The organism is Flagellimonas pacifica (assembly GCF_900215465.1).
In the GTDB taxonomy this organism is placed as follows: domain Bacteria; phylum Bacteroidota; class Bacteroidia; order Flavobacteriales; family Flavobacteriaceae; genus Flagellimonas; species Flagellimonas pacifica.
The window spans coordinates 1268773-1324667 of sequence record NZ_OBEH01000001.1; the positions used below are offsets into that span (position 1 = coordinate 1268773).

The following is a 55895-nucleotide window of genomic DNA, read 5'->3' on the forward strand; positions in this document are numbered from 1 at the left end:
TGCTCCATTCCTCAGAAATAATATTGTTGATTTCTACATCCGTGATAGTGACAAAAGCATATCCGGCAACCAGAAGACCGGCAATGACCATAATCCCATATTGCAGCACTTCGGTGGCTACTACAGAGAACATTCCACCTTTTATGGTATAGAGTGTGGTCAGGAAAATAATGATCATAGCATAGGATTGCTCCGAGGTCAAAAGGAGCATATCTCCTATTTCCAAGGGAATATCCCAGGGTAAAATTATGGTCAGGAATTTACCGACACCTTCAAAAAAATAGGCAATAAACCCAACGGCAGATACCACTGCAAATACCGCAATAATACTATGCGATGCCCTACCAGCCCTTCCGTCTCCAAAACGAGTAAGAATCCATTCAGAACCTGTCATGATATTGGAGCGCCTGATCCATACGGCCAGGAACATCATTATAAAAATCTGATTGAATACGGGCCACAGCCACATGAACATAAAACTTTTGGCGCCATAGAGAAACAAGATGCCAACCATCCATGCGGTTCCCGATACATCGAACATGCCAGAGCCGTTACTAAGGCCCAAGTAGTACCATTTTATGTCTTTTCCGCCTAAAAAGTAAGACTCAAGTCCTTTAGAGGCCTTTTTGGAAATCCAGATTCCCACAAAAAGGGTCAGCAATACATAGATTGCTATGATTGAAATATCTATTACATCCATTTGCTCTTCTTCGCCTTAATTAAATGCCCCAGTTTTTATTCGGTTTTGGCCCCATTTCAAATTCCAATGTTCCACCATCCATTAGTTCCTTGTGTGTGATATAGGTTCTCTGAAGCGACTTTCCATTTAGTTTTACTGATTGAATGTATTTGTTGGTTGATGAGGTGTTTTCTGCCACAATAACAAAACTTTTGGTGTTAGAAATTGCTATGGTTGCTTTTTCGAAAATTGGGCTTCCCAATTCATATTGGCCTGATGCCGGGTTCATGGGATAAAAACCCATTGAGCTAAAGACATACCATGCGGACATTTGACCACAGTCTTCGTTGCCACTTAAACCATCTGGTTTTGCGCTGTATTGAGTGTCCAAAATCTCTCTGACCCATTGTTGTGTTTTCCATGGCTTGTGGGCTTTGTTGAACATATAGGCAATATGATGGCTAGGTTCGTTGCCATGGGCATATTGCCCAACCAATCCAGAAATATCTGCCGAAATGTTATCTCCTGAAATCTCCGAACTTTCGGTAAATAGTTGTTCCAATTTGTTTGTGAAAGCATCATTTCCGCCATGCAAATCAATAAAGCCAGGAACATCGTGCAATACAAACCAGCTATGCTGCCATGCATTACCTTCAGTATAATCCGTATGCAATCTATGGTTGGAAAATTTTGGATCAAAAGGTTCGTTCCAGCTTTTTCCATCAGTGGATTTTCCTCTCATGAACCCAGTTTCTGAATCAAAAAGATGTTTGAAAGCATTGGAACGATTTATAAAATATCTGTAATCTTCATCTTTGCCCAAGACTTTGGCCATTTGGGCCACACACCAATCATTATAAGCAAACTCTAGACTTATGGTAACTGACTCGTCCAGCTCATTGTACGGGATATATCCATATTCTTTGTAAGGTTTCAATCCCCTAATGTCGCCCATCATGGTATTACGGACTGCCTGGTAAGCTTTCTCAATGTCATAACTTCTAACTCCTTTTAAAAAAGCTTCAACTATGACAGATACTCCATGGTTGCCCGTCATAGTATTGGTTTCATTGGCATATAATGTCCATACAGGTAGCCTGCCTTGTTCATCATAATAGGCTAGCATGGATTGGATAATACTATTTACCTTGTCTTGCTGCAATATGTTTAGTAATGGATTTTCCGCCCTGAAAGTATCCCATAAAGAGAGTGTTGAGTATGCGCTCCAATTTTGTGCGGTTACAATACTATCATTCTGCAATCGAAATTGCCCATTGGTGTCACTAAATAGCACAGGAGCAACATGGGTATGGTATAGCGCTGTGTAAAACATCGTTTTCAAGGAATCCTGTGGCGTTTCTATCTTGATTTTAGAAAGCAGGTCTTCCCAATTTTTATCAGTATCCTTCTTTACATCTTCAAAAGATTTGGAGGAACCAAATTTGTTTAAGTTTTCTTTGGCGTTGGATATACTTACAGAGGAAACAGCTATTTTCAACTCCACAGACTCCAAATCATTATCAAAAAAGAATTGTCCCCCGGTTTTTATTCCTTTAGCTGTTTTATTATCCTCTAGAGATGTGCCTTCTGCCGTCAAAACAGAATTCATGATGGGAGCGGAAGATTCAATGGCAAAGAACACTTTTTGATTTTTTGCCCAACCAGTACTGTGCCGATACCCAACCAAAAGGGTTTCATTTTCCAATGTAAGGGAGCTTTTCATCGGTTTGTCCCAATTAACTGCATATCCCAAATCAACAATAAAAGAAGGGATTTTTATAGTTTGATAGGTGTATTTGTGATAAGCTACATATTCATTGGCAGTAAGTTCTACCTGAACATTATGGTCATCCAGAAGCACATTGTAATACCCAGGAGAAGCAACTTCGTTGGTGTGTGAGAATCGTGATGTGTAAGGCAAACTATCCTTAGAGGTTCCAAATTTGGATAGATCAACAGGGTTATTGGTTGGCATGAGTAAAATATCTGCCAAATCTCCAATTCCGGTACCACTAAGATGCAGTTGTGCAAAACCCGAAATAATTGAATCTGTAATGTGATATCCAGAACACCAATCCCACCCGGCAGTACCATTATCCGGACTGGGTTGTACCATGCCAAAAGGAGCAGTTGCTCCAGGGAAAGTGTGCCCATGACCACCAGTGCCAATGAAAGGATCTACAAATGAGGTGATGTTTTTTGGGGAGTCTTTTGTTTTTTCTTCCTTACAGGAAAAGTTTAGGATGAGAGTCAGTAAAAAGAAAGGAAAAGTTAGTTTGCTCATCAGTTCAATAGATTAATAGATGTATTTTTTATACTTTTCCTCAAAATATATTTGGTTTTCTTGTCCTTGAATAGAAAATAGGTTGGCAAGCTCAATGGTTGTGGTCGGTTGCAATTGTATACCTAAATATTTATAATTTTATTCTGTACAGGAATAATATTAGACCAACAACCAGCCATAAAAGCTAAACGGCAGAAAAACCGTACAAATGAAATGTCTTATAAATTCATGTATATAAATGACAAGCTGGATGAGCTTTTAAATGCTGAAACTATCAGGCGGTATAGTATTACCTATAAACATCATGTCGTCTTTTGGGTCATTTATTTTGCTATCAATACCCTGCGGTGGGGAAGTGTGCATGACGACTTTGCCCTATCCTTAAAAACCAACCTTATTGGTTTTCCCATTCATATTGCACTGGCTTACTTCAATATTTATTTTCTAATGCCCAAGTATGTATATACAAGAAAATATGTGCTGTATGCTTTTTTGATGGTGGCTTGTTTATTTATAATGCTTCTGGTAAAATTCAACCTTACCTATTACTTAATAGATACCAATGTCATGCCCGAAGGTCCAGGGGAAACGGATAGTATTACCTTTAACTATGCAATGACAACAATGATCGGCGAGCTATATGTGGTTGCTTTTGCCACGGCAATTAAGGTGACAGTGGACTGGTTACGGGAACATAGCAAACTCCATGAGCTTGAAAAAAGACAGCTTACTACAGAATTAAAATTCTTGAGATCACAAGTTTCTCCTCATTTTTTCTTCAATACCTTAAATAATGTTTATTCGCTTACCTTGGAAAAATCCAACAAGGCACCAGAAGTGATTTTAAAACTTTCGGAGTTGATGCGATATTTATTATATGCCACTCGTAAACGAAAACAAGATCTTAAAAGTGAAATAGATTGCATTCAAAACTATATTGATCTGGAGCGCATACGTTTTGATGATTCATTGCAAATAGATATTGGTATTTCTGGAGACATGGAAAATAAGACCATTGCCCCAATGCTTTTGGTTCCTTTAATTGAGAATTGTTTTAAGCATGGAGCCACCAAGAGCATAGGGGAAATACATATTGCTATAGATATAAATGTTACGGATGATTATATGTACTTTAATGTTTCCAATACAGTTCCCAAGAAAGAGGTTGAGGGCAAAGTGGCAACGCGTGGCGGGGGTATTGGATTATCCAATGTGAAAAAGCGTTTGGAATTAGGGTATACCCCAGAGGATTATGAACTTTCTATCTTTGAAAAAGATAATATGTTTCACGTAAACTTAAAATTGAAGGTATGACGGACTTGAGGGTAATGATTGTTGATGATGAGCCTTTGGCAATAAAGGTGCTGGAAAACTATGTTGAGCAGGTGAAGCAATTACAGTTGATTAAAACTTTTTCTAATGCTGTTGATGCTTCCGTGTTCTTGCAGGAAAATGAAATTGACATCATTTTTTTGGATATCAATATGCCCATTTTGGATGGTTTAAAATTTTTAGAAACACTCCATGTTTCCCCAATGATAGTTATTACCACGGCTCATGAAGAATATGCTTTAAAGAGTTTTGAGCTGGAGGCGATAGATTATTTAGTGAAACCAATCCCTTTTCCTCGGTTTTTGAAAGCGGTCAATAGAATAATAAGTTTAAAGCAAGGAAGCTCTTCCGGTGGTGGGCAAAATACAAATGAAAATCCAAGCATCTTTGTAAAAATTGATAAAAAGAAACTGCAAAAAATCTTTATAGATGAGATTGTAGTAGTGGAAAGCCTTAAAGATTATATAAGAATCAAGACTACTTCGGCCAAATACATTATCCATAAGACCTTGGGTAGTTTTACGGATGAGCTGCCATCAGATAAGTTTATTAGGATACACAGGTCGTACACCATTGCCATTGATAAAGTGGAAGCTATTGAAGGCAACAGTTTGGAAATAGATGGCATTAGATACACCATAGGAAGGAGCTATTTGACCGAGGCAAAAAATAGAATCTTGAACGATACCATTCAGTAACATTAAGTGTTGATTCCTTGTTTGGTGTTCTTAAAGAATTACGTTGACCTTTTCTGATTGGCTATTGGTCGAATTTTTTGATTAGATTTAGGATTATCTGGGTAGTTTAAGAGCTAACAACCTAAAAGCCATTCAAATGCCTTTCTTTTTTTTAATAAACAGTAAGATTGAGATGTGGAAAGCTGTATGCATTATTCTCTTGTTATGCTGTATTATTGGTTGTAAGAATACCAAAGGTGAGTACGCTGGCATTTCACAACAAGAATCCTTAAAACAAATGCCAGATAGCATAGATTTCTCTTTTCATATAAAACCAATTCTCTCGGATAGGTGTTTTGCTTGCCATGGTCCAGATAAAAATGCTATTGAAGGAGGACTTTCTTTGAATAAAGCAGAGGATGCCTATGCAGCAATAGGAGAGAATAAAGACCGATACGCCATTGTTCCAAGAGATTTAGAGAAAAGCGAATTGGTGAAACGGATATTTGAAGAAGACCCAAATTTAATAATGCCTCCGCCGGAATCAAACCTATCATTGTCCAATTATGAAAAGGAACTACTTAAAAAATGGGTTGCCCAAGGAGCGGTCTATAAAAAACACTGGGCATTTGTGCCACCAGAAGACCCTAGCATTCCTCAAATTGAGAATGACCAATGGAGCCAGAACGAAATTGACAAGTTTATTTTAAAGAAATTAGAAGCCCAGGGATTTTCCCCTTCCAAAAAAGCAGAAAAAGAACAACTCATGCGCCGAGTGTTTTTTAGTATTTCAGGATTGCCGCCAAGTGTGGAGCAAGTCAATGCTTTTTTAAATGATGGTAGACCAGGGGCCTATGAGAAAATTATAGATTCCTTGCTCAATACAACAGCTTATGCGGAATATATGGCTGCGGATTGGATGGATGTTGCAAGATATGCAGATACACATGGATATCAAGATGATTTTGAGCGAATCATGTGGCCTTGGAGAGATTGGGTAATCCATGCTTTTGATAAAAATATGCCCTATGATCAATTTGTGACCTATCAATTGGCCGGAGATTTGCTTCCAAATTCCACAAAAGAGTCCATTTTGGCAACAGGATTCAATAGGAATCATAAGATTACCGCGGAAGGAGGGGTTATTCCAGAAGAATATCGTATTGAGTATGTGGAAGACCGCACCGTTACCTTTGGTACTGCTTTTTTGGGAATGACCATGGAATGTGCCAGATGCCATGACCATAAATATGATCCCCTGTCCCAGAAAGACCATTTTCAGCTTTTTGGTTTCTTCAATAATATTGATGAAGACGGACTCATGCCGAGTGCGCAGATCATTCCAAAACCTTATATGACCATTTCTAAACAAGATGCGGAAGGAGTATTGAGTTTTGTAAACATGACCACTGCTTCCATGCCAAAAGTAGATGTAATGGTTATGCAGGAAATGCCCCAGCCCAGAGAAACTTTTATTCTGAACAGAGGGGTTTATGATCAACCAACTGATCAAGTTTTTCCGGAGACACCAGAAGCTATTTTACCATTTCCAAAGGAGTTTCCAAAAAATAGGCTGGGATTGTCAAAATGGTTGTTTCATAAAGATAATCCATTAACGGCGAGAGTGGCTGTAAATCGTATTTGGCAAAGAATGTTTGGCAAGGGCTTGGTGGAGAGTTCATACGATTTTGGAAATCAGGGGGCATTGCCTTCCCACCCAGAGCTGTTGGACTTTTTGGCCATTAAGTTTATGGAAGATGGTTGGGACCTTAAACAAATCATGAAATACATGGCCATGTCGGCCACATATCAGCAAAGTAGTGAGATATCCAAAGAGATGGCTGAAAAAGACCCTGAGAACACCTATTTGGCAAGGGCATCAAGATTGCGATTGAGCGCTGAGATGATTCGCGATCAAGCGTTGAAAGTCAGTGGACTTTTAAATGCCGAGGTCGGGGGCCCTAGTGTAAAACCATATCAACCCGAAGGGATTTGGGAGGAAACCACTGGAGGAGGAGGAGGAAGTACCTCTACCTATGTTCAAAGTTCTGGTAAGGATTTATATAGAAAAAGTGTTTACACTTTTTGGAAACGGACTGTTCCACCTCCAAGCATGATGACTTTTGATGCTTCTTCAAGGGACTTGTGTACTGTAAAGAGACAAGAAACCAATACGCCATTGCAGGCATTGGTGCTATTGAATGATCCACAGCTTATTGAAGCTGCACGTGCATTGGCATATAAAGCAGTTGGGGTTGTAGGTCAAGAACCTACAGATCAAATCAAGTATGTTTTTCAGAACGCTACTTCAAGAAAACCCAAGGAAGAAGAACTTCAAATTTTAAATGGCTTGTATTTGGATGCACTTCAGAGAATAGAAACCGGAGAAATCATTCCCGAAGAATACCTATCCATTGGCGAGTTTTCCGTAACAGCTAATATTCCATCAAAGCAAATAACTGCATTGGCTTTGACGGCGCATACCATACTTAACTTAGACGAAACCATTTCAAGAGGATAAAATGAGCGAAAAGAAAATAATAGCGGATAATGCGATCAACCTTAATAGAAGGGCCTTTTTAGGAAAATCTGCTCTTGGAGTTGGTGGAATGGCTCTTGGTTCTTTGTTGGGGTGTAATTTCTACAAGAAGGAAGGAAGCCTCATCACTAAAGCCGATAACCCAATGGGAATAAAGGGAATTTTGAATTCCCCTCACCATCCTGCAAAAATAAAACGGGTAATCTACCTATTTCAAAGTGGAGGACCATCCCAATTGGAGCTTTTTGACTACAAACCCTTACTTAATGAACGAAGAGGGGAAGATTTGCCAGAATCTATTCGTAATGGGCAGCGTTTAACGGGAATGACCTCTGGTCAGGATCGTTTTCCATTAGTAGGTTCCAATTTTGGGTTTCAACAATATGGTAAAAACGGAACATGGATTAGTGATTTGTTGCCCTACACGGCGAAAATGGTTGATGAATTGTGCATCATCAAATCCATGTACACTGAGGCTATCAACCATGACCCAGCAGTTACCTTTTTTCAGACAGGCTCACAGCAGCCAGGAAGACCTAGCATTGGTTCTTGGTTGAGCTATGGTCTGGGAAGTGAAAACGAAAACCTGCCTGCCTTCACCGTATTATTGTCTAGAGGTTCTGGAAGACCTAATGGACAGCCATTGTATACAAGATTATGGGGTAATGGGTTTTTGCACTCACTGCATCAAGGTGTACAGTTTAGGGCGGCAAAAGACCCCGTACTTTATTTAAATGACCCCAAGGGAATTTCCAAAGAAACAAAACGTGCCATTTTGGATAATTTGGCAGAGCTAAATGAAAAGCAGTACAAAGAATTTGGCGATGAAGAAATTCAAAGTAGGATAGCACAATATGAAATGGCCTATAGAATGCAAACTTCAGTTCCAGAGGTGATGAATACGGATGATGAACCCGATTACATTTATAAAATGTATGGTGCAGATGCCAAAATTCCAGGAACCTATGCAGCCAATTGCTTGTTGGCAAGAAGATTGGCAGAGCAAGATGTTCGCTTTATCCAACTTTATCATATGGGATGGGATCAGCATGATAATTTACCAGGAGCTATCGAAAAACAGGCTAAAGATGTTGATCAAGCCTCCGCTGCATTGGTCGCTGACCTTAAGCAAAGAGGTATGTTAGAAGACACCTTGGTTGTTTGGGGAGGTGAATTTGGCAGAACCAATTACTCTCAGGGAACGCTAACAGATGAAAGTTACGGTAGGGATCATCACCCACGCTGTTTCAGCATGTGGTTGGCCGGGGGAGGTGTTAAGCCTGGAATTGTATATGGAGAAACTGACGAATTTGGATATAATATCGTGGAGAATCCCGTACATGTTCATGATTACCAAGCCACTTTATTGCATCTGTTAGGAATTGACCATGAGCGCCTCACATACAAATATCAAGGAAGAAGATTCAGGCTTACCGATGTTGAGGGCCATGTAGTAAAAGATATATTAGCATGATGCAGCGTAGAAAATTTATTGAAAAAAGTTGCTTGGCCACGGCAGGTCTAATGTCCGTTAATGCTATGCCTTTATCTGGAAATGCACTTAAAGATGTGATTATTGGACATGGCGACTATCAATATAAAGTGGATGTAGATTGGGGCAAACTAAATAGCGAACGTTTTCCGGTAAAGGATTGCCATGAAATGGTGCAAGACTCAAAAGGGCGGATAATTTTGTTGACCAACCATACCAAAAACAATGTGCTTTTCTATGATAAATCTGGAAAATTACTTCATTCTTGGGGACATGAATACCCAGGGGCACATGGCTTAACACTCCATAATGAAAATGGAAGTGAGTTCCTGTACATCTGTGATAATGAAAGACATGAGGTGATAAAAACCACACTGGATGGAAAGGTTGTCCAGATTTTGCCATTTCCAAAGGAAACTGGGAAATATCAAAAAAAGGAAGAATACATTCCCACGGAAACTGCTATTGCTGAAAATGGGGATATCTACGTGGCCGATGGCTATGGGGCGCAATTTATTACGCATTATGATTCTAAAGGAAACATTAAAAATGTATTTGGAGGTAGGGGAAATGAAGACCATTTATTCAACAATGCCCACGGCATTTGTATTGATGACCGGAATCCTGGTAATCCCATATTATTGATAACGGCCCGACAACAAAACAAGCTGAAAAGGTTTCAGTTGGACGGGACCTATATAGACTCTATCGATCTGCCGGGAGCTTATATTTGTAGACCGGTTATCCACAATAAAAATGTTTATCTGGCTACCATCTGGTCTGGCGACGGTTCTGAAGGAACAGGTTTTGTTTCCATTTTGGATGAAAACAACAAATTGGTCTCTGCTCCCGGAGGAAGTACACCAACCTATGAAAAAGAGCGCCTGAACCCAATGCATCAAGCCTTGAAAATTTTTAGGCACCCGCATGATGTTTGTGTTGATGAAGATGAGAATATTTATGTGGCACAGTGGAATTCTTGGAATACCTATCCCATAAAACTGTATCGCGTATGATGGTGCGGTTATGTAATGCAATCAACCCAAGGAGAAGGTTGAAAAAGACAAATTGTATACTTGTTCTAGTCTTCTTTTCTTGTATGTCAATGGTATCCTGCCAATCTGAAAAACCAGTCTTTTTGAGTGCGGACACCATTCAATTGGCAACTCCAAAAATTGAAGCGGATTCCATACTTTTTAAAAACAGCGCTTCAGTAAAAATAGATTTGGCCTATGAAGGAGTTACTATACGATATACATTGGATGGAAGCTCCGTTACCTCCAATTCCCTGATTTATGAAACTCCATTGACCATAAATTCAAATGCACAATTGAAAGTAAAGGCCTTTCATTCGGATTTTAAACCCAGTGAAGAATTGGGAATGGTAATCCGAAAAATGAAAAAGGATATTTCCAAAACTGAAATCAGTGTTGATCCAGAACCCAATCAAAATTATTATGGTAATGGAGCAAAAACCTTGATAGATGGTCAGAAAGGAACTGTTGCCTATAGAAATGGTAATAAATGGTTGGGATTTCAATCTAAAAATGTTGAAGTGTATTTAAAGTTCCCGGAGCCTATTGCACTTGAAAAAATCATGTTGAGTGCTCTTCAAGATCAAGGTGCTTGGATTTTTATGCCAAGATCAATTACAATTAATGCGGAAGGGAATCCCGTTGGAGCTATTGAAGTTAAGAATAGTGCTAATACAGACCGAGTTAAAATGAATTTTATAGAGATTCCACTAAAAAAAAGGAAATATAAAGAGCTAACAATAACCATAACTTCTTTGGATGAAATTCCAGAATGGCATCAAGGGAAAGGAACATTGCCCTGGTCATTTTTGGATGAAATCTTGGTCGAATAAATACGATATCAATGCAATTAGGTAATCTACATCCACTATTTGTTCACTTGCCCATTGGAATTTTGGTTCTGGCATTCCTGATGGAGCTTTACTATGCAAAAAAACCAGCTCCAAAAGATAATGGGACTATTTTATTTGCCTTGGGAATAGGAGCATTAAGTGCTTTGTTTTCTGTTGCATCAGGCTGGTTTTTGGGAGAGAATGGAGGATATGATGAAGTACTGTTATCCAGGCATAAATGGATAGCCATTGCATTTGCCGTAGGAGCTTTGTTATTGTTTTTTCTGAAGAAATCAACCCATGCAAAGACACAAAAGGTGTATTTGCCCGCTTTTGTATTGGTTTTAGTACTGTTGACATTGACCGGACATTATGGAGGGAGCCTTACACATGGCGAGGATTTTCTGTTTCAGGAAAAATATACGGAACCTATAATTGAAAATGTGGATGAAGCTAAGGTGTATGCTGAAATTATTCAGCCAATTCTGCAAAAAAAGTGCGTCAGTTGTCATAATAGTAGTAAGGCAAAAGGCGGATTGTTGCTCGCTTCCAAAAACGATTTATTGACAGGAGGAGATTCGGGTTCGCTTTTAGATGCTGAAGAAGGCGGAAAGCCCTCATTGTTGATGCATCGCCTATACCTCCCAATTGCCGAAAAAGAACATATGCCTCCCAAAGGAAAGGTGCAGCTCACCTCGGATGAAATGCTGTTGTTGGAATGGTGGATGAAAAATGAAAACTGTTTTGACTGCATCACCAAAGATTTACTGGTTGATGATAAACTGGATGGTATTTTGGCATCCTTGGAAAAAGATACTTCATTGCACGCTTTGATTGCGGAAAAAGTTGATGAGGTTCCAGCTGAGTATTTGGTGTCTCTTGCGAAACAAAATATTTCGGCTCAATTGCTTTCTGAAGAGGTGCCATTGCTGTCAGTGAATTTATCTCATCGCAAAGACTTGACTGAAGAAGATTTTGAGTTGCTCAAAGAATTTAAAGAGAATATTGTAGAGATGAACTTGGGCTACGCTAACTTGGATAACGTGTTGGGAAAGCAACTCAAAAAGTTTAAACACTTAACCAAGCTCCAGCTACAGCGAACCCAAATTACAAATGACTTTGTCAATATTTTGGAAAGCCTTGAATATTTGGAATCTCTAAATCTATATGGAACAGAATTGGATGATTCGGCTCTGGAAGTATTTAAAAAGTTGGAAAACCTAAAAAGTTTGTATGTATGGCAGACCAAGATGTCCAAAGAGGCCCTTGCCAAGTTTGAAAGTCAAAACAACACGGTAATGGTTCAAAGTCAAGTAGCGGATAGTGTTTTTGCATCAAGTACTTTGTCACCTCCAACAATCTTGGCAGATAAAGAGATTTTTATAGATTCCGTTGAGGTTTCCATTGAACAATATTTTGACGGTGCCAAAGTATACTACATCACTGAAAATTCAAAGAATGACACAGTTCCGAAGGAATACACAAAACCTTTTTATCTAAAGGAGACTTCTACTTTAAGGGCGTATACAACATTGGACGGATGGGAGCCGAGTGAAGTAAGTACTGGAGATTTTTTGAAAAGTAGGGTGGAGGTAACCAATGTTTCGTTAGCTCGATCTCCACACCCAAAGTATAAAGGCAAGGGAGGAAAGACGCTTATGGATTTGAAACGTGGGACAACAAATTTTGTAGATGGGAATTGGTTAGGGTTTGAAAGTGAGCACATGACGGCGACCATTGAATTTAAGGATCAAACTATGATATCAAATGTTTCCGTAGGAAGTCTTTCCATACCCAATAATTGGATTTTCTTTCCCGTGGGTTACACAGTTTGGGGTTCTACGGATGGTGACAGTTTTACTAAAATCAAGACCGTTAAATTACCTATACAACGACCTTCTGTTATTATTGAACGGAAGGCCTATAATATTGATTTTGACCCGATAGCTTTAAAAAAAGTAAAACTGTTGGTGGAAAGCCCATTAAAAAACCCAGATTGGCATGCAGTGCCAGGTGGGAACAGTTTTATCTTTTTAGACGAGTTAGTTTTTAATTAGACAAGCATTTTATTTTTTATAAAAAAATGAAGCTTTAATAAGAAACATCACAATATTTGTCTTTTTTGACAACACTTACCCCATTTTTCTTGATGATTTTTTAGTATTGAATTCTTACATTTACGAGCAACCAATACTCAAACATTTATGCCTATTGTTTTTGTAATAATTGGAATCCTCCTATTATTTCTTCTCATCGCAAAATTTAAGCTCAATGCTTTTCTTTCTTTTATAATCGTCTGCCTTTTTGTTGGGATATCCCAAAACATGAACTTAGAAGCTCTTGTAAAAGCTATTCAAACAGGTATTGGGAACACTCTTGGTTTTCTTGTTCTTATTTTAGGTTTAGGAGCCATGCTGGGTAAACTGGTGGCTGACAGCGGTGCTGCCCAACGGATTACCACAAAGTTAGTGTCGTGGTTTGGGGTTAAATATGTGCAGTGGGCCGTGGTCTTGACTGGGTTCATTGTTGGTATTCCTATGTTTTATTCGGTTGGTTTTGTAATATTGATTCCTTTGGTATTTACCATTGCAATGTCTACAAGGTTGCCATTGCTGTATGTTGGTTTGCCCATGCTCACATCATTATCGGTAACACATGGATATCTTCCACCTCATCCCGCCCCAACCGCTATTGCGGCCATGTTCAATGCCAATATTGGAAAAACCCTATTGTACGGAATTATCATAGCAATTCCGGCAATAGTGATTGCAGGTCCTTTATTTGCCCGCACCATAAAAAACATTGAGGCCAAGCCACTAAAAGAATTTTACAACCCAGTTGTGATCAAAGAAGAAGATTTACCAAGTATGGCTGCAAGTGTGTTAAGTGCTTTGCTGCCCATATTGTTAATAGGAGTTGCAATATTTGCAGAGCAATTTTTGGGAGAAGGCAACTTTAGAAATATTTTGACCTTTTTGGGTAATCCTGTCATTGCCATGTTGATTTCGGTTTTGGTTGCCATTTATACCTTAGGGCTTTCCCGGGGTAGGAAAATGAAAGAGGTTATGGATTCTCTGTCCGTCTCTGTGTCTAGTATTACTATGATTCTATTGATTATTGCTGGTGCTGGTGCCTTAAAAGAGGTTTTGGTAGATAGTGGTGTAAGTAATTACATTGCTGATCAGTTGAAAGGTTCAAGCATATCCCCATTGGTTTTAGCTTGGCTGATTGCAACAGCTATACGAGTTTGTGTTGGTTCTGCTACGGTTGCCGGGTTAACAGCGGCTGGAATTGTGTTGCCTTTAGCTTCAGGAACAGGAGTGAACACGGAACTTATGGTATTGGCCATTGGCTCTGGAAGTCTTATGCTATCCCATGTAAATGATACAGGTTTTTGGATGTTCAAAGAATATTTTAACCTTTCCGTCAAAGAAACACTCTCTACCTGGACGGTTATGGAGACTATGGTTGGCGTAATAGGATTATTGGGAGTACTTGCACTAAACGCATTTATATAATTTAAAGAAATGGATAAATTACCTTCAGAAAGAATAAAAGAATTAGGATTGGAATTTCCTCCAGCACCCAAACCAGTTGGAGTTTACAGACCGTTACTGGTAGTTGATAATTTTTTATATATCTCAGGACAAGGTCCAATTAAAATGGATGGGAGCCTTATGATTGGTCGTGCAGGAGACGACTTGAATGAGGATCAGGCCAAACTGGCTGCCCGTCAAGTAGGTTTGACAATGCTTTCGACCATACAAACACATTTTGGGAGTTTGGATAAAATAAAAAGAGTGGTGAAAGTTTTGGGGATGGTCAATTCTACCCCAGACTTTGGTAGACAACCTTATGTTGTAAATGGATTTAGTGAGCTTATGGCAGATGTGTTTGGTAAGGAAAATGGGATAGGGGTAAGAAGCGCCGTAGGGATGATGTTGCCTGATAATATTCCTGTTGAAGTAGAAGCCATGTTTGAACTTCATCAATAACTAAAGGGAATTAACCCAGCTTTTACCAAACAAAATTATACTATGTTCATTTTTGATGCACATTTGGACTTGGCTATGAATGCCTTGGAATGGAACAGGGACTTAACCTGGACGGTAGAGGAGATTAGAAAGAGTGAAAAAGGAATGACCGACAAGCCAGACAGGGGAAATAACACAGTATCCTTACCTGCAATGCAAAAAGGGAATATTGGTCTTTGTGTTGCCACGCAGATTGCTCGCTATGTGAAGAAAGGAAGTAAGCTTCCTGGTTGGAATTCTCCACATCAAGCTTGGGCCCAGACTCAAGGTCAATTGACATGGTATAAGGCTATGGAGGAAATTGGTGAAATGGCGCAGATTACAAACCTAGATCAGTTAAGGAACCACCTTGAACTATGGAAGAATGAAGATGCCAAAAAGCCAATTGGATACATTTTAAGTCTTGAAGGAGCAGATTCAATCGTTACAATGGAGCATTTGGAAAAATCATATGAAACCGGATTAAGAGCTATTGGTCCAGCACATTATGGTCCAGGCACATATGCTCATGGTACCGATTCGGTCGGAGGAATTGGTCACAAAGGCAAAGAACTCCTTAAAAAAATAGAAGAACTCAATCTAATTTTAGACGCTACACATTTGTGCGATATGAGTTTTTGGGAAACTATGAATGTATACAATGGTCCAGTATGGGCAAGCCATAACAATTGTCGAAAGTTTGTAGATCACAATAGGCAATTTGCCGATGAGCAGATTAAAGAACTCATTAACAGGAAAGCTGTTATTGGAATCGCTCTGGATGCATGGATGATGGTCCCAAATTGGGTTAGAGGGAAATCAACTCCGAAAGGTATGGGGGTCACCCTTGATCAAATGGTTGATAATATAGATCATATATGCCAACTAGCGGGGAATTCATTATATGTGGGCATAGGAACCGATCTTGACGGTGCATTTGGCAAAGAGCAAAGTCCGGATGACTTGGATACCATAGCCGATTTGCAAAAAGTACCCTCGTTATTGGCTCAAAGAGGATATTCCAAAAACGATATTGAGAATATTATGCACCTTAACTTCATAAACTTCCTGGAGAGGACTTGGAGTTAAAAAAATAAGAAGAAAGCAGATAAAATGAAAAGAAAAGTTTTTATTGTCGCTCTAATTTGTTGTGTTTGTTTTATGAACGGACAAACATTGGATGTTATGTCCTACAATATTAGATACGATAACCCCAAGGATAGTTTGAACAGTTGGGAACATCGTAAAGATTTCCTGATTTCCCAACTCAATTTTTATGCGCCGGCTATTTTTGGAACCCAAGAAGGGCTTGTGCACCAACTAAAAGATATTGAAAAAGGCTTAAGCAATTATTCATTTTTTGGAGTTGGACGGGATTATGGAGATGAAAGAGGGGAGTTTACAGCAATTTTTTATGACAAGAAACAGTTTGAGTTATTAAAAGAGGATACTTTTTGGTTGTCCCCAACACCAGAAAAACCATCCAAAGGATGGGATGCGGCATTGCCCAGAATTTGTACTTATGGACTGTTCAAAACAATCAAAGAAGGAAAGAAATTTTATGTTTTTAATACCCACTTTGATCATGTTGGAGAAAAGGCTCGGACACAAAGCGCCTCATTGATTCTAGACAAAATAAAAGAATTGAATTCGGAGAACTTGCCTGTAATTGTAATGGGAGATTTCAACCTTGAGAGCAGTAGTGATGGAATTCAATTGATGGCAAGTGCTTTAGGAGATTCTCATTTTGTGGCTGGCAAAAATGCTTTTGGACCCGAGGGTACTTTCAATGGATTTAATTTTACCCAACCTGTAACACGGAGAATAGACTACATTTTTATATCTCAGAATAATTTAATAGTACACAAAAGTGGCATTTTAAGTGATTCTCAATCTTGTAGATATCCTTCCGATCATTTTCCTGTATATGTAGAGCTTGGATTTTCTAATTAATTGGCGACTACTTGAACTTTGCAGAAAACAATTGGTTCTAAAAATGTTATAAAAACCAAAAACTTTTAACTGGTCCAAGATTTAAAATTAATGTTGGATAGTGTGTTTTTTCTTTACCTGTTTTCCGTAATTGTTTTTAGAAGGTTCAGAATTCTTCTTCTATTAGAGAATGAAATCTATCATTAAACGGTTTTTGTCTTTTTATGAATCTTATCAAGCATTTTTTAGAGGTATTAATCTTTGAAAGAAATACACAAATCTGTGATAATATCAAAACCCAAATAATTTTTTTATATATTGTTGACAAATAATTAACATTATTGATGATGGCATCGTTTCCCGAAGCTTTATTGGACTATAATAAAAATGATGCAAAAAGTGATTTGGGCAATAGATTAAACTCAGTTGATTTTGACCCTACAATGGAATGGAAATTATTTTGTGATGGCAGTGAATCTGCGTTTATCAAGATTTATAATCACTATTTTCAGGTTCTATATAATTTAGGGAGACAATTTTCTGGAGATACTGATTTGTTAAAGGACACCTTACAGGAAACCTTCATAAATATTAGAAAGAAAAGGAGCAAATTGCATAAGGTGATTTCAGTAAAAGCCTTCCTCATAAAGTGCTACAGGAACAGGATTATTACAGAGCAAAAGAAACGAAAGAAAAGTATGACCATGAACTTTTCTTCTGGTTCACATGGATTTATTCTGACCCCTTCCCATGAAAGTGTCTTGATTAGCAGGCAGTTTCGCCAAGAGCAAATTGAGATGATGCAAGAGTCTTTAAACAAACTTACCCGAAGACAAAGAGAGGCTATTTATTATTTCTATTACAATGGACTTTCTTATATCCAAATTAAGGATGTTATGGGGTTTTCCAGTGTCCGCGCAGCCAGAAACTTAATTTATAGGTCTCTTACAGAATTAAGGAAGCAAGTTGAAATTCTTGAATAGGAAGATTTTGTATACAACAATGTAATTATTGCTTGATATTGTATTTGCCTTACTTTCAGTCTTACATATTTAAATTGAATGATTATTGGTAATCCCATACATGACATTATCAATCTTCTATTTTTAATGTAGAATAATGGTGCAAATATTAACAACACCAACAATTTATTTGAAGAAACTCAATTTTTTTTGATGTCATTTATCAATTTTTGATGTCATACTAATATATAGAGGCCATACCTATGGATTATCACGAATATGAATTGGAAGATTTTCTGGCAGACCCTGAATTTAGAAATTGGGTTTTAAAGCCAAACCCGGCCTCTCATTTTTTCTGGAAAAAATGGCTGGCTGCAAACCCTTCTAAAAAGACAACGGTATTAGCAGCAAAAGAAATTGTTTTGTCGTTGAAGTTTCATTCAGGTGATGAAGTTGACCAAAAAGAGCAAGGAGAGATTTTGAAATCCATTTTGGGAAAGCGAAAAATGACCTCCAAGGTTAAGAAAATAAATCTAAATACTATTGCATTTCAGGTTGCAGCTTGTGGATTGTTGATGGTAGCTATGGCCTTTGGCCATAGTACGTTGACATCTACAGAAATTCAACCATCTGCAATTCCTATTAAGTATGTTGTAAAAGAGAATCATAAAGGACAGAAATCCAGAATAACATTGCCGGATGGATCCACGATATTTCTTAACAACAACAGTAAAGTCATGTATGCTTCAAAATTTGTTGGCAAACGTGAGATTTTTTTGGAAGGAGAGGCATTTTTTCAAGTAAAAAAAGATTCAACAAAACCCTTTATGGTTAATTCCAATGGTTTGTTGACCCAGGCATTGGGAACTTCATTCAATATAAAAGCCAATAAGGGAAAGAAAGTTGAAGTTGGTTTGGTTACGGGAAAGATTTCCGTATCTACAGCTACGTTAGATGACAATATTGAAATAATTGATAGTTCTGGCGGAAAAGCTACCTATGATACGATGGAGGGGAAATTGGATATTTCTTCTTATGGAGATATGGATTTTTATAAATGGACTAAAAGGATACTGGTTTTTAAGGCAGCTGATTTTGATGAAATAGAGGAATCTTTAGAAAATTGGTATGATGTTGACATTACTGTGCGCAATTTAAACAGGCGTATCAACTATACTGGTGAATTCCCTAGTGAAAGTCTGGAGAATGTTTTGGAACGAATAGCTTTTGTTGAAAAGTTCTCCTTTAGGATAGATGAAGAAAATGAAAGGAAAGTAACAATTTTTTTTAACTAATAACTCTTAAAACTTAAACAAATGAAAATGAAAAACTACCCGTAAAAAATAAGTTTGCTCCAACGAAAATGGCACTTTCGATGGAAACAAACTTATCATCAAAAGTTCAATTAAAATTATCAACTAAACCGATGTAAAAGTATGAAATTTAAACTATCTAAAACAATAGCTATGCTCTCTAGGATATTTATTTTGCAACTAGTATTCTGCTATTTTGCAATGGCAAATGAGGGGTATACGCAAAGTATGAAAGACATCTACCTTGAGTGGAGTTCCATTCGACAAGTAAAGGTGTTGGATGTCTTTGAAGAAATCGAGAACCAATCAGCTTTCAAATTCAATTATGATGAGAAAGATGTTAACAGGAAAGCAAAACTACTTATAGCGCAGGGTTCACATTCTGTGTATGAATTATTAGAGTTAATAAGTAGAGAATCTTCTTTGAATTTTAAAAGGATGAACAGTACTATTGCTGTTACTCCTAGACTTGAAAAAGAAGCACCTGAAATAACTGAAAAAATAGTACAACAAACAATAACAGGAACGGTTACCGATAGTGCCGGGTCGCCTTTACCTGGTGTCAATGTTGTGGAAAAGGGTACTGCTAATGGTGCCTCAACGGATTTTGACGGATATTACAGTATCAATGTTTCAGATGGAGCAGTCTTGGTGTTTTCTTCGTTAGGATTTACTTCTAAAGAAGTAGCCGTGGGCAGTCAGTCGTCTATCAATGTAGTTTTGGCGGAAGATGCAGAACAGTTGGGAGAAGTAGTTGTGACAGCTTTGGGTATTAAAAGAGAAGAAAAGACTTTGACGTATGCACAACAGACGGTTAGTGCAGATGAGATTACCAAAACAAGGGATGTAAACTTCCTTAATAGTATAAATGGTAAAACTGCAGGTGTAGAAATAAAGAAAAGTAGCTCTGGAGCTGGTGGATCTACCAAGATTGTATTAAGGGGTAACAAATCGTTAAGTGGTGACAGTACTCCACTATTTGTAATTGACGGTATTCCTTTGGCAAACAATAGAGGTGGTCAGCCTGGTATGTGGGGTGGTACCGATTCTGGAGATGGAATATCAGCATTGAACCCGGATGATATAGCGAGTATAAGTATTTTGAGAGGGGCAAATGCAGCTCTTCTTTACGGTAGTGCTGGTGCCAATGGGGTTGTACTGATTACTACCAAAGAAGGACAAGCTGGTAAAACTACGGTTTCCCTTAACTCAGGTGTTACTTTTGAAAGTATCATTGAAACACCAGATTTACAATTCAAGTATGGTGCTATTGGAGAAGCTAAAGAAAGTTGGGACACTACCCCAGGGAATTATGCTAGCGATTATGTAGATGATTTCTTTTCAACAGGAGCCAACTTTATTAATTCACTTTCCATAAGTGGCGGAAATGATAAGACTACGGCCTATTTTTCGTATTCTAATACTTCGGCAACTGGTATTACTCCTGAAAACACGTATGCTAGAAACAACGCTTCTTTTAAACAGTCTACCAAACTATTAAATGATAAGTTGACTGTAAGCTCAAATATTATCTTGTCTATAGAGAATTCTGAGAATAGATTGCCTTCTGGGTATTACCTCAATCCTCTAACCGGTCTTTACTTCTTTCCAAGAAATAGGGATTTCGCAGATACTAAGAACAACTATCAAATATTTGATGATACGCGTAATCTTTTTGCGCAGAACTGGTTTGTGAATGATCACCACCAGTCCAATCCGTATTGGATTATTCATAATCAACCTAGGGAGCAGAAGAATAGAAGGGTAATTGCAAATTTGACCTTGAACTATCAGATTATGGATGCACTTAACCTTCAGGTTAGGGGTAACTATGATTATGGGAATGTTACACGGGAACAAAGACATGCTGCAACTTCCAATCCTACTAATGTTAATGAGAATGGTTCATGGGAGTATCACAAATATGAAGATCGTTTGGTCTATACGGATGCAATCTTGACCTATGATTCTGATTTGTCCGATGACTTTAGTCTTACCGCACTTGTTGGAGGTAGTTATACTGAAACTGATTATGGAGACGGGGTTAGGGTTACTCGAAGTAGTGGTAATGGCCTAATCTACCCAAATGAATTCAATTTCCAGAATTTGGATCTGACGCAAACACCTGTTCAATCAGTAACCAATGGTGTAATAGAAAAGCAAGGTTTATTTGCCAATGCCACATTGGGATATAAAGAGATGTTATTTTTAGATCTTGGAGGAAGAAATGATTGGGCTTCAACTTTGGCACTTACAGGAAATGACTCTTACTTTTATCCATCAGTTGGTTTAACGGCAATTGTTAGTGAAATGTTTGACATGCCAGAAGCCATTAGCTTTGGAAAATTCAGGATTTCCAGAACCCAGGTGGCCAACGAGGTGCCTTTTAACCGAATTAACCCTCAAAATAGTATATCAGATCCAGTTGGAAGCTTGACTAGAAATACTACGAAGCCTTTTACTGATGCAAAACCTGAAATTATCACAAGTACGGAGTTCGGTGCTGATTGGCGCTTCTTTGGAAATAGGCTTGGAATAGATTTCACCTATTATAATATCAAGAGTGAAGACCAGTTTATTCCAGTTGCTTTAGATGCTTCTGATCCAGAATCTGAAGGTAGATATACCCGTAAGTTTATCAACGCCGGTGAAATTGTGAACAAAGGAGTTGAAATTTCGCTTAACGGATCTCCGGTTAAAAATGATAACTTGGAGTGGAATACCGCATTTAACTTTACCAGAAATAGAAGTGAAATTGTGGATATAGGGCCAGATGATGCAAGGGTTGTAAACCTAGGGTCTTCTGAGGGCTATAGCTCTAGATTGGTCGAAGGAGGAAGATTTAATGATTTATATGTGTTGAAATTTAGAAGAGATGATCAAGGAAGAATACTATTTGATGATAATGGAAACCCATTAAGAACTCAAGAAAGAGAGTTGATAGGTAACCTTGATCCAGACTTCACGTTAGGTTGGAACAATACAATCTCTTATAAAAGATGGAGTGCCAGTGCCTTGATTAATGGGGTGTTCGGTGGAAATGTATTCAGTCAAACAGAGTCCATGTTAGATGGTGCTGGGGTTTCACAAAGAACTGCAGATGCACGTGATGCCGGAAGTGTTGCGGTAAACGGTGTTGTAGAATCATCCGGAGCCGCGGTTACCAGTGTGGATCCAGAACAATGGTTCCGTTTCATTGGAGACCGTAATGGTGTTGGAGAGGCTTATGTGTACGATAGAACAAACATTAGATTGGCACAGTTGTCTTTGGCATATGATATTGATTTGGCTAAATTGAACATGCCATTTATACAATCAGCATCTATAGCCTTTATCGGTAACAACTTGTTCTTTTTGAAAAAAGATGCACCATTTGATCCAGAATTAGCTATGAGTACCGATAGAAATTCTGTAGGGCTAGATAACTTTAATCTGCCGTCTACACGGAACTATGGATTGAACCTTAAAGTAACTTTTTAAAAAATGGATATGAAGAAGTATATATATGTATTATCAATGGTGTTGGCACTAGGTGCTTGTACCAGCGACTTTGAAGAGACCAATACCAATCCATATGAGATTTCTGATGAATCACTAAAACAGGATTTTAATAATATTGGTGCTTTCTTTCCAGGTTTACTGTCAAACCTTTATGGAATTCAGATTGACCATAATTTGACCAATGATTCCTATGCTCGGCATTTGGCTACTCCAACACCGTTTGTGGGTGGAGTGAACAATACAACGTATTACTTGCGTTGGAACAGATATTGGACCGTACAGTACAACAATGTAATGGCTCCAGCCAATCAGGTTATCGATATAGCCGCTCAAGAGGAAGGCAACGATGTGTTTATTGAATTGGCCAATTTAATCAAGGTTATTTCTATGCATCGTTTAACGGTTTACCAAGGACCTGTAGTCTATACTGAATACGGTTTGGGGAAATCTGGAGCGTATGATAGTGAACAAGCGCTTTATAATGCGTTTTTCTCAGATTTGGATCGTATAATTGGTGTTCTAAAAGCAAATACAGACTTTGGTGGTTTTAAAGCTTTTGATGCCAGTTATGGTGGAGATATTGCCATGTGGGCTAAATTTGCAAATTCTTTGAGACTTCGTTTAGCCATTAGAATTTCAAAAGTAGATCCGGCAAAGGCTCAAGCGGAAGGGGAAAAAGCCATTGCAGATACGGCTGGGCTTATTCTGACCAATGCTGAGAATTTCAATATTTCCAATTATGGTAGAAAGTATCACCCGGCAGTAATTTGTTTTGAGTGGAATGATACTCGTATGAGTGCATCTATGGAATCTATTTTAGGTGGATACCAAGACCCAAGAGTCAGTGCCTTTTTTGATCCGGTAACTGATGATGCAGTAGTGGCAGATCATCCAGGTTTTCCATATAAGGGAATTCGTAATGGGGCAAATTTAGGTGCCAAGGATGACCGATTGAGTTACTCTACTATTGACCTGTCTTTTAACGACCCTGCTGCGGTAACTGAGCGTAAATTAATGAGTGCTGATGAAGTTCATTTCCTTTTAGCTGAAGCAGCCCTTAGGGGTTGGGCCAATGCAGGAGATGCTGGCACGCATTACGAAACAGGAGTCCGTACCTCTTTTGAGTTATGGGGAGCAGGTGGTGTTGATGATTACTTAGCCGACAATACCAGCATACCATGGGATTATACAGATCCTAAAGCAGCTGCAGGTGTTAATGCCTTTACTAATAGGATCACAAATACTGTTGCTTGGGATGAAGGAGCTGATAATGAAACCAAATTGGAGAAGATCATTACCCAAAAATGGATTGCTGCTTATACGGATTCTATGGAACCTTGGGTAGACCATCGTAGAACAGATTATCCAAAGCTTCCGTTTAATTACCAAAATGATAGTAATTCGGATTGGGGAGTTATTGCGGCAGATGACTTTTTAAGAAGAATGACATTCATCAACAGCGAGCGGGAAAATAATCCCACAGGCGTTGCTGATGCAACTACTAAGTTAGGTGGCCCAGATGAAATAGGAACACGACTCTGGTGGGATACCGGAGGACCTAATTTCTAAAGGGGAAACAAAAGAAAACCTGTGGCTAACCCCACAGGTTTTTTTAATAGTAATTTCAAGTCACATCCAAACCTAAGCTAAAATATGAATAGCAACTACAAAATCTGTATAGCTTGCTGCATGCTGCTACTTATAAATTCATGTCAAAAAATAGACTCAAGTAAGCTGTTTTCTAAAATGCCCTCGAGCCATACAGGGGTCAAGTTTAAAAACTTGGTAGTAGAAACTGATGAGTTCAATATTCTCACTTATGGTAATATATATAATGGAGGAGGGGTTGCCGTTGGCGACATCAATAATGATGGATTGCAAGACCTTTACTTTACAGGAAGTATGGTAGGTAGTCGTTTATATTTGAACAAAGGAGATTTTAAGTTCAAGGAAATTGCAAAAGATGCAGGAGTATTTGCTGAAGGACGTTGGAACACTGGTACTTCAATGGCCGATGTGAATGGAGATGGTTTTTTGGATATATATGTGTGCAGATCGGCTGCCAAGGATAGTGAAAAAAGAAAAAACCTATTGTTCATTAATAATGGTGACCTTACGTTCACAGAAAAATCAGCTGAATACGGATTGGATGACCTAGGATATTCTACGCAGGGCAATTTTTTTGACTATGACCGGGATGGAGATTTGGATGTGTTTGTTTTAAATCATTCTGTTCAACCCTATTCTAGTTTTAAAAACACCTCAAAAACCCTAAGGCAAAAAGTACATCCAGACTATGCAGACCGTTTGTACCGAAATGATAATGGCAAGTTTGTGGATGTAAGCAGAGATGCCGGAATAATATCCAGTGTGTTAGGCTTCGGATTAAGTGTGTCCGTAAGTGATATTAATGGTGATGATTGGCCGGATATTTATGTATCAAATGATTTTCATGAGCATGATTTTTTATACCTGAACAATGGTGATGGTACTTTTACTGAAAGTTTAAAGGAATTTATAGGCCATACTTCCCATTTTTCCATGGGTTCTGATATTTCCGATATTAACAATGATGGCAGGCCAGATATTATTACTCTGGATATGCTTCCTGAAGGGAATTTTAGGCAGAAAATGGTTTCAGGTCCAGATAATTATGATAAGCACCAGTTTTTGGTAAACTCTGACTTCCATCACCAATATATGAGGAACATGCTGCATTTAAACAAAGGAAATTCATTTGCAGAGATTGGACAATTGGCAGGGATACATGCAACAGATTGGAGTTGGGCACCACTCTTTGTCGATTTCAACAATGATGGTTATAAGGATATATTTATTACCAATGGTGTTAAACGGGACTACACTAATATGGATTTTATGAATTTCGCTGTTCAAAAACGGCTTGAAGAAATGGATTCTGGAGTTGAAACGGCTATAAAGGATTTACTTGAAAATATTCCCTCAACCATTGAAGAAAATTATGCATATGAGAATAAAGGAGATTTAACCTTTAATAAAACTACAAATGATTGGGGTCTAGGAGAGAAGTCGTTGTCAAACGGTGCTGCCTATGCCGATTTGGATAATGATGGAGACTTCGATATCATAGTCAACAATACAGACGAAGAAGCTTTCATATACCGCAATAATAGTGAGCTTGGCAATCTCAACTACCTTAAAATTCAATTTAAAGGAAAAGAAAAAAATACGTTCGCAATCGGAACCAAAGCAATTGTTAAAATTGGGAAGGAACAACAATATCAAGAATTATACCCGTCTAGGGGTTTTCAATCTTCAGTAGACCCTTCGTTAATATTTGGTCTGGAAAACAGCGCACAGGTAGATGAGCTTAAGGTTATATGGCCAGATGGTAATGTGACAATCGAAAATGATGTCCAAGCAAATCAAACCTTGGTTCTAGAACAAAAAAATGCAACTTCACCCAAGATTACTAAAGAGAATGTTTCTAAGCTATTTTATGAAGATATAACTTCAGATAGCTTGCTAACCTTCAAGCATAAAGAAAACAAGTTTGTCGATTTTAAAAGAGAATCGCTTATTCCTCACATGCTGTCTACACAAGGACCAAAATTGACTCAAGGAGACATTAACTCTGATGAACTTGAAGACATTTTCATTGGAGGAGCCAAAGGATTTTCGGGAAGTTTGTTCCAGCAAGGAAAAAATGGAAATTTTGCTGCTTTAAAAAGTAGTTTTTTGGAGCAAGACATTAATTCAGAAGACGTAGATGCACACTTTTTTGATGCGGATGGGGATAATGATTTGGACCTTTACGTAGTTAGTGGCGGTCATGAATTTGAAGAAGGTGCGCCTGAACTTCAAGATAGATTATACATAAATAATAGCGGTAGCTTCAGTAAAATGGAATCCTCTTTGCCAAAAATGTATGCCAATGGTTCCTGTGTAAAATCATACGACTATGATCAAGATGGAGATGAAGACCTTTTTGTAGGTGGAAGATCCACGCCTGGAAAATATCCTATGGCGCCTAGAAGCTATGTGCTTGAGAATGATGGAAGGGGTAATTTTAAAGATGTAACCGATGAGGTTAATGTGGATTTGGTTCAACCGGGAATGGTTACTGATGCAATTTGGACAGATTTTAATGGAGATTCAATCAAAGATTTGATTTTGGTTGGAGAGTTTATGGCTATACGGTTTTTCGTGAACAATGAAGGGAAATTGGTGGAAAGCGCTAATCCTGTAGTTGGCGAAAACATAAAAGGATGGTGGAACAAAATTGTAGAGGGAGACTTTGATAATGATGGAGACTTGGATTATATACTGGGCAATTTTGGTTGGAACTCGCAGCTAAAGGCCTCTGTTGATGAGCCAGTTCGGATGTATGCCAAGGATTTCGATGACAATGGAGCAATTGATCCCATTCTATGTTCCTATTTAATGGGAGAAAGCTATCCTGTATTCTCAAAAGATGATCTGGTTGGGCAATTAAATGGATTAAAGAATAAGTATGTTAACTATTCAGATTATGCCAACCAAAAGATTACAGATTTGTTTTCTGCAGATGAATTGGAAGATGCATACACTTTAGAAGCCAATAACTTTGCTACAAGTTATTTGGAGAATTTGGGTAACGGCCAATTTAAGATTGTATCACTTCCTGTCCAGGCACAATTTTCGCCAATCTATGCGATTTTGGTTGAGGATCTTAACCAAGATGGAAATCTAGACCTTATTCTCGCAGGAAATTTTTATGGAACACGCGTAAAATATGGACGTTATGATGCCAACAAAGGTTTAGTGCTTTTGGGCAATGGTAAAGGTGAGTTTGAATCCGTTGAAAATGAGATAAGCGGACTTGATATTGAAGGTGAGGTAAGGGATATGCAATTGATCAATGGTAAGTCTGAAAAACCAATGTTACTTTTTGCAAGAAACAACAAACCCGTTTTGTTGTACAGAGCAAAATCTGAGAAATCCGACTAAAAATAATGAAGTCATGAAAAAAATCACAGCACTTCTCTTACTTGTATCACTGGGTGTAATGGCCCAGAAAGCTACGGTGAGCGAAGAAATACAACAATTGGACACTTATGGTTTTGGTACTCCCAATCCGGTTCCGATTCTTACGGAAAACCCAAAAATATTCCCCTATTTCAAGTTTGAGGGATACTCTCATACTTCGCAAAAAAAAGGATGGAAGGTCGTCAAATTGGAGAACGAATATATAGAAGTTTATGTGTTGCCCGAAATAGGAGGTAAGGTATGGGGAGCTATTGAGAAAAGCACAGGCAATGAATTTTTGTACAGGAACGAAGTGGTCAAGTTTAGGAACATCTCTATGCGTGGGCCTTGGACTTCGGGAGGAATCGAATTTAACTTTGGAATAATAGGGCATCACCCATCAACCGCCACTCCTGTCGACTATAAAATTATGGAGAACAAGGATGGAAGTGTGAGTTGTGTTGTGGGAAATTTGGATTTACCGTCCAGAACATATTGGCAGGTGGAGATAAGACTTGAAAAGGATAAGGCCTATTTTGAAACCAATGCGTCGTGGTATAACGGAACGCCTTTAAATCAATCGTATTACAATTGGATGACAGGAGCTGCACCAGCTACAAATGATTTAGAATTTTTTATTCCGGGGAATGGCTATTTGGAGCACGACGGGACATGGAAAAAATGGCCTATTGATGATAAAGGAAGAAATCTGGCCATGTATGAGAACAATAATTTTGGCCCTTCAAAATCTTACCATATAGTTGGGGATTACAAAAACTATTTTGGAGGATACTATCATGATAGTAATGTTGGTTTTGGACACTTGTCACCCTATGAAGAAATGCCAGGGCAAAAGTTATGGTTATGGGCGTTATCTAGATCGGGAGGTATTTGGGAAGATTTGCTGACGGATACAGATGGGCAGTATATTGAATTTCAGGCCGGGCGATTGTTCAATCAATATTTTCCTGGAGCAGAAAATCCAGTTTCTCAAGCTAATTTTGAACCACATGTGATGGATACATGGCAAGAACTCTGGTTTCCAATAAAACAGATTGGTGGCATGGAGGCAGCGTCTGAATATGGAGTGCTTAATATTGAGCGTAAGGGAGATAACGCCACTTTGGGAATTAATGCGCTACAAGCCTTTGATGAAATGCTGCAGATTCTTATAAATGGAGAAGAAGTTTCTACAGAAAATCTTCAAATGAAGCCGATGCAGGTCTTTGAAAAAACCTTCAATTGTAAAGATTCAGACACCTTGGAAGTGTTTTTGGGAGCGGATAAGCTTCAGTATACTTCGGTGAATAAAACCTTGCTCAAAAGAGATTTTGTGTATGATCCAGAGATTAAAGCGTCCGAAGTAGAAAAATTGTTCCATGAAGCTTCCGAAGCCATGAAATACCGTGAATATAATCTGGCAAATGAAAAACTATCCGCATTATTGGCATTAAACCCATCCCATTCCAGAGCTTTGATTCTTTTAGCTGAAGCTGAATTTATAAAAACACGGTATAACAAAGCTTTAGAGCATGTCAATACCGTATTGCAATTGGATACGTATAACCCTGGAGCCAATTACATGGCAGGAATTGCTTATTGGGCACAAGGTGATGCACTTAACGCTATTGAATCTTTGGGTTGGGCGGCTAGGTCAATTCAATACCGTTCTGTTGCCTACGCGCAAATGGCCGAAATCTATTTGCATGAAAATAACTTGAAAAAAGCAGCGACATATGCTAAAAAAGCGTTGGCGTTTAATACTTATAATTTAAATGCAAGACAGGTGTTATTGGTGGCTTACAGAAAGTGGAACAAAGCTGATACATTTAATAAACAGCTTGACAAAGTCTTAAAAATTAGCCGAATAAACCATTTCGCATCTTTTGAGGAAATACATTTTAAAAATGGGGCCACAGCTGCTATTTTGGACAATATTCATAATGAATTTGGCAATGAGACTATATTGGAACTTGCCTTGACCTATCTAAATTTGGGACAAGATGAAACAGCTATGGAATTGTTGGGTTTAAATTCTGAGGATAGTAAATCCAAACTATTTTTGGCATACGCTTCAAAAGGGAAAGATGCTAAAAAAAGTATTACATTAATTAATCAACTGGCACAAACATCACCAAATTTTGTTTTTCCATATAGAAGAGAAAGTATACCTGTTTTGGAGTGGGCCGTTTCCATAAATAATGATTGGAAGTTTAAATACTACTTGGCTCAGAATTATTTAGCGGTTGGGTTAAAAGATAAAGCCAAAGAATTGTTGGAACAGTGCGGAGATACTCCGGATAATGATGCTTTTTATAAATTCAGGGCTAAAACTTTGGACAGTGCCTCTTATGAGAGCAAGTTGAAGGATTATGACACGGCTCTGGAGTTGAACAATAATTATTGGAAAAACTGGGATGATCTTATCTTGTTTTATTTGGAAAATGGTAAAAACGAGGAGGCAACATCACTTGGTAAAAAAGCGGTCAAGAAGTTTCCGGGCAATTACAATGTTGGCCTTAGTTATGCCAAATCTTTGGTCTCCACAAGTAGCTATTCCAAAGCAATTTCTGTGTTGGACGGGTTGAATATCCTTCCATTTGAACACGCCTCTGAAAGTAAAAGTATATACAATGCTGCACACATTTATTTAGCAAAACGGTATATGGATAAAAATCAATTTGGAAAAGCCATTGGTTTGCTTGAAGCTTCAAAAAAATGGCCAGAAAATTTGGGAATAGGAACACCTTATAATCCAGATGAGCGTTTGTCGAATTACTTGTTGGGAATATGTTCTGAGAGTATGGGCAAACCAAATGAAGCGAAAGCATATTTGGAGAATGTGGTAAACCATAAAGGGAGCAATGTTACAGGGGTAAATACCCTTTTTACACTTTTGGCGCTTGATAAATTGGGAAGAAAAAAGGATAAGGATATTTTAGTGCCTAAAATTGAGAAAAGGGTCAAGGAAAATTCGAATGCAGCTTTGATATGGGCACTTTACAACAAAGAAACAGAATCTGTTAAAGCTTCGGAAAAGGTTGATTCAAGAATGCTGGAAATCTTAAAGTATTGTATAGGTCGATGAAACAAATGAAATGTAAAATAGCGGTTAGTATATTCTTGGGGTTAACCTTCTTTCCCTTGTATTCCCAAACCAAAACTGAAAATAAAAAGATAGTAAAAGTTTTATCGTTCAACATTTTGGGAGGAAGGACAACGAAAGGTGATTTTAACTTAGATGCACTTGCAAAGCTCATTAACGAGGCAAATCCAGATTTCGTTGCCATGCAAGAAGTAGACTATAAGGTAAACAGATCTAAAAAACTTGATTTGGTGACGGAGTTGGGTTGGAGAACAAAAATGGCTCCCATTTTTGCGAGGGCAATGTACTACGATGGAGGAGAATATGGAGAGGGAGCATTGTCTAAGTATTCATTTTTGAGTACCAGAAATGTAGCCCTACCATATTTGGATGGACAAGAACCTAGAGCAGCTATTGAAATTGTTGCCGAGCTGCCTTCAAAAGACACCATTGCGTTTATAGGAACACATTTTGCACATGAAACTAACGAAGGAAGGGAAATTCAAGCCCAAAAAATTAACAAGGTCTTTTCCTTGAATAAATACCCAACAATACTTGTGGGAGATTTAAATGCAAAACCTGGTAGTGGTCCAATCAATATCTTGGAGGAAATGTGGCAAGCTACCTACGATAAAGAAAATCCGGAACCTACTTTTCCTTCAGATAATCCAAAGGTGAAGATAGATTACGTGATGTTCTATCCAAAGAACAGATGGCGTGTGGTGGACAAAAAAGTCATTGCTGACACTTATGCGTCTGATCATTGCGCTTATTTGGTTACCCTTGAGCTATTGGATGAGTGATTTGGTGAAATTATTATGGATTAACCAAAACTAAAATGGTACGTGAACTTTATTTGTTTTATTGGAGTTAGATTAAGGTTATTAATAAAGAATTAAGCCCAGATTTTTCTGGGCTTAATTGCAATATGATGTATTGGGTTAATTGGCCTCAACTTCCAAATTATCCCGCAATCATCATTGACCAAAGGAGAAGCTTGGGGGGCAAATGCTCTTCCAACTGATCTACCATAGATTCGTGAACAAATGTTTCCTTGGTTCAATCAACCATATCTATTTGATTACAACAGTAACCTGAATCTTTCTTTTGTCCTTTTTATCTTTTTTGTTAATTCCCAAAACTTCGAGTACATACGTCCCAGCTTTTAAAACATGATTTTTTGGAAGAGATATTTTGCCCCCTTTGCCATTTATCTTGAAACCCCCGCTCTTCGGATTTTCAAAGTCTTTTTTATCTTTTGAAATTTTTGCAATTGTGAAACTAATCGGAACATTCTTTGGTTCTATTATTGCATTTTTACTGTTCAAAGCTACTTTTTGCTTTCCTTCCAGCTTATTTCCAGATTCATACTTAATAGAGGCAATTGGTGTTACAGTTTCAGAAATAACAATTGTAAGTGTGGTGTTTTTTGAAGTGCCTTTATCCTTTTTGGTGGTTGCAGTAATTGTAAGTACATAGGTGCCGGCAACTAGCTTATGGTCTCTTGATGCTGACACCATCCCTTTGGAGTTTATTTTGAAACCATCCTTTTCAGAATTTGTGAAACTTTTCTTGTCTTTGTCGATTCTGGAAATTTTAAACGTAACTGATGCATTTTTGGGAAGTACCGTGGCATCTTTACTGCTAAAAGCATTGTTTACTTTTCCCTCCAATTTTTTAGCACTGTATTTTATAGCGCTTAAACTGGAAGATTGTACAGGAAGGCTATCATCATTTTTGTTGCATGCCGTTAATACAACTGACACCATTATGATGATTGACATTAATTTTGATGCTCTTTTCATAAATTAAGATTTATAAGGGTTAACATTTTATTTATGTCTTAACAACAGGTAACTTTAAGAGCACCCTATTTTTTTTGATGATTTTTTTTAGAAAAATATGATTTGAATTATTAGAGATACTGATAGGAAACAACATGTTGCCCCACGGAAGATGATTTTGGACACAAAGCTGTCATCAATGACTATCCATTTAGTTTTAATGCTACTAGGGAATATTTGCCAAAAGGGGCTAAACCTTGAGATATTATGAGTGAAATTTTCAGCTTTCTTACGGCTTGAAAAAGATAACCCAACTTAAGATTGAGGGTATTGTTTTAATTACATTTTTTTAAAAGTAATATTCAGTGGTACTCTTAATTTCTTTGAGCACAAAGTAACTTTCCAAAACACCAATGTTTTCGATCTTGGATAATTTTGACCTTACAAATTCATGATATTCATCAAGACTGGTAACATTGATTTTCAAGAAAAAATCCACTTTTCCGGCCATGTGATAACATTCCTGTACTTCTTTTAGTTTTTTTATTTGCAGATCAAATTTATCTATAAACCCTTCATTGTGATAGCGTAAGGATACCATGCAAACCGCAGTTATGGGAATATCAAGCCGTTTTTTGTCCAAAAGGGCAACATATTTCTTTATATACCCCTTTTTCTCAAGTTGTCTTATCCGTTCATAAACGGGAGAGGGGGTTAGCATTAAGCTGGTTGCAATTTCCTTGGTTGTTTTTTTTGAATCCTCTTGTAAAATTCTAAGGATTTTAAGGTCAATTTCATCTATTTTTTCCATGGTCAGACAAATTTACTTTTAAACGTTAGATTGCAGTGTGTAAAAAGTGGATTGACCTTTTTTCAAACAAAATGCAGATAAAAATACTTATTATTTCAATTTTTGAAGATATAATAATTGAAATAATAAACAATAATATATTTTTGAGCTATACAAAATCCCAAAATGCAAAAAGAAAAGATACTAATTACAGGCTCAGGGGGCCAATTGGGAACCGCTTTAAGAAAAGCCCTCATAGATAAATATGGAAAGGACGTGGTAATTGCTACTGATCTGGTTCCAAAATCTGATGAATTTGGGAATATTGATGTTTTGGATGCTACAGATCAGAAAGGGTTGGATAAAATTGTTGAAGAACAAAATGTTACACAAATCTATCATTTGGCAGCAATTCTGTCTGCCAATGGAGAGGCTAACCCGGTAAGAACATGGGATATTAACCTAAAAAGCTGGCTCAATGTATTGGAAGCAGCAAGAAAATATAATGTGGGTAGAGTATTTTTTCCAAGCTCCATTGCCGTTTTTGGAACTACTGCCAATAAAGTGGGTACCTCGCAAACAGAATATCTGGATCCCCTCACCGTTTATGGGATTAGCAAAGCCTCTGGGGAACAGTGGGGCAATTACTATTTCTCAAAATATGGGGTAGATGTGCGTTCCTTGCGTTACCCAGGTGTTATTGGGCACGAATCATTACCAGGAGGGGGAACCACAGATTATGCTGTAGAGATCTATCATAAAGCTATAAATAACGAGGCCTATACTTGTTACTTATCGGAAAGTACATCCTTGCCCATGATTTTTATGCCAGATGCGATTAGGGCCACATTGGAATTGATGGACGCTCCAAAAGAAAAAATCAAGACCAGAACTTCATATAACATCAATGGACTGAGTTTTACTCCAAAAGAGATTGTTGATTCAATCAGAAAGTGGTATCCGAACTTTAGCATCCAATATAGCCCAGATTTTAGACAGGAAATTGCAGAAAGCTGGCCATCTTCCATAAATGATTCTCAAGCACAACAAGATTGGAACTGGTCTGCGCACTATCAGTTGGATGATATTTCCAATGAAATGATTACTGAATTACTCAAAAAGCAAGATTTGCTTAGACAAGCATAAAGGATGAGAATATCCTGAGAGGGCCAAATTGAGTTTTAAGAATAAAGAAAGTTATACTTTAAAACATCAAAACCTTTAACACCTAAAAACATTGTTATTTACTATAACCTATAAAATACGGATAAAAAATATCTTTTTGTAGCCAAATATAGGTAGGATCAAAGAAATACTTTAATAACTTTAAGTTGCTAAGACCAACCAGTTAATTTGTTTACAAAACTTAAAATATCCCTATTGCTTTTTATGGTTTTTTGTGTCGTCTTCGGACATGCCCAAAAGACCTATAAGGACTCAATTGATATCTATTTTGATCAAATTCAAAATTTGATTTCATTAAAGGACAACTACAAAGAAGATTTTCTCGACCCTGAATTTTTACTGGATAAAAAAGACAAGGTTACCGGACGTGAAAAAGTGGCCACTTTGCTCAAGTTATATTCAGCTTACGTGTACAAGTCTTCGGAAACAGCTAGAACATACAACCAAAGGGCACTGGAGCTTTCAAAAGATATTGGGCTTAAGCAGGGCGAGCTTTGTGGAACATTTAATGAAGCATACCTTTTGTTTGTTAGCGGTCAGTTTGATGAGGCAATGGATTTAGTACAAGGAATTTCTAAGTATGTGAGTGTTAGGAATTATCCTGAAACTTATGCAGATGTTTATACGTTGATTTCATATATACATACGGAGAAAGGAGAGTTTGACATGGCTCTTGAAACTGGTCTTGGATTGTTGGATGTTGCGGAAAAATCGGCCAATGAATATCTTTTGATGAGGGCATACTCAGCATTGTCCCATTATTATTTACGCATAGAAAATTATCCTGAAGCCTTAAGTTATTGCTTAAAAGGTCTGCATTATGTGATAAGGTTAAGAAAAGTGCAGTACATATTTCCCAAAATAGATGAGATTGCCCGTATGACCGCTAAGTTGGATGATACTCAAGGAGCTCTTGATGCTTATTCATTTTACGTAGACCTTGAAAAAAAGATAAACCCGCCCGGAAGCTACATACAAAGTATTGTTTATATGAATATGGCGGATATTTTCATCTCCAATGGGAAATACGAAAAAGCACAAAATTACTTGTCACAGGCTTTAGAGATGAACTATAAAAACAAATTTAGGTTTCGTATTCCTAGAGCTTTGATGCTGCAAGCAGAATTGAATTTAAAAAATAAAGATACTGTCAATGCAATCCTCAATTATGAAGAAAGCATTGAAGCTGCAGAGGATATAAATGCTTTTGATGTTGTAAAGACAAACAGTGGTATTTTGGCAGAATTGTATGAAAAAACCAACCAGCCTTCAATGGCATATGAGCATAGAGCTCTAAATAAGGTTATACGAGATTCATTGTTCAATAATGAAAAAGAGCAAAAAATAGTAATCTTGGAAACTCGTAGAAAAGTTAAAGAGATTACCCAGAAAAAAAGAATTTTAGAATTAGAAAATGAAGCTCAAAGAGCAAGGTATAATACTATAATGATTGTCTTGGGTCTAGTTGTTATCAGTGGTTTTTTTGCTGTTCTCTCCTATTTGAAAGTCAGGGCCAAGAATAAACTATTATATAAGAGAACTATGGAATTGGCAGAGATACAAGTGGGTATGGGGGAAAAGCTAAGACAATTGGAAGCTGCTCAAAGCCAAACCAACGACTCTGATATTGATGAGGATGATGCCAAGTTAAAGAGTACTAATACCTTGGATAATGATGTTAAGAACATTATTCTTAGGCGACTTGAGAAATTGGAAATGGAAAAATTCTTTATTGATCAAAATTGTAGTTTAAGACAGGTGGCACAGCAATTAAAGACCAATCCAAAATATTTATCTCAAGTGGTCAACCAAGAAAAGAAATCCAGCTTTACCAACTACATCAATGAACTTAGAATAAATTACTTGTTATCAAGGTTGTTGCAAGACGAAGATTTTAGAAACAGCAAACTGAGTTATATAGCTGCTTCAATTGGCTATAACAACTTAAATACTTTTAATACTGCCTTTAAGAAAAAACAAGGAATATTGCCCTCTTATTTCATCAAGGAACTTATTCAGGACCAAAACTGAATTGTATTCTTAAAAATTGGCCCCATATAATTTACTCACATTTTGGTCCAGTCAATTCTTTTCCTTTTTGTGATGTTGTTCTCCTTATGATAAGATTTCACAAAAGCTTCATATTCTTCCCACAAAGTATCCACATCTTTTTGTAAAATACCTTGTATTGCCGCTTTATAGCTCCAAGGCTCTAAGGTTTTTACAGATGCATTGAACTTATATATGAAATTAGGGTCGTAGGTATCTACAATCCATTTTAGAAAGAATCCCGATGTGGTATAACCCGAAAGATATTTGTACCCATCAAAGCCTAAATCTGGGTGTCTGGTTTTATGATATCCTGCATTAATACGCACCAAATCGGCTTCGCCCTCCAAGAAAGCAAAATAATCGTATCCAGGTTTATATTGATTATCCACGGTGGAGGGGCTGAATTGATATCCATGTGTAAGCTCATGCCAAAGAATGCCGTATAATTCATGTCTGACAGCATCATCAGATTCTTCTTTTAGGGCATTTTGAATATATTTTGTGCTGAACCAAAGCTCCATGGCCGAAGCATTTCCACCCCTGGCAGCCAGAACATTGCTCCAATTAAAAGTGAAATTTACCTTTTCAAAATCGGGAACTTCGGTTAAGTTCCTGTACAATTGTTTGCAAACTCCCAAAGTAACTTCATTGATAGCAACCTTTAAATGTGGCATCACGGACACTGCCCTTTTGTATCCTTCAGAAACTGTGTCCGTGGGAGTTAAGAAAATTTCCGGGAAATAAAAGCCCTTCCATGGATTTTCGGGGTCGTAAACCTTAACCATCCTTTTTACACGCAAAGTGTCCGCACCAAACTGGTTTTTAGTTACCAAAGTGACCGAATGATTACCAGGAGTTTGATAAACAACTTTCGGATTTTGTTCATTACTTGTGGCAGGAATTCCATTTTCAAAAACCCAATGCCAGGCATGGGGTGCATTGGCCGAAAGGTCCCTAAACTTGATAGTGTCGTTAATCTTAGTGCTACTTGATTCAATGGAAAATTCTGTCACGGGTTTATCAGTTAGTGCCACTAGTTCAATCTCTGCTATTTGCAAGAAATCATCCCCATAAACTGAGGTGTGGGAATGCTCCAAATCCAACTTATAAAACGAATACCCTACTATATTCTGCTCTAAGCCATAGATATTGACACCTCCTCTTTCTTTAAACTGTTGGTTTTTCTTTATGTCCAATGTATCCCATAATTTTCCATCTTTACAACCACTTAACACCCAATTTTTGGGATCTCTTCCCGGAGCATCATTTGCAGAAGTAATTTTGTATTTCTTTAAAACAGATGGAGACTCGCAACGTATTAGAATTGAATTTTTAGGGTAAGCAACCAAAAATTTGGTGTTTTTATCGTTGTCAAATACTTTGTCCAAATCTTCAGATTCACTAAAACCATTGTGCTCACTCTTAATTTCAGTTTTTGAGTTTACAATGTTCTTATATCCTTGCTTAAATGGATTTACATTTTTCACCCTTTCTTCACATCCGCCAGATATTAATGATAAAAGGGTTAAAAGTATAATGCTATTTTTCATATTATATATTGAAACTATAATCCTACTATTCCCTGAGCTGATATAACCTCCATTCACTTAGTTGAAATATAGATGCTCCGTTATTGGTCGTAATGGATATGCGATAATGTTTGTAAGGAGTGTTAGAATCAAAGGTGTATTCTTTGGTAATGTTTCTGCCATTAAAGGTCTCATTACTTCGTGAATCTAAATCAACCCACGTTTCTTCATCATTAGACCCAGAGAAAGTCCAGTTTCTGGGGTCTCTTTCAGGAACATCATTTCCAGAGGTTAAGGTGTATTTGTTTACAACTGCATTTTCAGAAAGCTCTTGTTGTATCCAAAGATCTGTAGGATAATCAAAAACCAAATATTTACTTGCTGTGTCTCCATCTACAACTTTTAAAGAACCCTCGAATGCATCCGGGCCATCAATATTTTCTTTACTTACTTTCAGTGTGGATTCAATTGTTAAGTCGATGTCCCCAACAGGTTTCCCAGAGTAAACGAGCCATAAATCTGCCAATGTAAATTCCGTATACTCTACCCATGAAGCATAGGTATAGGTGCCATTTCTGAGAATGGAATCAAGTTTTGCAATAACATCATTGTCATAATTCTCTTTTACCCATTTTAAAAAACTCGCGGTAACGCCATATCCGTTGGCATAATCTTGGCCTACTGAGTAGGATGGGAGCGACCAACCGGCTTTTGCATTATCTACACCATATACAAACCTTGCATAATCGGCAATACCTTCTATCAACCACCAAGGTCCTCCATAAGGATAAGCCTGCACAATATGCATTAATTCATGGGTGAATAAGTCCGTATCATTAGGCTTCTCTTTTATGTAATTGGAACTAATGACAATTTTACTTTTATCCACTTCTGCATATGCCACACCATCATAGGTAGTATCTATTATTACATCTATGGATTTGGCAGCATTGGAATTATAGTCCGCGACCATTTTTGGGTATACTTGATGAAAGATGCCTATAAACTCTTGAACCAACGCATCACTTATTGAAAAACCATTATTGGTAACATTGATTGTGAAGCCGTCTTTTTCTGATGTTGTTTTTGTACTTCTTGCAATATCTTCCTTTTTATTGATGGCACTTTCTTCATTATCACCACTACTGCATGAAGTGATAAATAAGGCTATCGTCAACAAGAGGAAGAATAATCTAAACTGTCCGATTTTCATATTGGATTTTTAGTTTTTGCAATAAAAAAGCTTTGCCGGAATGTCTTTTCTGCCAAACCCTGGGCCTTCCCAAAAAACAGAAAGACCTATATTGTCCGAACATTGAAAATATTTTACCTCAAATTTGTGTAGGCCTTTGGAAAGGATGACTTCCTCTTTTTGGGTAAAGCTGAAAGATTTCCTTCCGTCACTTTCAAAAAGTTCCTTGTCATCTATCAAGAGTTGGGCGCCATCATTGGCAGAGACCTCAAAGGTATAAGTGCCAGATGTCGGAATGTCGATATATCCATCAAAGTCATAGCCAATCCATTCATCACGTAATCTATTGGAGATATCCACACTTTCAACGATTCCCGTTTGTACAGGAGGTACCCTTGAAAAATCATATACAGAACGAAAAATACCTTCGTAATAGGCATAATTCAGACCTTGCTGTAATGTGTTCCTGTCAACATTGGTTATGTCACTCAGTTTAGTAAGTGTAAACTTAGCAGTGTAGCTGGATTCCATGGTCTTATGGAAGGCCTTTACTTTTAGTGAAGTGGTTTTATCAACGGTAAACGGAACGGTGAATTTGGTGCTGTATTGCGTCGGCTCTGAACCATCTGTGGTAAAATATATTTCCGCTTCTCTGGTATCGCATCCAAAGTCAACGGTCATGCTGCCCAAAAATTCCTTATGTTCCGATTTTAAATAAGGAATGCCCACAATTTCCTTGGTGTCGGAAATAGGTCGATGTTTCATATCTACGCCCCATTTCGTATTGGGGGTGTTGGTCATTTCAAAGACCAATTCGCCACCATTTACAATATCGCTATGCTTTAAATAGGAATACGGATATGGTTTGCCATTGATGGTGACTGAAGAGAAATAGATATTTTCATTGGATGCATTGTTGGCCTTTATGGTGAACTTTTTACCATTGTCCAAATACAATACAGCATTTTCAAAAGTTGGGCTGCCAATTACATAATATGGGCTTCCCGGGGTAACCGAATAAAAACCAAGACTGCTGAGAACGTACCATGCCGACATTTGCCCGGCATCGTCATTGCCACAGATACCATCCGCTTCAGAAGTGTACAATTCATTGAGAATTTGATGAACCTTTTCTTGCGTTTTCCATGGTTTGCCCACATAATTGTATAAATAGGCAATATGGTGACTGGGTTCGTTGCCATGGGCATATTGCCCAATTAAGCCAGAAACATCAGAATGTTCTTCTTGTTTTTCCGCTTGTGCAGAAAATAAATTATCCAACCACTGATCAAATTGAGCTTCACCACCCACTACGTCAACCATGGTGGCAATATCGTGGGGCACAAACAAGCTGTATTGGTAGGAGTTACCTTCGGTAAAATTGAAATTATAGGTTTTTCCGAGGGATGTAGGGTCAAAATCCGCTATCCATTTTCTGTTGGAACGTCTTGGGCGCATAAACTTGGTCTCTTCATCGAAGAGGTTGACGAAAAAACGGGCTCTTTTTGAAAAATCTTGATACACTTCTTCATTTCCAATGGCCTTCGCCATTTGTGCAATACACCAATCATCATAGGCATATTCCAAAGTTTTGGAGACAGACTGACTGCTCTTATTGGTAGGAACAAAGCCCAGTTCAGTGTAATAGTTTATACCCCTCTTTTCAACATTGGCACTGGTCACCATGGCCTCAAGAACTTTTTCGGCATCTACATTGGTAATGCCTTTGATGTAAGCGTCGGCCATAACGGAAGCTCCATGATAACCGATCATACAACGGGTATCGTTTGCAGCAAGTTCCCACATCGGAATTTCTCCAAACTGCTCATATTTCTTCTGAAGGGTAACCACAATATCCCTGGTCACCTCAGGTTCAATTATGGTCAATAAGGGATGTAGCCCCCTAAAGGTATCCCAAAGTGAAAAAACGGTGTAATTTGTAAAATCATCAACGGCATGGATCTTATCATCCATCCCTCGGTACTTTCCATCAACATCATTGTACAAATTAGGTGTTAAAAGACTGTGATATAATGAGGTGTAAAAAATCTCTTTTTTGTCTTCATTAGTGTCCGTAATTTCAATTTTACCAAGGGATTTGTTCCAAATTTGTTTTGCTTCTTGCCTTGTTCCATCAAAATCCCAGTTGGCAAACTCGGCCTCAAGATTTTTTTTGGCGCTTTCAATACTCACTGCGGAAAGTGCCACTTGGGCCAAAACTTCACTTTCAGATGCTTCAAAATTTAGAGCGGCAATTATTTTTTTATCGTTGAATTCTTTTGCTTCAGTGGATATGGTTTTGCCGTGTAGCACTTGGTAAGAAACGATTGGTTTTGAAAACCGTGCTGCAAAATATTGACGCTGGTCACCTGCCCAGGCCTTTGACCTTCTATATCCTACAATTTCAGTGTCGCTGATAATTCTGAACTCAGACTCTATTACAGGATCTCTGTGTTCTAAATCGATGATGATATGTGCCTCGTTGGTTTTTGGAAAAGTATATCGATGTAGCCCTGTTCTCAATGTTGTGGTCAGTTCAACCTTAATGCCATAATCATCCAGCAAGACACTATAATAACCAGGTTCTGCCGATTCATTTTTGTGGTTGAACCTTGAACGGTATCCAGAATCCGGATTTTCCACGGTACCTGGTGAGGTTTGGATTTTGCCAGTAGTGGGCATAAATAGGATATCGCCCAAATCGGGCACCCCAGTACCTGAGAGGTGGGTATGGGTAAAGCCAATGATGGATTTGTCGGTATAATCATAACCAGCACAAGCGGGCCAACTGGTATGATCATTTCTGGTGTCGGGACTAAGTTGTGCCATACCAAAGGGCAATGTTGCACCGGGATAGGTATGCCCGGGAGATTTTGTTCCTATAAACACATCCACATAATCCGTTGGGCCTTTGGCATTTTCTTTTGCACATCCTATAATGAATACTGTTGTCAGAAAATAAACGACTTTTCTCATTCTATGCTCGCTCTTTTTATCAAAAGTGATATCTGAACTTTACTACAATTGGTATTATTTTCCCCATGCTTTGTTGGGCTCTTTTCCTAAATGAAAGATTAGTGTTCCTCCGTTGCTGATATCGCTATGCTTCAATACAGAAGTGTTCAGTTCCTTGCCGTTCAGCTCCACTTTTTGGATATACACATTCTCTTTGCTCTGATTTGTTGTTTTAACTGAGAAAGTTTTTCCATTTTCCAATCGTACAGTTGCTTCCTTCACCATTGGACTTCCAATGGCATATTCATCAGATCCTGGTAATACCGGATAAAAACCCAATGAGCTGAATATGTACCAAGCCGACATTTGACCGGCATCATCGTTTCCGCACAGACCATCTTCTTTATTGCTGTACATGGTATCCATTATCATTCTTACCCTTCCCTGTGTTTTCCATGGACTGTCCGTCCAATTGTACAGATAAGGGATATGGTGTCCAGGTTCGTTGCCATGGACATAATTACCAATGATGCCGTCCCTGGTGATGTCTTCATTTTGTGCAATGTATCTATCCTCTATTTCAGTAGTGAAAATTTTGTCTAAGTAATTGGGAAATTCTTTTTTGCCCCCCATCATGGAGATCATTTGGTCAATGTCGTGGGGAACATAAAGACCATAGTTCCATGCGTTGCCTTCAATAAACCCTTGTCCATGGGTGTCTATGGGGTCAAATTCCTTTCGCCATGTACCATCTGATAGCTTAGGTCGCATGTAATTGATTTCGGGGTCGAATACATTCTTGTAGTTCTCGGAACGTTCCATATAATGGTCATAGGCATCTTGATTCCCCGCTTTTTTGGCTATTTGGGCAATACTCCAATCGTCATAGGCAAATTCCAAGGTTTTTGAAACGGATGAAGAACTTTTGTCTTCGGGTACATATCCTTGGGCCATATAACTGTCAATGCCATCAAAATAGCCTACAGTGGATGTATTTTTTGAAGCTTCATAGGCCCGTGACACATCAATATCGGTAGTGCCTTTGGCAACGGCATCTGCAATAACCGATACAGAATGGTATCCAATCATACACCAATTTTCGTTAGCGTAATGGCTCCAAATAGGCAACATTTTGTGGACACTCTCATCATGGTGCGCCAACATGGACTTGATCATATCGTTATTGCGCTGAGGTTGGATGATGTTAAACAGTGGGTGTAAAGCCCTGTATGTATCCCATAATGAGAAAATGGTGTAGTTTTTAAACCCTTCGGATTCATGAATATTTTGGTCGAGGCCTCGATATTTTCCATCAACATCTTCATAAACTATAGGTCCAAGCATGGTATGGTACAATGCTGTATAGAATGTCTGTTTTTGTGCTAGTGTTTGGGTATCTACGGTTATTTTAGAAAGTTCTTTATTCCATTTTTCCTGGGTTTCCTTTTTGGTCTGTTCAAAGTGCCAATGTGGAATTTCGGCTTCCATATTTTTTAATGCTCCAGCTGTGCTTACCGAAGAAAGAGCCATTTTAACTTTTATTTTTTCATTGTCATCGGTCTTGAAATTAAAATAGGCCCTGATGTTTTTTCCGGCCATTTCAGGAAAGTTCTCTTCTTCATTGAATCTGCGATAAAAGCCTCCATATAATTGGGAATCATATTTTTTGTGTCCATAGGAATGAAAGGGTTTTGAGAATTGCATGGCAAAGAATACTTTTCGGGTTCTTGCCCAGCCGTTGGTTTGCCTATATCCTGTAATTAATGAGTCGTTCTCTACTCGTACAAAGGTCCATACATTTTTGTCTTTATGATGATAAATGTTCGATATCAAATCGAGAATTATATGGGAATTCTCAGATTTTGGAAATGTATATTGATGAAAACCAACCCTGTCACTTGCGGTCAGTTCGGCCTGTACATTGTAATCGTCTAGTTGTACTTTATAATATCCTGGTGTGGCCTCCTCCTTGGCATGAGAAAATTTAGAATGGTAGCCACTATTTGGAATTTCCGAGATACCTGGGTCTAGCTTTAGTTCGCCGACGGTGGGCATGACTAAAAGGTCACCCAAATCCGAATGTCCCGTTCCGCTAAAATGGGTATGGCTAAAACCAAAAATGGTGGAGTCTGCATATTGGTATCCAGAACAATACTCATAGGTCCGCCTGTTATACCTACCTGATTTTGCATAAGGTTGGTTATTGGTTTCGGGGCTCAATTGAACCATTCCAAATGGGGTTGAAGGTCCAGGATACGTGTGACCCATGTTTTTGGTGCCCACCATTGGATTTACATAACCAATTAGGTTTTCAGATACCGTTGAAGCTGGTACTTTTTTATCAATGTTTGGTTCTTGTTTACATGAAACCAAAAAAAGTAGCAATGCCGACCATAGACCAATGGAGAATGTTTTTCTTAATGTCATTGTATTATTGGATTGTGAGTGCAGATGATATTTTTCATATCTATATAGTACGTGCGTGTTTAATTAAAGATCAGTTTCAAATAAAAGGCAGCATCTAAATGAAGATACTGCCCTTCGATGATTAACTAATTGAAGTAGAATTGGATTACGCACAATCCTACTTCCGAACTTAAAACTAACTCTAACTCAAATGGACTTGTTGTAGTAATTCTGGCACTGCAAACTCCATGCTGAATTTCTTATGTCTTAAGAGTATGAACTACGACGAATATAGAGCAAACCCCTTTAAATAGTGGGGAAATACATTGAATGAACTGTAAAATTCATGAATTTTGGTGCTGAGGAATCATTTTGAAGTTTCTTTTACATTTTCGTTTGTTTTATGAGCCAGAACCCTGTTCCTGTTTTGGGTTACTACATAAATAAAATCACCCCTGTTGGTTTTGACCTTTGCAATTGATTTGGCATCTCCAGTAACCAAAAAACCACTTGTTGAAGGTGGAACAGGTATGAAATTTGCCGTGCCATTATTTTTTAATAAGAGACCATTTAATGCATCGTATCTTCCAATGAAAGTTTCATTGCCATAATCATTGCCTACTAGAAGGATGTCTAAGTTTCCATCTTCATCAAAATCTAAAATTTCAATATCATTGATTGGAGCCAATTGAGCTTGGAGTGGGAGAGGACGTATTTTAAAGGCTCCATTGCCCAAATTTTCTACATAACTGGTTTTGTCATAATTTCCTGTTAGGGTGATTGCCCCTTTAAGCTCTTCAGAGTTCAACAAGGTTTTTTGAGTGGCTTCTGCATATTCACTATACAGATTGAATTTTGACCGGAAGAGTGTGCTCTGACTATTAATATCGCCCCAAAAATCCACGGGAAAAGACTCATATTTTCCTTTCTTGTTTTTAAAATAGGCAAATGTTATCGGGTCTATACTACCGTTGTTATCAAAATCTTTGGCGATTACCGTTACAGGACTTTCAGGGGTAGGCGCAAAGAAATTGTTTGCTCCCATATTACCGACTACAAAATCCATGTCTCCATCATTGTCCATATCAGCGGCTTGAATGCTTTCCCACCAACCAAAATAACTCTCGAGCCCAGAAGCGGTCTTTTCAACAAACGAAGTCTTTTGGTTTTTAAAAATGGTTATGGGCATTAGCTCACCTACGACAACAAGGTCTTTCAATTGGTCATTATCAATATCTGTCCATATAGCATCAGTAATCATGCCCAAATCTTTTAATTTGGGCAAGTATTGACTGCTAACATCCACCAACTTGCCACTATTGTTTTTCAGTAAATAACTTTTTTCAGGAGCTGGATAGTGGCCTGTTGGAGTTCTTCCACCAACAAAAAGATCTTTAAAGCCATCGTTGTCAAAATCATGGACTGCAACAACAGAACCATTGGCATTTATAATGGGCATTTCTCCAGTTGCTTTGACGAAATCTCCATTGCCATTGTTCAGATAAAGTCTATCATTGTGCATGGGGTTTCCTTGTTCAAATTCATAACTCCCAGAAACCAAATAGAGATCTAAATCACCATCATTGTCCAAATCAAATAAGGCCATATCTTCTTCTTCGAAAAGCATTTCCTCTTTACTTAAGAACATAGGTCTCTCCGTAAACTTCCCATCTGGATTCTGTAAGAATATGGATGGAGAAAATTTTGAAGAACTACCTATTATGAAATCCTCAAAACCATCTCCATTAATATCCCCAACTACCATGGCAGGTCCATTTTGAGATAACTTATGTGGTAATGTTCTTTGAAGGTTGAAATCAACAATATCGGCCTCATCATGCTTATAATCAATTCCGAGCTGCTTTGATATTTCTACAAAGAGTTTGTCGTTATTCTTGCTTAAGGCCAAAGGGAAGGTAATGGTGTTGGAGGAAGTTGATTTTGCGTTTAAATAGTTAATGGTAATGGATTGATCGGCTACAATATTGACCAATTTTTCAAACTTGCCATCAGGCCATACTATCTCTACCGATCTTATGGAATCTTTGGCTCCCAGTCCAAAATGCACTTTGGGATCTATCGACGACATATAACCTCGAGTAAGGTTTTGCTCGTGAATCTGAAAAGTGGCATCGGTAAAGCGAAGAACAATTTTTGCCCCAATACCCATTGGATTCTCTTTGGGGCCTTCTAAGTTGATACTCAAGAAATGGTGTTCTGACTCATGGGCATTGTTCTCAAATAAAAAAGCTTCATCATTAATATTATTGACCACGTAGTCCAGATCACCATCATTATCTAAATCCGCCAGAACCGCACCATTCGAAAATGAGGGAATATTCAACCCCCAAGACTCACCTATATCCTCAAATGTGGAATCCCCTGAATTCTTGTATGCATAGTTTGGAGATTTAACAACAGGAATTGAGTCTAAAATCTTAGAAGGGTTTAGGTATTGGTGAACGGTAAGGTTAAAATCCGCAAAATCCTTGTCAGTAATGTCTCGTGGAAACCCATTAGTGATCAATAAGTCTTTTAACCCATCATTATCCATATCGGCAAACAGGGGAGACCAGCTCCAATCTGTTTTGGAGATTCCGGCCATCATCCCAATTTCATTAGATGGTATGTCAGGACCGTTACCTTTATGTAACATGTTGCGCATGTATTGGTACTGATAATCATAACGTTCGTTTAGGACATAAGTAATATAATTGTTGCCGCCAACGGTGGTCTTCATTCGGTAGTTGGTCTCGCCCAACATATCCAAGGTAATGATATCCACAAAACCATCATTGTTATAATCTGCCACATCTGAACCCATGGAAAATTGACTTTGATGTTTTATGTAGTCTTCAATTTTATTTGAAAACGTTCCATCTGTATTGTTGATATATAGAATATCGTTAGTGAGATAATCATTGCTAATATGGATATCTGGCCATCCATCATAATTGATATCGGTTACCGCAATGCCAAGACCAAAACCTTCATAAACAATTCCGGCTTCTATGGTCACATCGGTAAAAGTTCCATCACCATTATTGTGGTACAGGCGATCATTGCTTGCTGCAGAGCCATCGTTGATTTTGGGTCGATAATTAGTTGGCAATGTATGCTCTTGCTCATTGTTTAGAACATAAAGATCTAGATATCCGTCTTTGTCATAATCAAAAAAGGAGGCTCCCATGCTATTGCCAACTTCAGCAATGCCAAAGTCTTTTGCCATTTCCACAAATTGTGGAATTCCATTTTGATCAAGGCCCTGGTTAATGAACAACATATTTGCTCTGTTCTTTTCTGACTTGTGCATAGCGGCACATACATAGATATCCAACCATCCATCAGCGTTGATGTCCACAATAGCAGTACCAGTGCTCCATTTCCCCGTAGCTTCTATATTGGCTTCTGTAGAAATATCGTTAAACTTTAAACTTCCTTTGTTAAGGTAAAGTTTGTTGTCAACCTGATTTCCTGAAAAAAATAGATCAGGCAATTCATCATTGTTAAAATCACCAACAGCAACTCCTCCGCCATTAAAGATGTATTCTTCGTTGAGGATGTTTGAACTGTCTGTTTCAATTATTTGATTATTGAATTCAATTCCTGAATGATTTGAAGAAACATTGGTAAGTAATTTTTTGTTCTTGGTGGTGCAAGCACTAAAAATTAAAAGCACAACAGGAACATAAAAGAAATTTTTAAAACAGCTTGTGTTGGTAGTTGACATAAGTGAATATTAAGAATACCTGAATGGTTAATTAATGAAATATTTCCAAAAAGTCCAGTTAAAGCACAAAATTCAAAAAAGCCACAAGGTTATAAACCTTGGGGCTTTTTAGTCAAAAATTGTTATGACGATTGGCTTTAATAAGCTGGGTCCTGTGTTAGGGTAGCCTGTCCATCTTTTACCGATCGATCAATTGCCTGTATAGGAATTGGGAAATATTCATGCTTTCCTTTTGCAAAACTTTTTCCTTGCAAATATGTCCTATGTTGCGATTCGCTGGCAATATATGCGTTCAATACTTCCGCAGCTACACCCCATCTTACAAGATCCCAATATCGGTGTCCTTCCATGGCAAATTCCAAACGAGTCTCAAACCGAACCGCCTTACGTGCCGTAGCTGGATCTGTCCATGGGTCATTATACAATGAAATTTCATAATTGGCGGCTGCTTCTCCTTCCACAATGGTAAAATCATTACGATCCGTTCCTTGCGTGGCCTTGGGCACAAAACTTTCTGGATTAGCTGCTCTGGCTCTTATTAGATTGACCAATTCTCGGGCTCTTTCCAGATTACCCAATTCCACTTCGGCTTCTGCCAGCCAAAGGATTATCATATCCAATCGCATATATCGATAATTATTTGCGGTTAGGTTGCCCCAACCTCCTATGCCAAAACCTTCCATCTCAGCAACGTGTTTTTTAGAAAACCAAGGTCCGGCGTATGAAAGGTCTCGAACAAAATCAGTCTGGTAAATTTTAAAATCTTTGTACAAAATGCCAGGACGGCCAACAGTATGGTCCAAACGTGGATCTAATGGATCCATGTAAGTGGATAATGTAGTGGTTTCGTCTACCGTCTCTGGAACATCAGCATCATCGAAATTATCCAACAATGGTAATCCATTCTCGGTTCTGTAAGCATTTACCAAATTCTGGGACACCTGATAAAAACCACAGCATCCCCATGGATCTGTATAGGGGTGGGCTAGGCCCATCCCTCTTGCCGAGGCCTGATCAGCTGAGCTGCTCACCGCATATTGAATTTCAAAGATAGATTCTGAATTATTTCGGGTGCCTACCAAGAAATTGTCCGCAAAGTTGGGTACCAAAGAAAAACCACCGTTATTAAGTATGTCATCTAAGATTACCTTGGCTTCTTGCAATTTTGTGGTGTTGGCCGAGCCATCCTCGTTCCATCCTTGATACATTTTGGCCTTCGCTAGAAATGCTTTGGCTGCCCAACTGGTAGGTCTTCCAACTTGACTTTGAGAAGCTGGTAAAGCGGCAGCTGCTGCTTCAAAATCAGCTTCAATCAAAGGCCATATCTCACGATCATTTGGCACTTTGGTGCTTTCAATATCACTAACATCGTAAACTTCATCATCGATGTAAGGAGGGTTGCGCCACATCTTACGTGCTTCCATATGAAACAGCCCCCTAAGAAAGGTTGCTTCTGCTATAATCTGGTTTCTTTTTTCATCTGGTATTTCTTCCACGGCATTTGCAGCGTCAATAACATCATTCGTACGGGCCACACCTTTGAATAAAGACCTCCAGCGATTTGTAATATGACCATTAAATGGTTGATAGTCATATGTCTCTATAAATGTTTGCTCTGGCTGGTCTCCGGCATCGGTTCCCTTGAGCGCATCATCAGAAGCCAAATTGAATGCCCAGTTCTCAACGGTAACATTCCAATCTGGCGTGCCATCCACACCTGAACCATCTATCATGGCATAAGCGCCCAATAGAAGGCCGTCAACTCCATCTGGAGTTTGAAGACTTGGCTGCCCGAATTGCCCTAAGGGTTCTCTTGTATTAAATGCTTCACTACAGGCACTGAGCAGTACTATTGCCACGGTAGCTGCGGTTAAGAATATTTTTACCTTTTTCATTATACTCAATTGTTTTAATTATCCAAATTATTTTAAAGTCACGTTCAATCCCAACGTGAACGTACGCATCACAGGCAGATATCCATTATCAAAACCTAAGCTTGTATCATTTTCAGTACCCACTTGTATTTCTGGATTGGTTCCAGAATATTTTGTGAAAGTCGCTAAGTTCTGTCCTTGCACATAGATTTGAGCTGATGAAAACACTCCTCCCTTTTCAAGTAATTGTTCTGGGAAGTTGTACGTTAACTGTACATTCTTTAATCTAAAATAACTGCCGTCTTCAATGAAGTAAGAGGAAGGTTGGCTACTGATCTGATCATTGGCGTCCATGATTGGTACAGTGGCGTTTGGATTGGCCGCTACCCATTCACTCACTGGAGCTGTGGGATTGCTAGGTTGCCATGCACCATACAATGCCCTTCTTGAACGGTTACCTTGAAAGGTGTTGAAATCAGCAAAGTATCGTACATAATTGTAAATGTCATTGCCATAAGAACCATTGCCAAAAATATTGAGTGCTAGATTTTTATAAGTCAAATCCAAATTGATACCATAAGTAAAGTCTGGATGGGGATTACCGATAATGGTACGGTCATCCGCATTAATGACACCGTCACCATTAATATCCGCTACTTTCAGCTTCCCTGGAGCATTATAAGTTCCATATGCTGGCCATGCATCAGCTTCGGCCTGAGATTGAAAGATGCCAACTGTTTTAAATCCAAAAAAGGAAGATAAAGGTGCTCCGGCTTCTGTTAACGTCAAAGAAGGAACTCTAGATACCCTACCTAAAACTCTTGTGTCCGGACTGTCATCCAACTTGTCCACATTATTGGTGTAACGTGAAAGATTACCGCTAATACTATATCCGAAATCTCCTTTTTTATCACTCCATGTTAGACCAATGTCGAAACCTTTATTGGTTATCTGACCTATATTGGTGAATGGAGCCTGGGCATCTCCAGCACCAAAACTTGCCGGTAACCTAAAGAGCATGTCAGTTGTTACCCTATCATAAACATCCAATTCAAATCGTAATCTATAATCCATCATCACTGCATCCAAACCAATATTATTTGTTGTTGTAGTCTCCCATTTTGCATTTGGATTACCAAAATTGGCAGCATCGAAACCAATACTTGGTGCACTTGCAGAACCATCAATAGGATAACCTGCATTGAAAATGTTGGAACGATAAGTAGTGAAACCATTATAATCCCCAATTTGTTGGTTTCCTGTCTGTCCCCAACCATATCGCAATTTCAAATCGTTGATAAAACCAACTTTTTCCATGAATTTTTCATCTGAAACTCTCCATCCTGCACTAAATGCCGGGAATACAGCACTTCTTGATGCGGATAAAAACCTTGAAGAAGAATCATTACGTAAAATGAATTGGGCCAAATATTTACCATCGTAGTCATAGTTGATTTTTCCAAATTGAGACCATAACGTAAAATCTGAATCTAATAGTACTCCACCATAGTTACTTGCGGTAGTGGCATCACCAAGACTTAAATAACTCAATATTTCATTGGTCTGAAAGGCAAACCTATTTCTACTTGCCCCAAAAACTTCACCAAAATTTTGAATGGATTCAACGGCTACAAATGCGTTGAAGTTGTGTACATCGTTAAAAGTTTTGCTATAAGTAAGCTGATTTAGCCATGTCCACTGATATTCATATTCTTCCCTTGCAGTTGAACCGTTGATGAAATTACCTTCAACATATTCGGGTTGTGGTCTACTTAAATCTCTCTCCCTTTGTACTCTGGCATCCACCCCAAAACTTGTCCTAAATTCGAAATTTTTATGAAATTTGTAACCTGCAAATACATTGCCCAGAACTCTGAGTCGATATCTTCTATCGTCCTTGTTTCTTTCCAGAAAAGCATATGGGTTGAAGTTATTTCCTAAGTTTTGTCCTCTACTTCCGGCAAAATTGCCGGCAATATCATAGATAGGCAGCAATGGGTGGTGCTTATACGAACCTGAAACCGCATTTTGTTCGCCATCGTTACTATAACCACCTTTTTTATTATCAAAGGAAACAGTGAAGTTTTCACCAATTGTTAAACGATCTTTTAGTGCCTTAAACTCCGTATTGGCTCTAAGTGAAATCCTGTTGTAACTATCAAATTTAACAATGTTCTCTTGTTCAAAGTAACCTAGACTAAATGCATATCGGGCATGGTCAGTAGCACCAGAGGCGGATATTTGATGGTTCAGAATAGGCGCAGATCTAGTAATCTCTTTCCACCAATCTGTATCAGCTGATCTTGTAATTGCATAAATGTTGCCTGGTTCCAATGCATATAGATCAGGATTTACTCCCGAATCACCTTCATTAGCACCACTTGGAAAAACATAATCTGGTATGGTCACTTCACCATTTGATCCAAAGGTATATTGACCATGACTTGGAGTTTTGCCCGCATATAAATCGGCTAGATAAAGATATTCACCCAATTCCCTGGCATTTAGTGCATCTACCCGCTCTGCTGCGGATTGTGTTCCATAATACGTGCTATAACTTATTGATGGTTTTCCTAGTTTTCCTTTTTTTGTTGTGATGATTATTACACCATTTCCTGCCCTTGAACCGTATATAGATGCGGCCGAAGCATCTTTCAGAATCTGAATGGTTTCAATGTCATTAGGATTGATGTTTGATTGGGATTTGGAAGGCACGCCATCAATAACATATAATGGGTCGTTATTTCCAATTGTACCAAACCCACGGATTCTTACAGTTGCCTCTCCACCAGGAGATGCATCGGTAACTATACCAACACCAGCTGCTCTTCCTTGCAACTGTTGTGAGAATGTAGTTGCGGGGATTGCTTTAAGGTCTTCTGCATCTACAGTTGAAACAGCTCCTGTCAAATCCTTTTTGACCTGAGTGCCATAACCGGTTACAACTACCTCATCCAACTTGTTGGTATCTTCTTGAAGCGTAACATCGATGGTGTTAGAGCTAGAAACAACCGCTGATACGGTTGTCATTCCTATATATGAGAATAAAAGTGTCTCGCCTTCGGACACTGATATGGTGTAAAGGCCATCAAAATCTGTTTGAGTACCATTTGTGGTACCGTTCACAATGACATTGACACCTGGAAGAGGAGTGCCCTGCGCATCTTTGACAGAGCCTGAAACGGTCTTGGTTTGTGCAAAGGTCATGTTTACAGCACAAATAAACCCCAGCAGTAAAAAATTCTTGAATAAAGAATACTTCATAATCTGAATAGTTTGTTGATTGTTAATTAATCTTAAAAATTGTTGAGTTTTCAATCGCAATTCATTACAGGGTCGTAATATTGCATAAGACAAAAAGTCCTTATGGAGATTAATAAGTCTTCACTAATCAAATAAGAAGTATAATACAGTTTTGGTATTGTCTCGTGCAATATTGAAATCCTAGCCTAGAATATGCGACCACATTTTTCTAGGCTTTTTTAGTTTTTTCTTTTCATTCAGGTAGTCCTTTTTTAAGGTTAGTCAATTAGCTTTTTTATAATCATTCCTCAAGTGCTTTAACAGGAAAACCTCGAAATGATAACAATTTTATAATCGACAAGGTATTTATTGATTAATAAGAGAGGTGGTTCTGATGAAAAAAAAGCTCTAAAATTCATGAATTTTAGAGCTTTCCTTGGTTTTTATGCCCATTTTGTAGGATGTTGAGGTATAAAATATGTTCAGCCTTGAAAGCTTCGGCACATTGTTACTTAATGGTTTAAAGGTTGTTAAAAAGGATATGTTGATGTAAAATGTATTTTTGCCCTTCAAGTAGGGATTAACAGAAATCTTAGTTTTCATCCATTTTTGAAGCCTTATTTAATAAGTCAATTATTATTGATTTTTTAACATGTTTTACTTCAAGTAAAATTGGATTGGTCACAATCTGTCTAGGTTGTCATATGTATTTTCTCAATTCAAAAAATGTTCTTCATTATTTAATCTTTACTATCTATATAAAGTAAAATGCCCAACATATTTACGACCACTTCCGTCATTGAGTTCAATAATATACCAGTAGTCTCCAGAAGGCAATTGTTTGGATTCATATTTTCCATCCCAACCTTTATCAAATGGACCTAGAATTTTTATTTTTCTGCCATAACGATCAAAAATGTAAGTTTCTATTTCTGGGAAGAATTCTGAATTTCTCGGACCCCAAAAGTCATTCTGCCCATCATTGTTAGGAGTAAAGAAATTGGGAATAGAGATGTCAAAAAGATTTAGGGTTATACTTTCTGTTGTCTCGCAACCATTGTTGTCAATCACTCTTACAATAAAACTTCCATTCCTATTAATAGTAAATGTATTGTCCGAAGTACCTGGATTATTATCAAAGAAATAGGTGTAGGGTGCTGTACCTCCTACAACCGTAGCTGTGATTTCATTGATATTGATATTGCTAAGATTTAACTCCAATGGGTTTCTATTCTCTATTTCAAAAGGAATTGTCTCCATGCAACCATTTGAATGAAGTATGGATATAAAATGACTTCCTGGCTCCATATTAGTGAAGCTTGAATTAAAGATATGGTCATTTGGATTCGTTGAATCTAAGGCATAAAGTACGTCCGATGCTATAGAAGAATCTTCCAAAATCACTTCAATGGCATTGATTGGGGAGTTTAGATCACAACCATAAATAGGTTCAATCTCGGCATTAAGATTAACACCTTCAGTTTGAATTTCAAAAGATTCAGTTATTTCACAGCCATTACTATCCATTATGTATAATGAGTGGTTGCCTGTTGATAAACCATCGATGATAAAATCATTATCGGTGAAGCTTACAGCTTCATTGGAGTCAATACTTACTGTATAAGGAGCTGTGCCGTTATCCATGGAGATATTGACTCTACCATCATTGGTTCCGAAACAAGATTCATTTTGCGTAAATAAACTGACTGTTAACTTGTTCACGATTACCGTTACCGTTACCGGCTCCCAGCATTGACTTACATCGCTCGGTGTAAAGGTATAATTGGTATCTCCTGCTGCACTTGTGTCTATTGTGGCCGGCGACCATGTTCCATCAATGCCATTGATTGAAGTTGTCGGCAGAGTTGTTGGTACTGCATCTTGACAGTATGTAGTTGTAAAACTAAAGGTCGGTGTTTCTGTGGCGTTCACGGCGACCGTAGCGCTTCCGGTCAGGGACTGGTCACAGTTGGTCGTTGTGTTCTGGACACTTACCAGGTTCAGGGTGCTTGTTGCGGTGTTGGAAGCGGTGAGCGTTGCGTTCCCCGATCCGTCCAGTGTTATGGTGGTGTCGGCCCCGCCGTCGATGTTATAGGTCACCTGGGCATCGGGAGTTCCGCTGAACGTAAAGTCCACGGCTGTATCCTCGGAGCATATGGTGGCTGTTCCGCTGACGCTTGCCGTTGGCAGGGCATTTACCGTAGTGGTGATTCCCGTGCTCGTGGCCTCACATCCTGTGGTCGTGTTCACTACGCGAACCGTTACTTCCTGCCCATCCGCCAATGTTGTGGTTGTATATGTGGCTGTTGTTGACTGGGCCTGTACACTTGTCCCGTCCACATAGAACTCATACTCATCTCCCCCTGTTGCCGTAAAGGTGACACTGTCTCCCGCACAAATGGTATCGTTCGCATCGCTACTGCCCAGTACTGCCGTTGGCAGGGCATTTACCGTAGTGGTGATTCCCGTGCTCGTGGCCTCACATCCTGTGGT

At 38.3% G+C, this 55895-nt stretch carries 33 protein-coding genes (1 of these 33 running past the window's edge); 21 read left to right on the top strand and 12 right to left on the bottom strand.

Translation table 11 applies throughout. The features are described from left to right. On the bottom strand, positions 1-700 hold the 5' end (the start) of the coding sequence (locus CRO15_RS05575) for a sodium:solute symporter family protein (protein WP_097044757.1). 1178 nt of this gene lie to the left of the window's left edge; 700 of the gene's 1878 nt are visible here — the first part of the coding sequence; the start codon lies at positions 698-700; its stop codon lies beyond the left edge, outside the window. 19 nt (positions 701-719) lie between these two features. Next, positions 720-2963, bottom strand: a complete 2244-nt coding sequence (locus CRO15_RS05580; protein ID WP_097044758.1) for a GH92 family glycosyl hydrolase — start codon at positions 2961-2963, stop codon at positions 720-722. A gap of 213 nt (positions 2964-3176) precedes the next feature. Here CRO15_RS05580 and CRO15_RS05585 point away from each other — a divergent pair, with 213 nt between their 5' ends. The 18 genes from CRO15_RS05585 to CRO15_RS05670 all read left to right on the top strand — a co-directional run bounded on the left by CRO15_RS05585 (position 3177) and on the right by CRO15_RS05670 (position 31465). After that, positions 3177-4277, top strand: a complete 1101-nt coding sequence (locus CRO15_RS05585) for a sensor histidine kinase (RefSeq protein WP_243396906.1) — start codon at positions 3177-3179, stop codon at positions 4275-4277. Then, positions 4274-4993 (top strand): LytR/AlgR family response regulator transcription factor, encoded by a 720-nt coding sequence (locus CRO15_RS05590; RefSeq protein WP_097044760.1) that lies wholly within the window; start codon positions 4274-4276, stop codon positions 4991-4993. Before CRO15_RS05585 ends, CRO15_RS05590 begins: the two co-directional genes overlap by 4 nt. Positions 4994-5129: 136 nt before the next feature. Beyond that, positions 5130-7493, top strand: a complete 2364-nt coding sequence (locus tag CRO15_RS05595; protein WP_243396907.1) for a PSD1 and planctomycete cytochrome C domain-containing protein — start codon at positions 5130-5132, stop codon at positions 7491-7493. A gap of 1 nt (position 7494) precedes the next feature. Continuing rightward, complete coding sequence (locus CRO15_RS05600; RefSeq protein WP_097044762.1) at positions 7495-8985, top strand: DUF1501 domain-containing protein; 1491 nt, start codon at positions 7495-7497, stop codon at positions 8983-8985. Continuing rightward, entirely contained in the window at positions 8982-10019 is a 1038-nt protein-coding gene (locus CRO15_RS05605) for an NHL repeat-containing protein (RefSeq protein WP_243396908.1), read from the top strand. Before CRO15_RS05600 ends, CRO15_RS05605 begins: the two co-directional genes overlap by 4 nt. A 122-nt stretch (positions 10020-10141) precedes the next feature. Then, positions 10142-10870: a chitobiase/beta-hexosaminidase C-terminal domain-containing protein gene (locus tag CRO15_RS05610; protein ID WP_165769915.1), complete on the top strand. Its 729-nt coding sequence runs from the start codon at positions 10142-10144 to the stop codon at positions 10868-10870. Between the two features lie 11 nt (positions 10871-10881). After that, positions 10882-12927: a DUF2231 domain-containing protein gene (locus CRO15_RS05615; protein ID WP_097044765.1), complete on the top strand. Its 2046-nt coding sequence runs from the start codon at positions 10882-10884 to the stop codon at positions 12925-12927. Between the two features lie 147 nt (positions 12928-13074). Then, positions 13075-14388, top strand: coding sequence for a gluconate:H+ symporter (locus CRO15_RS05620; RefSeq protein WP_097044766.1), 1314 nt, complete (start codon positions 13075-13077; stop codon positions 14386-14388). A 9-nt stretch (positions 14389-14397) separates the two neighbouring features. Then, positions 14398-14865 carry a RidA family protein gene (locus tag CRO15_RS05625; protein WP_097044767.1) on the top strand — a complete coding sequence of 156 codons (468 nt, stop codon included), beginning with the start codon at positions 14398-14400 and terminating at the stop codon, positions 14863-14865. 42 nt (positions 14866-14907) lie between these two features. Beyond that, positions 14908-15972, top strand: coding sequence for a dipeptidase (locus tag CRO15_RS05630; protein WP_097044768.1), 1065 nt, complete (start codon positions 14908-14910; stop codon positions 15970-15972). Positions 15973-16068: 96 nt separating this feature from the next. Beyond that, positions 16069-16836 (top strand): endonuclease/exonuclease/phosphatase family protein, encoded by a 768-nt coding sequence (locus CRO15_RS05635; protein ID WP_243396909.1) that lies wholly within the window; start codon positions 16069-16071, stop codon positions 16834-16836. Between the two features lie 326 nt (positions 16837-17162). Next, positions 17163-17798, top strand: coding sequence for an RNA polymerase sigma factor (locus CRO15_RS05640; protein WP_165769916.1), 636 nt, complete (start codon positions 17163-17165; stop codon positions 17796-17798). Positions 17799-18040: 242 nt separating this feature from the next. Continuing rightward, a complete protein-coding gene (locus tag CRO15_RS05645; protein ID WP_097044771.1) occupies positions 18041-19072 on the top strand; it encodes a FecR family protein in 1032 nt (343 codons plus the stop codon). A 246-nt stretch (positions 19073-19318) separates the two neighbouring features. Next, positions 19319-22570, top strand: coding sequence for a SusC/RagA family TonB-linked outer membrane protein (locus CRO15_RS05650; RefSeq protein ID WP_165769917.1), 3252 nt, complete (start codon positions 19319-19321; stop codon positions 22568-22570). A gap of 9 nt (positions 22571-22579) precedes the next feature. Then, a complete protein-coding gene (locus CRO15_RS05655) occupies positions 22580-24160 on the top strand; it encodes a SusD/RagB family nutrient-binding outer membrane lipoprotein (protein ID WP_097044865.1) in 1581 nt (526 codons plus the stop codon). Positions 24161-24337: 177 nt separating this feature from the next. Next, positions 24338-27559 carry a VCBS repeat-containing protein gene (locus tag CRO15_RS05660; protein WP_207763820.1) on the top strand — a complete coding sequence of 1074 codons (3222 nt, stop codon included), beginning with the start codon at positions 24338-24340 and terminating at the stop codon, positions 27557-27559. A gap of 13 nt (positions 27560-27572) precedes the next feature. Then, the gene (locus CRO15_RS05665) at positions 27573-30665 is read left to right on the top strand and encodes a DUF5107 domain-containing protein (RefSeq protein WP_165769918.1); all 3093 of its coding nucleotides are present in this window, start codon (positions 27573-27575) and stop codon (positions 30663-30665) included. A gap of 5 nt (positions 30666-30670) precedes the next feature. Then, positions 30671-31465 (top strand): endonuclease/exonuclease/phosphatase family protein, encoded by a 795-nt coding sequence (locus CRO15_RS05670; protein ID WP_097044866.1) that lies wholly within the window; start codon positions 30671-30673, stop codon positions 31463-31465. A 270-nt stretch (positions 31466-31735) separates the two neighbouring features. On the opposite strand, the gene CRO15_RS19715 is transcribed toward CRO15_RS05670, so the two are convergent. Next, complete coding sequence (locus CRO15_RS19715; RefSeq protein ID WP_165769919.1) at positions 31736-32182, bottom strand: hypothetical protein; 447 nt, start codon at positions 32180-32182, stop codon at positions 31736-31738. A 58-nt stretch (positions 32183-32240) separates the two neighbouring features. Between CRO15_RS19715 and CRO15_RS19720 the strand changes: the two genes are divergently transcribed. Continuing rightward, positions 32241-32474 carry a hypothetical protein gene (locus tag CRO15_RS19720; protein ID WP_165769920.1) on the top strand — a complete coding sequence of 78 codons (234 nt, stop codon included), beginning with the start codon at positions 32241-32243 and terminating at the stop codon, positions 32472-32474. 321 nt (positions 32475-32795) lie between these two features. Here CRO15_RS19720 and CRO15_RS05680 read toward each other — a convergent pair whose 3' ends face one another. Next, positions 32796-33257 carry an Lrp/AsnC family transcriptional regulator gene (locus tag CRO15_RS05680; RefSeq protein ID WP_097044776.1) on the bottom strand — a complete coding sequence of 154 codons (462 nt, stop codon included), beginning with the start codon at positions 33255-33257 and terminating at the stop codon, positions 32796-32798. A 165-nt stretch (positions 33258-33422) separates the two neighbouring features. Between CRO15_RS05680 and CRO15_RS05685 the strand changes: the two genes are divergently transcribed. Next, entirely contained in the window at positions 33423-34382 is a 960-nt protein-coding gene (locus CRO15_RS05685) for an NAD-dependent epimerase/dehydratase family protein (protein ID WP_097044777.1), read from the top strand. 207 nt (positions 34383-34589) lie between these two features. Next, positions 34590-36452 carry a helix-turn-helix domain-containing protein gene (locus CRO15_RS05690; protein ID WP_133067213.1) on the top strand — a complete coding sequence of 621 codons (1863 nt, stop codon included), beginning with the start codon at positions 34590-34592 and terminating at the stop codon, positions 36450-36452. Between the two features lie 35 nt (positions 36453-36487). On the opposite strand, the gene CRO15_RS05695 is transcribed toward CRO15_RS05690, so the two are convergent. From CRO15_RS05695 to CRO15_RS05735, 8 genes are all read right to left on the bottom strand, one after another. Further along, positions 36488-38023 carry a basic secretory protein-like protein gene (locus CRO15_RS05695; protein ID WP_097044779.1) on the bottom strand — a complete coding sequence of 512 codons (1536 nt, stop codon included), beginning with the start codon at positions 38021-38023 and terminating at the stop codon, positions 36488-36490. Positions 38024-38048: 25 nt separating this feature from the next. Next, the gene (locus CRO15_RS05700) at positions 38049-39215 is read right to left on the bottom strand and encodes a basic secretory protein-like protein (protein WP_097044780.1); all 1167 of its coding nucleotides are present in this window, start codon (positions 39213-39215) and stop codon (positions 38049-38051) included. Positions 39216-39224: 9 nt separating this feature from the next. Further along, positions 39225-42170: a GH92 family glycosyl hydrolase gene (locus tag CRO15_RS05705; protein ID WP_097044781.1), complete on the bottom strand. Its 2946-nt coding sequence runs from the start codon at positions 42168-42170 to the stop codon at positions 39225-39227. A 54-nt stretch (positions 42171-42224) separates the two neighbouring features. Beyond that, positions 42225-44576, bottom strand: a complete 2352-nt coding sequence (locus CRO15_RS05710) for a GH92 family glycosyl hydrolase (protein ID WP_097044782.1) — start codon at positions 44574-44576, stop codon at positions 42225-42227. 346 nt (positions 44577-44922) lie between these two features. Beyond that, positions 44923-48285, bottom strand: coding sequence for a VCBS repeat-containing protein (locus CRO15_RS05715; protein WP_097044783.1), 3363 nt, complete (start codon positions 48283-48285; stop codon positions 44923-44925). Positions 48286-48422: 137 nt separating this feature from the next. Further along, positions 48423-50180 carry a RagB/SusD family nutrient uptake outer membrane protein gene (locus CRO15_RS05720; protein WP_097044784.1) on the bottom strand — a complete coding sequence of 586 codons (1758 nt, stop codon included), beginning with the start codon at positions 50178-50180 and terminating at the stop codon, positions 48423-48425. A 27-nt stretch (positions 50181-50207) separates the two neighbouring features. Beyond that, complete coding sequence (locus CRO15_RS05725) at positions 50208-53423, bottom strand: SusC/RagA family TonB-linked outer membrane protein (protein ID WP_097044785.1); 3216 nt, start codon at positions 53421-53423, stop codon at positions 50208-50210. Between the two features lie 729 nt (positions 53424-54152). Continuing rightward, a partial coding sequence (locus CRO15_RS05735; RefSeq protein ID WP_133067214.1) for a T9SS type B sorting domain-containing protein occupies positions 54153-55895 on the bottom strand: 1743 nt, incomplete at its 5' end.

Coding starts and splice junctions, on each gene's coding strand:
- CRO15_RS05710 (WP_097044782.1), bottom strand. CDS start 44,576: ATGACATTAAGAAAAACATTCTCCATTGGTCTATGGTCGGCATTGCTA.
- CRO15_RS05615 (WP_097044765.1), top strand. CDS start 10,882: ATGCAATTAGGTAATCTACATCCACTATTTGTTCACTTGCCCATTGGA.
- CRO15_RS05660 (WP_207763820.1), top strand. CDS start 24,338: ATGCCCTCGAGCCATACAGGGGTCAAGTTTAAAAACTTGGTAGTAGAA.
- CRO15_RS05705 (WP_097044781.1), bottom strand. CDS start 42,170: ATGAGAAAAGTCGTTTATTTTCTGACAACAGTATTCATTATAGGATGT.
- CRO15_RS05655 (WP_097044865.1), top strand. CDS start 22,580: ATGAAGAAGTATATATATGTATTATCAATGGTGTTGGCACTAGGTGCT.
- CRO15_RS05585 (WP_243396906.1), top strand. CDS start 3,177: ATGTCTTATAAATTCATGTATATAAATGACAAGCTGGATGAGCTTTTA.
- CRO15_RS05630 (WP_097044768.1), top strand. CDS start 14,908: ATGTTCATTTTTGATGCACATTTGGACTTGGCTATGAATGCCTTGGAA.
- CRO15_RS05595 (WP_243396907.1), top strand. CDS start 5,130: ATGCCTTTCTTTTTTTTAATAAACAGTAAGATTGAGATGTGGAAAGCT.
- CRO15_RS19715 (WP_165769919.1), bottom strand. CDS start 32,182: ATGGTGTCAGCATCAAGAGACCATAAGCTAGTTGCCGGCACCTATGTA.
- CRO15_RS05590 (WP_097044760.1), top strand. CDS start 4,274: ATGACGGACTTGAGGGTAATGATTGTTGATGATGAGCCTTTGGCAATA.
- CRO15_RS05725 (WP_097044785.1), bottom strand. CDS start 53,423: ATGAAGTATTCTTTATTCAAGAATTTTTTACTGCTGGGGTTTATTTGT.
- CRO15_RS05625 (WP_097044767.1), top strand. CDS start 14,398: ATGGATAAATTACCTTCAGAAAGAATAAAAGAATTAGGATTGGAATTT.
- CRO15_RS05700 (WP_097044780.1), bottom strand. CDS start 39,215: ATGAAAATCGGACAGTTTAGATTATTCTTCCTCTTGTTGACGATAGCC.
- CRO15_RS05645 (WP_097044771.1), top strand. CDS start 18,041: ATGGATTATCACGAATATGAATTGGAAGATTTTCTGGCAGACCCTGAA.
- CRO15_RS05650 (WP_165769917.1), top strand. CDS start 19,319: ATGAAAGACATCTACCTTGAGTGGAGTTCCATTCGACAAGTAAAGGTG.
- CRO15_RS05720 (WP_097044784.1), bottom strand. CDS start 50,180: ATGAAAAAGGTAAAAATATTCTTAACCGCAGCTACCGTGGCAATAGTA.
- CRO15_RS05635 (WP_243396909.1), top strand. CDS start 16,069: ATGTCCTACAATATTAGATACGATAACCCCAAGGATAGTTTGAACAGT.
- CRO15_RS05670 (WP_097044866.1), top strand. CDS start 30,671: ATGAAATGTAAAATAGCGGTTAGTATATTCTTGGGGTTAACCTTCTTT.
- CRO15_RS05665 (WP_165769918.1), top strand. CDS start 27,573: ATGAAAAAAATCACAGCACTTCTCTTACTTGTATCACTGGGTGTAATG.
- CRO15_RS05715 (WP_097044783.1), bottom strand. CDS start 48,285: ATGTCAACTACCAACACAAGCTGTTTTAAAAATTTCTTTTATGTTCCT.
- CRO15_RS05685 (WP_097044777.1), top strand. CDS start 33,423: ATGCAAAAAGAAAAGATACTAATTACAGGCTCAGGGGGCCAATTGGGA.
- CRO15_RS05680 (WP_097044776.1), bottom strand. CDS start 33,257: ATGGAAAAAATAGATGAAATTGACCTTAAAATCCTTAGAATTTTACAA.
- CRO15_RS05620 (WP_097044766.1), top strand. CDS start 13,075: ATGCCTATTGTTTTTGTAATAATTGGAATCCTCCTATTATTTCTTCTC.
- CRO15_RS05640 (WP_165769916.1), top strand. CDS start 17,163: ATGGCATCGTTTCCCGAAGCTTTATTGGACTATAATAAAAATGATGCA.
- CRO15_RS05600 (WP_097044762.1), top strand. CDS start 7,495: ATGAGCGAAAAGAAAATAATAGCGGATAATGCGATCAACCTTAATAGA.
- CRO15_RS05605 (WP_243396908.1), top strand. CDS start 8,982: ATGATGCAGCGTAGAAAATTTATTGAAAAAAGTTGCTTGGCCACGGCA.
- CRO15_RS05695 (WP_097044779.1), bottom strand. CDS start 38,023: ATGAAAAATAGCATTATACTTTTAACCCTTTTATCATTAATATCTGGC.
- CRO15_RS05580 (WP_097044758.1), bottom strand. CDS start 2,963: ATGAGCAAACTAACTTTTCCTTTCTTTTTACTGACTCTCATCCTAAAC.